Here is a 45,772-nt window from a genome sequence, read left to right as displayed (position 1 = left end):
ACCGCAACGTGGTCGAACGCTGCTTCAACCGCTTGAAGCAATGGCGCGGCATCGCCACCCGCTACGACAAGACCGCCGAGTCCTACCAAGCCGCCCTCACCCTCGCATCGCTTCTGATGTGGGCGTGACATTTGAAGACAACTCCTAGAGCGGCTGACCGCAACGCCCCGCCCCCGGAATTCCGCGGTCCGCCGCCGTACGCGGCCCACCGCCTCCCATACTCCGCGCAGAAGGGGGCTTGGGCTGCGAGCGTGGCGAAGCTGCGCTACCCGCCTTGTTCACCCGGTTTCCTGCTCTGCGCCTCGCCGTACCTGCTCAGGAGCTTGGTGCCATACCAACCTGGTGAGGGGGCTGGAGGCGCTCCCCGTCCACCTCTGAAAGGCAGCGAGAGTCCCTGAATGGCTGAGGGCGCCGTCAGGCGGCCGAAGTGCGGCTCAGGAGCGGAGAGTTATGCAACTTCGCCGTGGCCACGGGGTCAGTGGTCTGGTGCACCGTTCGGATACCCAAGCCTCGGCCTGTGGACGGTCTCGGCATCTCACGGGATGAGGAGCGTCTTGATCATCCCGTCATCCTTGGCCTGGAAGGTCTTATATGCCGCCGGGCCATCTTCCAGGGGGAGGATGTGGGTGGCGAAGTGGTCGACTCCCAGTACATCGTCATCGTTGAGTAGGGGCAGGATGTCGTCGACCCAACGTTTGACGTTGGCCTGGCCCATCCTCAGCTGGATCTGCTTGTCGAACAGGGTCAGCATGGGGACGGGGTCGATGGCGCCGCCGTAGACGCCGATGAGGGAGATGGTGCCGTTTCGACGGACGGCGTCCAAGGCCGTGTTGAACGCGGTCATGCTGTCCACGCCGGCACGCGCCATGAGCTTTTTGCCCCAGGCGTCGGGCAGCAGACCCGCCACGTTCTGGGCGGCTCGCGTGAGGGGGGCGCCATGGGCCTCCATGCCGACCGCCTCGATGACGGAGTCCGTGCCGCGTCCGTCGGTGAGCCGGCGGACCTCCTCGGCGAGGTCTTTGCCGTGTTCGTTCAGGTCGAGGGTGTGGACACCGCGCTCGCGGGCCCGTGCGAGGCGCTCGGGGACCAGGTCGACGCCGATGACCTTGCTTGCGCCCTGGTGGAGGGCGATGCGGGCGGCCATGTCGCCGATCGGTCCGAGGCCGAGGACGGTGACGCTGCCGCCCGGCGGGATGTCGGCGTAGGCGACGGCTTGCCAAGCCGTAGGCAGGACGTCGGAGAGGTAGACGAACCGCTGGTCCGGTGGCCCTTTGGGGACCTTGATAGGCAGGGTGTTACCGAATGGCACCCTGAGGAACTCCGCCTGTCCTCCGGGGACTTGGCCGTAGAGCTTGGTGAACCCGAAGAGGGAGGCTCCCATTCCCCTGTCTCTGACTTGCGTGGTTTCGCACTGCGAGTGAAGGCCACGCCGGCACATCCAGCAGGTGCCGCAGGAGACGTTGAACGGAACGACCACGCGGTCGCGCACCGATACCTCGGTGACCTCGGTGCCGGTCTCCTCGACGATGCCCATGGGCTCATGGCCGAGGATGTCGCCCGGATCGAGGTAGGGGCCGAAAACCTCATAGAGGTGCAGATCCGAGCCGCAGATGCCGGTGGAGGTCACGCGAACGATGATGTCGGTCGGTTCCTGGACTTGTGGGTCTGGGACAGTCTCCACACGCACGTCACGCTTTCCGTGCCAGGTCAGAGCTCTCATCACCACTCCTCGCCAGATTTCCGCAGCAAAGGGCCCCTGCTTCAACCATGCGACCGCCTCCAGGAAGGCGCCCGAAGAGCAACAGTGATCATGTGGCGACCCTCCGCGCCCCTGACGTTGCACGGCGTGGCTGGGATGCGCATGCCCCGAGAGGTCAAACCTGCCCCTCGTGGCGTTCTCGTCCCTGACCCCCTCTACTCCGACCATGCCTACCGCCCACTGCGCGGCGCCGGTGGGCCACGATGATGCCGTCGATCAGTTGCTGCCGGGGGAATTGGCGGCGGCAGAGCTCTCTGCCCTTCGGCGGGCGGCGCGGTGAACCTGCCCTGTCACCGTGCGTCTGCGCTTTCACCCGCTGCAGGCCATATGGCGTGGAGATCGTCGATGACGAAGTCATGGCTGTGTCGCCAGCCTTGCGCATGCGGGGCGGCGTCGGCGACGTGGGGATGCTCGGGCGCGAGGCCGGTGTGCAAGTGCGGGAGGCGGGCCGGGTCATGGGCGGGCCACATACGCACCGCCAGCAGCGCTGACGCAAAGGCGATCACTCCCAGAGCGATGACGGCCGACTGGAGTCCGACCGTGGCACCGAGCCAGCCGGCGAGTGGATAGGTCAGCAGCCAGCAGCTGTGGGAGAGGGAGAACTGCGCGGCGAATGCGGACGTGCGCTCGTGAGCCGGAGCGGAGCGGCGGATCAGGCGGCCGGTGGGGGTGAGCACCATGGAGCAGGCTGCACCGAAGGCGGCCCACACGGCCATCAGGGCGGGCCATCGCCAGTCACCGCTCTGAGCCGCGGTGACGCCGCCGAGCCCGGCGAAGACGCCGCCGAGCAGCAGGCCGCCCCGCAGCATCACGGTGCGGTCGGAGACCCGGTCGAGCACCCGCGGCAGCAGCAGCGCGACGATCATCGACCCGGCGCCGTACGCACCGAGCGCCAGCGGCACCTGCCCCGTGGAGCGCCCGAGGTGATCGCGGACGTACACCACGGTGTTGACGGTCACGATCGCGCTGGCCGCGGCGACCGCGAGGTTGAGGGCGAGCAGGGCCCGCAGCCTGGGTGTCGCGAAGAAGAGCCGGGTGCCCGCGGTGGCCTTGGCGTAGACGCTGCCGGTGCGGGGAGCGGCCGGAGCCGGCTTCGGGAGAACGGTGGAGACCACCAGGGCGGCGGAGGCCAGGAACCCGAGCACGGTGCCGGCGAACAGCCAGTTGTAGGTGATCAGTGAGAGCAGTGCGGCGGCGAGGGCCGGGCTGAACAGGCTCTCCAGGTCGTAGGCGAGCCGGGACAGGGAAAGGGCCTGGGTGTAGTCGCGCTCCTCCGGCAGGATGTCGGGGATGACGGCCTGGAAGGTCGGCGTGAAGGCGGCGGAGGCGGACTGGAGCAGGAAGACCAGGACGTAGACCTGCCAGACCTGGTCGACGAACGGCAGGAAGAGGGCGACCGCGGCCCGGGTCAGGTCGGCGCCCACCAGCAGGGCACGGCGCGGCAGGCGGTCGGCGATCGCACCGATGGCCGGGGCGATCAGCACATACGCCACCATCTTGATCGCCAGCGCGGTGCCGAGCACCGACCCGGCATCGGCCCCCGCGATGTCGTAGGCGAGCAGGCCCAGCGCAACCGTGGCCAGGCCCGTGCCGACCAGCGCGATGACCTGGGCGGTGAAGAGGTGGCGGTAGCTGCGGTTGCGCAATACGGACAGCATGCGGGCGGTCCCTTCCGAGGCGGTCGCGCGGCAGGCTCGTCACTATAGACAACATGTGCGCAACTGCGCACATGTGCACTTCAGAACCCCGCAATGGCTGAGTCGGCGACCCGCCCGCGGCCTCTAGGCTGTTCCCATGCCTCCTCGCCACGTCATGTCATCTGCGGATGGTGCGCATCTGCGCGCCCCCGACAGCGCGCGTCTCGCGGAGGCGACCGCGGTGTTCGCGCTGATGTCCGACACGACGCGGCTGCATCTGCTGTGGCTGCTGGCGCAGGAGGAGGCGGACGTCGGTTCCCTGGCCGAGCTGTGCGAGGCATCGCGGACCGCGGTCAGCCAGCATCTGGCGAAGCTGCGGCTGTCGGGACTCGTCGAAACGCGTCGCGAGGGCCGGCACGTCATCTACCGGCTGGCCGACGGGCATCTGCGTCGCCTGGTGCTGGAAGCGCTGAGCCATGCCGACCACCGTGTGAGCGGTCGGGCCGCGCACGACTGAGCCAGACCAGGCGGGCCGAGCAAGCCGTCCGGCTCCTGAGCGGACGAGGGGGCGCACGTCACCTCGGCTGCGGCCGGCGCCCGTCAGCGGACCCTGCCTTCCGGCGTGCGGCACGGATGCCGCATGATGTCCCAGACCATGCGCCCGTCTCCACCAGCCTCACCTGCACCGCTGCCCGTTCTCCGGGCGGCGGTGTTCGCCGCCGTCAGCTCGGCACTCGGGATCTGGGCGCATCATCTGGTCGCGAACGGCCCGGTGCCGTGGCGTAACGGCACCGCGGCCGCCGCGCTCCTCTTCGCGCTCGGGCTGGCCGGAGCACGGCGGCCGCGGTCCCTCGGCCTGATCGTCACCGTGGAGACGCTGAGCCAGGGTGTGCTGCACCTGTCACTCAGTGCGGGCATGCCCGCGATGGCACCGTTGCATGGCACCCCGCACTCGCACGCCGCCATGGCCGGTGCGCATGGCACCTGGCACCAACGGCTAAACCACCACTCGCTGACGATGGCTCTCGTGCACACCGCCCTTGCCGTGCTCGTGGGCGTGGTGCTGCACCGGGCGGACGCTGTGAGCTGGTCGCTGAGCCGCGGGGCCGTCATGGCCGTACGGCCCGTGCGCACACGGATCGCCACGGTGCGCGCCCTGCTTATCGCCCCGTGCCTGCCGACGGTCCCGCGACCGTTGCCAGAGGTGGGGGCACACGAGTGGCGCCCGCCGTGCACGGCGGTGCTCACTCACACGCTGGTACGGCGAGGTCCCCCGTCTCCGGGCCCGGTACCACTCATCGCCCCCTAACCCCGGTGTGGCCCGTCGCCACCCGGTTCCGTCACACACCTTCCGGAGACACCATGTCCCGCACCGCGCTGCCCCGTGCGCTGCGCCGCACCTGCCTCGCCGCCTCCGTGGCGGCCTCCTCCGTGCTTCTCGCCGCCGGTCCGGCGTTCGCCCATGTCGAGGTCGAGTCGGAGGGCGCGCAGGCACTGTCCAAGAACGCGCGGCTCGACTTCGAGGCCGAGTCGGAGTCGGACAAGGCCGGCATCACGAAACTGCGGGTGGTGCTGCCCGAGGGCATCTCCCCCGATGACGTGAAGCTGGCCGAAGCCCCCAAGGGCTGGAAGCTGACGGCCGGCTCCGACGGGTACACCGTCGAAGGCCCGGCCGTTCCCGTCGGTGAGAACGCCAAGTACGCGGTCACCGTGGCACAGCTGCCCGACACCAAGGAACTGGCGTTCAAGACGTTGCAGACCTACAGCGACAAGCGCGTCGACCGCTGGATCGAGCTCGGGGAGGGCAGCGAGAGCCCTGCCCCGGTACTGAAGCTCAAGGCGGCAGCCCCCGGGGCGAAGCCGGAGAAGCCCAGCTCCTCGCCCAAGCCGTCAGCGGATGCTCCGTCCTCCGGTTCACCGACAGCAACCGCCGGTAAGTCCGCCACGAAGGACGACGACGGTGGCCTGTCCACCGGTGCCTGGATCGGCATCGGCGCCGCCGCCGTCGTCCTGGCCGGTGGGGCCGTCTACCTCACCCGCCGGCGGGCCTCTTAACCACCGGCCCGTAGCACCGTCATAAGGGCCCTCACCCCACGGTCGCCACTACGGCGGGCCGCGGGGTGAGGTACCCGCCCCGGTGGAGGCCCGCCATGGCCGCGGCGCACAGCAGGCCCGTGGCAGCCAGCGTGATCCACGGCAGCCATGCCACACCGGCATCGAACAGCGCGCCCACGGCCAGGTTCGCCAGGGAGATCGCCACCCCGGAGACGGTGTTGTAGGCGCCGTAGTACGTGGCGACCTGCCGCTCCCCCGCGAGGCGCACGACGGTGTCCATCTCGAAGGGGTAGAGCAACGCGCCGCCCCAGGCCAGCAGTGCCGCACAGGCCGCGAGCGCCCCCACCCCCGCGGCCTTGCCGGCCCCTCCGCCGTAGGGTCCGGGCAACAGCGGCAGGAAGGCAGCGCCCATCAGCGCCAGCCCCCAGACGATGGCACGCGGTCCGGAGAGGTTCCGCTTCGCCCACCGGGTGAGCCTGAGCTGACCGGTGACTCCGGCGAGCGCCGACACTGCGAACACCACACCGGTCACCAGTCCCGCCCGGTCCCCGAACAGCTCCCTCGCCCGCATGGGCAGCGCGAGGTACACCTGGAAGGCCAGCACGTAAGAGCCGGTCATGGCGGTGGCGAACAGCAGGAACGGCCGGTTGGCGGCGATGGCGCGCCAGTCCTTCGCCACCGCCCGCCACGCCGGTTCCGCACCGCGTGCGGCGGGCGGCCGGGACGGCAGGGCCCGGGCCTGCAACAGCGCCAGCACCCCGAAGATCGCCGCGGACACCGCACAGACCAGGCGGAAGTCCCAGGCCAGCAGTGCCAGTCCGGCCAGCGGTCCGACGAAGATGCCCGCCTGGTAGAAGACGTTGAACACGGCGAAGGCCGCCACCCGCTGCTCCTCCCCCGCCTCGGCGGCGAGGTAGGCGCGGACCGCCGGGTTGAACAGCGCACCGGCAAGCCCCGTCAGCGCCGACGCCGCCACCAGGGCGGGGAGCGAACTCCCCAGCCCGAGCAGCACGAAGGCGACGGTGCGTAGGGCGCATCCGGCCAGGATCATGGGTTTGCAGCCGAAGCGGTCGGCGAGGGTGCCGCCGACGAGGAACATGCCCTGCTGGGAGAGGTTGCGCACGCCCAGGACAAGCCCGACCGCCCAGGCCGCGAGCCCCAGCCCGTGGGAGAGATGATCGGCGAGGTAGGGCATGAGCATGTAGAAGCCGAGGTTGATGGCGAACTGGTTGGCCATCAAGAGGCGTGCACCGGGCGTGAAGGCGGCCACCTGGGCCGTCAGACGCTTCATCGCGCGCCCTCCTGGGCCAGGCCACCGGTCACGTCGTGGTCGCGTCCGAGCGGGTCACGGACCTGGGTGCACCGCGTCCAGCGGTCGACCACGCACTCGTTCTGCTCGGCGATCTCGTCGGGTTCGTCGGGCGGAGTGCCGTCGAGCAGGCCGTGTCCGCGGCACCAGGCGTCGTTGTAGACGGTCTCCAGGTAGCGGTACGGCCCGTCGGGGAAGATCGCCGCGATCCGGGTGCCGGCGGGCCGGGTGCGTGCGGCCCAGCCGGCGACGAGGGCGACGGCGCCGACGCTCCAGCCGCCCGAGGCGTGGTGGCGCCGGGCCAGCTGCCGGCAGGCCCGGACCGCTTCGGCCGGCGCCACCCAGTGGACCTCGTTGAAGGCGGCGTAGTCGACGTTGGACGGGTGGATGCTGGAGCCGAGCCCGCGCATCAGCCGGGGGGCGGCGGGCTGTCCGAAGATCGTCGAGCCGATCGCGTCGACGCCGATGAGGGTCAGCTCGGGAAAGGTCTCCCGGAGCACCGCGGCAGTCCCCGCCGAGTGTCCGCCGGTGCCCACCGCGGCGACCAAGATGTCGATATGGCCCAGCTGGGCGATAAGTTCGGCGGCCAGCGGGCGGTAGGCGGCAACGTTGTCGGGGTTGTGGTACTGGTCCGGGCAGTACGCGCCCGGGGCCTGCGCCAGCAGCTCGGTGACCCGGTCCCGGCGGGCCGTCTGCCAGCCGCCCTCCGGGTGCGGTGCGGCCACCTGGTCGATGGTGGCGCCCAGGCTGGTGAGCAGCGTCAGCATGGCCTCCTCCATGCCGGGGTCGGAGACGATGGTGACGGGGTGGCCGTAGGTCAGGCCGGCCAGTGCGAGGCCCAGTCCGAGGGTGCCGCTGGAGGATTCCACGATCGGGGCGCCGAGGGCGAGGTCGCCGCGGCGCCGGGCCTCGCGGACCATGTGCAGCGCCGGGCGGTCCTTGATGCCTCCGGGGTTGGCGCCTTCGAGCTTGGCGAAGAAGCCCCGTCCCGGCGGGGCGAAGGGTTCCTCGACTCGCAGTACGGGGGTGTTGCCGACGAGTTGGGCGGGGTGGCGGGCGACGCGCACGGCATGGCCGGGCGCCTTGCCCCGGGCAGGTTCAAGCATCGAGATGTTCATGAGGACATGACTCCTTGGCGCCCCTCTTCTGGAGCGCGGTCGGGCGGTACACGGACGCGCGGACACACACCCGCCTCCGGTTGGAAGCGGGTGTGCGGGCGCGCCCTATTGCCGCCAGACGCAGTACAGAGCCAGGGCCGACCGGCCGTCACATAAGCAGGGAGAGCCTCTCGGCCGGCCTGTAGGAGGGGCGGGGACGGCGGTAACGACGACCGGATCCGCGGGTAGCGCCACCGCGGTGTCGGGACTGACGACGGGCTGTCCCGCGCTCACACGCAGACGGTCCACGGCGTGCGCCACACCGTCGTCATGACCGTGCCCGTGGCCATGACCGTGGCCACCGTCCTGGGCGTGCTGATCGGGATCCACGTCCCGGAAATGGAGGTGGTCATGGTCGCTGGAAACGGCGACTGTGACCGCCTGCTCGCCGCAGACTGCGGCCGAGTGGGCGGTGTGCGGCCCGACGAAGCCCGGGCCGTGCAGAGCGCCCACCAGGTGGACGCAGACGAGCAGCAGCAGACCGAGCAACAGAGCCGCCCGCACCGGGCGTCCCCGCACTCCACTGCCGCACACCGCACTCGCCACACACCAAAAGTAATCACCCGGATACGTAACGTCACCCCAGGAGGGCCCACGCGACCCGCATGAGTGAAGGGTGAGACTCGCCGCACCGGGTAGCACCAGTGGAGCGACGCCCGGAGGTGAAGCATGATCCGCCCACCGCGCCGAACCGTATGCGTCGGAGTGGCCGCGACTGCCGCCCTTCTGGCCGCTTCCTGTACCGGTGGCGGCGCCGAGAAGGGTGAGACGCCGGCCACCCCATCCCCCTCTGTACATTCACGGACGCATCCGGGCGGCTCGCCCACGCAGCCGGCCCCCACCTCGTCCACCTCCACCTCCACCTCACCCGACCCGACCTCGACCGGGCCGGCTCATCCGGCTCAGGCCGAGGGAAAGGTCCGGGAGGCGTGGCAGCGGTTCTTCAGCCCGAAGACCTCCGTCAAGGACAAGGTCTCGGCGGCCGAGAACGGTGAGCGGTACGCGCTGATGATCGAAGCCTGGTCGAAGGACCCGAAGGCCCGCGCACTGCACCTGCGCATCGACAAGGTGATCTTCACCTCCGAGCTCGATGCACGCGTCCGGTACACGCTGTTCTCCCGGGGACGGAAGCTCGCCCCCGCCACCCAGGGGGCATCCGTGCTCCAGAGCGGCAGATGGAAGCTCACCTTCAAGACCGTCTGTTCCCTCACCCGCTACGGCAAGGACGTCCCCCAGGCGGCGGTCTGCTGACTCCCGTCCCTGGCAGCGCAGATGCCGGGCGCCCGCGTCACAGCGGCTGGAGCACCATGAGGATCTCGTCGCGGTCATCCCCGGGAGCCAGCCTGAGGGCGCCCGGCCAGCGGCCGATCTCCTTCCAGCCGAGCCGGCCGTAGAAGTCCTCCAGCCCTGCGCCGCCACGCGCGGCCAGATGCAACTGCTCCAGGCCCATTTCCTGCCGGGCGACCTCACGGGCCTTGACCATGAGCGCGGCACCGATGCCACGGCCGCGCGCACTGGGGTGAGTCTGCACATGGTGCACCGTTCCCCAGTGGGCGATGAGGCTGAAGGTGTCGCGGCGTATGTTCAGCCAGCCCACCAGCTCCTCACCGTCCAGGGCCGCCACCAGTCGGCAGCCGTCGGGAGAGAGCCGGTCGACTAGGGCATCGACAGCGGGCCCGGCCTGCTGATCGTCGATCGGCGGGAAGGGGAATCCGGCTGCCCCGCCCGTGTTGGTGACGTCGATCCAGCAGTCGACAAGAGCCTGCCGGAGCTGCGGGGTGACGTCGTGGGGCGAGGTGGCCTGGAACATTTGGAGGGATGAGACGGTCATGCCGGGAGTGTTTCAGCAGCCACTGACAACCCGGCCGCCCAGCGCCACAGTTCGGCGATGGCCGGCACCCTTCGGGCATGGCCCCCTTCGCGTGAAGACGAGGAGGACAGGCGGCTTCTGGGTCGCAGAGGACTTCGAGATCCATGAAGGTCGCCGCCACCGTGCGCACCAACGACACCGAACAGGACACCGGGGCCGCGGTGCTGGACATCAGGTGATGCCGTGCTCGACTCGGCGGCACGGAGAACTCATCGGTCGCTACCGGCCCTTGCCCGCGACGTAGGGCTTGGAGGGATATCCGGTGTCGAAGTGCATGTAGTCGGGTACATCGATGTTCTGCCAGACCCATCCCTCACCCGTGAAGACCCGCCAGACGAGGCCGTCTTTGACAATCTTCCCGCGGCCCTCCGTGCGCGCTTTGTGACGGGCCCCCGGCTGCCAGCATGTGCAGCGCAGGTCCCGCCACGGGTTCTCCCGTGGGTTGATGTCGACCGCACGGCCGTTGGCGTGGGGGGACTCAAGGGGCGGGGCGTTGATCTGGTCAGGGCGGCGGCAGTTGTAGGCGGCGGTGTTGTCGGCACGCAAGCTGGCATGGTTGTCTCCGCCGAGCTTCTCCAGCGGCTTCATGCTGCGGATGGGGAAGCCCTCGTCGAAGAGGCGGGTGAAGATCCGCCGGACGCTCTCCGCGGTGTCCCGGTGCACGACCAGGACGCCGCGGTGCGTCCTGCCGTCGAAGCCATGGTGATTGACCTCCACCCGACGCAGCTGTGCGCGGGTCGCTGGGCAGCCCTTGCGCCACATCCCGGCCGCCACCATCGCCGCCCACTGACGGGCGGGCACCTCGCGTACGGTCGCGTCCGCTGTCGGAGCCGGCGAGGACGGAAGGGAGTCCGGCGTGGCCGGAGAACGACCCGGTCCGGTGGTCACCGTGCAGGCCGTGGCCAATACGGTGAACGCCAGGGCGAACGGAAGCCTACGGTGCAGGGGACGGCTCACGGGGTGGGTCCTTGAGGAAAGGCGGCGGGGCCACGGGGGACGCGTTGCTGTAGCGGGTACGCGTAGGCGAGGAATGCCCGGCCCTCGGGGGTGCGGGTCTCGCCGGTGCGCTGCCAGCCGAGTCGTTCGTAGTAGTGGCCGGCCCCTCCTGGCCCGGCCTCGGTGACCAGGCTCACCTCAACGCACCCCATGGCAGCGGCGTCACTGCTGAACCGGTCGATGAGCGTGGCGCCCAGGCCGAGCGAGCGGGCAGCGGCACTCACGGCGACATGGGCGAGGACCGCGGTGGCGCCCTCATGCGGGTCGGCGCGTGGTGCGTGGTGCTCGGTGCGGTCGGAGGGAAGCAGCTTGCGCCCGTACCGGCTCAAGCGCGTCCGCAGGAAGTGCAGGGCGAGTGCGGGACGCACGGCCAGGGCGGCGCACGCCCGCAGGGCCAGGCGCCAGCCGTGGGTGCGGACGAGCCGTCGGCGATGGGCGACGGGGTCGGTCACTCCGACGAGGAAGGCGATGGGGTGGCCGTACGCGTCGATGACGTAGGCCCGTGCGTCAGGACTCTGCAGGTAGGTGGCCGTGTAGGCGGCCAGGAAGCGCGGGCCGAGTCGGGCGAAGAAGCCGTACGGGAAGCGGATGCGGTGTTCCGCCACCACGAAGTCCAGGTCGGTGGGTTCCATCGGCCGCAGCGAGCAGCCGAAGGGCAAGTCAGGGGCGGGGGCCAGGCCGCGCAGGAGCGGGCCAGGACCTCGCGATACGGAGGGGGCGGGCAGGGGCAGGGCAGGGCTCGAGGGCGCGAATGCGCGTCGTTCGACGTCCACACCAGCAAACTACTACACGGAGTAGAAGTTTGTGCAGTGGCGTCGCACATGCAGGTACCGTCGTGGCAAGCGGACAAGGCAAGAGGGAAGGCAGGCCATGCGGCCGTTCGGTGAACTGGAAGCGGACATCATGCGAGTGGTGTGGTCCGCCGGGGACGCCCTGAGCATTCAGCAGATCTCCGACGCCCTCAACGAGGAACGCCCGCTGGCCTACACCACGGTGATGACCGTCACCGAGCGCTTGCGGACGAAGGGCTGGCTGGACCGGGCCAAGCAGGGCAGGTCCTACCGCTACCGCGCCCTGCGCTCGGCCGACGACTACACGGCCGAACTCATGCAGCACGCGCTGGAGTCCTCCTCCGACCGCGGCAGCGCCCTGCTGCGTTTCGCCGGCCGACTGGACGCCTCCGAGGCGGCAGCGCTGCGGGAAGCACTGGGGCGGATGCCGCACGACCCCGGAACGGACAACTGAGGCCGCCGTGCTCGCCATCGTCGCGCTGCTTGTGCACACCGTCCTGCTCGGCGGGCCGGCCGCACACCTGCTGGCCCGCGCCCGGTGGGTCACCCGTCACCCGCGGGCCGCGCTGCGCAGCTGGCACGCCTGCGCACTGGGACTCCTCGGGTCGCTGACCGCCACCCTCGTACTGCTCGCCCACGATCTCTGGGAACACGGCATGGTGTGGCTCTTCCATGCTGACAAGCCGCTGATCCACGCGGCCTACGGAGGAACCTGGCAGGCTGCGGGCATCGCCGAAGCCGCGCTGTTCGTCCTCCTCCTGGGCTTCGCCGGCCTCGCCGCGCTCACCCTGCGGCAATCCTTGCGCCTTCGCCGCACACGCGACCGCCACCGGCTGACCGTGGCCGCCCACAGCGCTCCGGGCAGCGACGGAGCAACGGGTGTCCACGTCCTGACACATGACGTACCGGCCGCGTTCTGCATCCCCGGCCGAAGGGGCACCTCCCGCATCGTCGTGACCACCGCTGCCCGGGCGAGGCTGTCGGAGACGGAACTCGCCGCCACCATCGCGCATGAACGCGCCCACCTCCGTCTCGGCCACCACCGGGCGATCCTCGCGGCCGACGTTCTCGGAGCGGCCTTCGGCCGACTCGGCCTGCTGCGCGCCTACCCCGGCCAGGTACGCCGCCTCACCGAGATGGCTGCGGACGACCGGGCGGCGGCGCAGCACGGCAGGAGGAGCGTGGCCTCGGCCCTGCTGGAACTGTGCACCGCGACGGACACGGGCACCGGGACGGCGGGGCTGCCCGCCATGACGGGCCCCGACCCGGCCGAACGCATCCGCCGGCTCATCGCAGCGCCCGCCGTGCCTCTCCGCTCGTTCACGTCGGCCCTCACCCTCGTGGCCACCTCGGTGGTTCTGGCGTTGCCGGTCGCACTGTCGGTGGCACCGGCGGCCGTCCTCGCGGACACCGCACACCGGGCCACCGCCGGAGAGCCTGCCGACCGGTAGTGCGGTACGTCCTCGCTGTGCGGAAGCCGGATGGCGAGGTGAGTCACGCAGGCGGCGGGCCAAGTGACGTTATCCATGGGACGGGGTGCGCCACCCACACTGCGGGCTCTGACTGCGAGGTCGACGACGGCAGAGTTGCTCCGAGGCTGACAAGAAACCGGCAGCCGCTCGTGCACAGGCCACCTCGTGGGCAAGATGAACTCGCCATGCCACAGAGGAACCGCCCCAGTCCGACGCGCCCGGCCACGCTCATGTGGCCGGAACCCTGGGCGTTGCTCCGTGCGGGCATGTTCGCTTTGGTCAGCACGGTGCTGGGGACCACCGGCCACCACCTCGCCTCCGGCGCGCCGGTGTCTTGGCCGGCTCTTACGGCCGCGGCGGTGCTACTGTTCGGCCTGGGTCCGGCCCTGCTCGGCCTCGGCCGGCCGTCGTCTCTGCCACGGACCGTGGTGGCAACGGTGGGCTCCCAGGGGGCTCTTCACTTCTGGCTGCACGGCACAGGCGTGCCGCACCACACCACGGGCCATCCGTTTCCGCCGCCCGGCTCTTCGGCTCGGGCGATCACCCATGACAGCTGGCATGCCACACCTCACAACGGCTGGGCGATGTCGCTTGCGCATCTGGCCGGGGCTCTGGTGGTGGCGTGGCTGCTGCACCGGGCTGACGCCCGGGGGCGGGCTCTGCTGACCGCTGCCGATCAGTCGGTGCGAGTGCTGGTGAGCCAGGTCTGTCGCGCCCTTGCCCGATTCCCGGTGGCGCCGTTGCGGCTGAGAGTGGTTCACTCCCCGCGCGTCGGCCGTGAGGAACAGGAGTGGCAGCCCTCGGCCTGGACAGTCCTCGCGCACACCGTCACGCGACGCGGTCCTCCACGAGCGGGATATCCCCTCGCACCATGCACCCGCCGCAACCCTGCCCCGTTCCCGGGCCGGCGTGCGGACCTTCCGCTCATGAGGAGCAGTCAGGTATGCCCCGTATTGCCCGGGCGCGCGTCGCGCGCCGCATTCTCGTACCCGTAGCCGCCCTGGCCACCGTTCTCGCCGCTGCGGGGACCGCCTCCGCCCACGTCGAGGTCTCGTCCAAGGGCGCCCGCGCCTTGGACAAGAACGTCACCGTGTCGTTCGAGGCCGAGTCGGAATCTGACTCGGCCGGTATCACCAAGCTCCGGGTAGTGCTGCCCGAGGGCATCACCCCCAAGGACGTGAAGCTGACCGACGGACCCAAGGGGTGGAAGCTGACGCCGGGCGCCGACGGTTACACCGTTGAGGGCCCGGCCGTCACCACCGGCAAGAACGCCGAGTACGCGATCAGCGTCCGTCAGCTCCCCGACGCCAAGACGCTCGCCTTCAAGACGTTGCAGACCTACAGCGACGGCCGTACCGACCGCTGGATCGAACTGCCCAAGGCCGACGGAAGCGAGCCCGAGACGCCCGCGCCCGTGCTGGAACTCAAGTCGGCCGCACCTGGCGCCAAGCCGGAAGCCCCTGAGTCCAGCGCCACGGTCACCGCGGCCGACAAGGGCAACAGCCCGAGCCCGAAGGCGTCCGCCGCGGGCACTCAGGAGGCCGCCGCCGACGACAGCGGTTCCTCGGCGGTCGTGCCCCTCGCCATCGGTGCCGGCGTCGTGGTCGTACTCGCCGTCGCTTTCCTCTTCTGGAAGCGCCGCGACCGCACGGAGGCGTAACCGGTCGGCACAACCGCTCCTTGCGTCCGGCCGCGTGGTCCCCATCCGGGCCACGCGGCCGTTCGGCTTCGTAGGGCTGGTGCAGAGAGGACCAGAAGACGCCCCTGGCCACCCCCACCGACTCGCACCGTTGGACGAGAGGCCGGCCACAACGAGCCGTTGACCGCCGATCACTGGGCCGAAGGGCGGCAAAGCCCCGCCATGCCCGAAGGGGCAGACGGGGCCTCTTGCGCTCAATCCTGCCGAGCAGGGTCGGCGGTTCAGCTGATGGCTGGTGCTTGCCCTTGCCGCTTCGCCTCGGTGTCATGCGTGTCCGGGCCCAGAAAACGCTGAGCCAGGGCTGCGAAGACGACCCCGAAGGCTGCCCACAACGCGACCTCGACGGCGAGCGAAGCCATCCGGAACTCCCACAACAGGGCCGCAGGGAAGTCCGGTTTGACGGCATCGTCATTGGCGGGGAGGAACACGAACGCGACGGCCAGCGCGACGATGTAGCCCGCCCCGGCGGTCAGGGTCGCGTTCCAGTTCCCGAGGCGCGCGGCCAACCGTCGCCCGGCGATGACCGAGGCGACGCCCAGCAGCACACTGAGCAGGATCATCAGGAAGAACAGCGTGGTGCGCTTCCCGATCGTGTCCGGATTCCCGACGGCCGGTGGGGTGGCCGGGTACTTCAGGAACGGGACCAGATAGACGGTGGTGAAGGCCGCCGCGGCAGTCAGCGCCGCGGTCGCCCGGGGGCTGAACCGGCCCACACGGCCCATCGCGAAGGAGAACGCGAGAGACGCGATGCCGCCGAGCGCGACTCCGTACACGAGTACGCCGGTCGCGAGACCAGCCGTCGACTGGAGGGCACGGCTGACCGGTTCGTCCTCGTCCTCGGACATGGCGGCAGCATGACCGCCATGCTGCGCGTGCGCCGCATGAGACTGCTCCACCGCGATCGAGCCGTCCACGGACGGCTCACCCACCACGAAGGCTACGGCGAAGGCGAAGAGTCCGGCGATCAGGCCGGCGAGCATGCCACGGACCAAGAGTCCTCTGACCATGGAGGCGTGCACGTCCATCGCCTCTCAGTGGCAGGGGAAGCCGAGCAGATGACGTCCGTCGTGTACCCACTCGTGCACATCGGAGCCGGCGAACACGGACGTGGCGCCCTGCTCGGCGCCGACGAAGTACAGCGCGATGGCCATCAGAAGACCGACGAACAGGGCCCAAGGCAGTACCGCGCGCACAGGCAGAGCGGCGGGAACAGAAACAGACGGGGTGGATGCGGCAGCGGAGACGACAGCCTCGGCCATGGTGAACCTCCTCGGGGAACACGCGTCCCAAATGGTGGTGCAAGACGACGGTCACGGGTCTGACTAGCCGGGGCGCCCCTCGCGGGGATCGACCACAGCACACAGTGGCGCGACCGTGCCGGATTCTCACCGGACTTCCGTCCCGCCGTCGTCGCGTTGTTGAGATGTCGACATGACGGTACCGTGCCCTAGACCCCCGGCCAAGTGCGTGAGTCCAGCACCGCAGTCCGCCACGGAAGCGGCCGCCGACGGCTTGCACGCATACCACCGGCGAGCCGCCTTCCACGGCCGTGAACCGGCCTGACCGCGACCAACGCGTTCGACCTGGCGGAATTCCAGCCCAGGTCCCTCCACGCGGATTCCGGCGCTGAGGTGCACACCTCGCGAGTCCCTGTCACGAATGCGGTCAGCCGTCCCGCGCGGCGGGCAACGGTTGAACCCTCGCCCGCCGCGCGGATCGGCCTCAGTCTCGTGTGACCAACCACCGTTCAGTTGCGGCCGCGTGCCATCCCCACCGGGTCCTTCTTGAACGCCCAGGTCATCTTGGGCTCCATCGCCCAGCGGAAGGCCCGCTGCACAAGTGGTGTGCACAACACCGTGACCACGGTGCCCGCGATCAGCGTGAGCAGGACCGCACCCCACGGCGTATGCATCCACGGGTTGTCGTACCAGTCCCAGAAGCGCGACCCCTTGGCGAGAAAGCCGTGCAGCAGATAGCCGTAAAGGGTGCCCGCGCCCAGCGCCGTGCACCACATCGTGCGGCCCGGGATCCAGGCGAAGAAGCAGGCCACCAGCACGAGTGAACAGCCGAACATCGCCAGCGTCATCACCGCACCGCTCCACCACGGCGCGGCGAGTTCCTGTGCGGCGTCCCGGTGGTAGAACCACGCGGCGTTCATCCGCGGGGCCGCCCAGTACGCGAAGACCAGTGCGGCCGCGAAGACCGGTACGGCCAGGATGCGCGCCTTCTTGCGGCGTACGAGCTTGAAGTGCTCCGGCCGCAGCGACAGCCCGATCACGAAGAACGGCAGGAACTGAAGCACCCGCTGGAGGTCCATGTCATCGCCGATGTCCGGGGACACCGACGCCAGCACGGCGATGGCCAGCGCCAACGGGACGGGCCAGCGCACGATCTTCCACAGCGGGGTGGTTAGCCGCCAGACGAACAGCGCCAGCAGGAACCACGTCAGATACCAGGGGTCCGTCAGGCTCACCGGGTAACCCGGATCGTCATCCGCCCACCTCTTGAAGAGCGTGTAGGCGACTTCGAAGAGGATGTACGGCACGGCGACGCCGGTAATCAGCCGCTGCAGCCGGTCCTTGCGCATATCGAAACTGCGCGAGAAATAGCCGGAGATGATGATGAACGCCGGCATGTGGAAGGCATAGACGGTGATGTAGAGCGCCGCGGCGGAACGACTGCCGTCGCGCAGCGGCTCCCAGGAGTGCCCCATCGCCACCAACACGATGGCCAGGAACTTCGCGTTGTCGAAGAAGGCGTCGCGCGGCTTCGCCTTCGACGCTTCGGAGGCAGGCACTTCAGTGGAACTGCGAGTGGTCGCATGGAGCTGTGCCGTCTGCTCAGCGACGGGAGGGAGGGGCGCTCTCCTGCCGCTGGAGGAGGTGAGGAACTCCGTCACGGGATCACCCCACCGGAACCCATGCAGCGTATTCCGCATCTAACAAGGATTGTGGGGGAAGCGACGGGGAGAGACATCTGAGGCACCCTAGCCGCGCCTCCCATGAGTCGTAAATCCCCAGATGGAAATCGCGACCATGGTGACTTTTATCCGATATGGGAGTAGTAAGCACTCCCTATGCCTATCCGATGCAGCTTGGCGAAGTGTGTGGCTTTAGCACTCGCCGTACCCCGGGCGAGACGCAGGTTGTTGTCGGCGCATTCCTTGAGGTCATGTGGTTGAAGCGGCCGTGCGGTCCGGCAGGGCTACCGGTCTGGTCAGTGCTGCGGCACGTCAATACCTTGCTAGGCGGTGTGGCTGTGGCCGGTTCCCTTGTCGGGGTTGGCATGGATGACACGGGGATCCTGGCCGGACGGCGGTTCGCCGGTTGCCGGGGACGCCCGGTCGGCCTTCATCGCTCGGGCTTCGCTCTTGAGGATGCGGGCTGACTTGCCCATGGAGCGGGCCAGGTCGGGGAGTTTCTTGGCGCCGAATATCAGGATGACGACGATGAGGATGATGGCGGTCTCGCTGAAACCGAGCATGGCGTGTGGTCACTCCGGGGGGGCGGGTGTAGGGCGGCGCGATCGCTCGCCCCAGGCGGCAGGAGTTGCGCGGGAGGGACGACTGGCTGCCCCACGATCCGCGCCGACAGAACGAGCAGTTAAAGGTGAGAGGCGATCACGGGCATCAGGTCCTTGAAGGTTCGGCCGTCGGCCGGTTCCCCGATGGCGGACATGTTCCAGGTGTCGCCTGCGCGGTGGACCTTGGCCATGATCTGGGCGGTGCAAGAACCGCCGCCGGAGAGCGTGTAGCGGGCGAGTTCCTGGCCGGTCTCCTCGTCGATGAGACGGCAGAAGGCGTTCTGCACCTCCGTGAAGGTCTGCCCGGTGAACGAGTTCACGGTGAAGACGATCTGGTCGATGTGCGCGGGGAGGCGTGGGAGGTCCACCAGGATCGACTCGTCGTCTCCGCCCTTGCCGGCGCCCCCGACACGGTTGTCACCGGTATGGCGAACCGATCCGTCCTTGCTGATCAGCTGCTGGAAGAACACCACATCCACCGGCTCCTGGCCCGCGAAGAGCACCGCGGAGGCGTCGAGGTCGATCTCTCGGGCAGTCAGTCTGGCCAGGAAGCCCTTGCGTGAGGAGGCCTGCCAGCCCAGACCCATCCGTACGACGCTGAGCTTGCCGCCGCCGGTCTTTTCGAGACTGATCTGCTGACCCTTGGCCAGTGTGACTCCCACGTTTTCCTCCTGAGCTCGGGGGCCGAAGTGCGGTGCCTTTGCGTCGCGTTGGGGCGACCATCCTGAATCTACAGCACTGTAGAAGCGCGTTGCAGAGGGACGCGCCTGACGCCGAAGGAGAGCGTTCAGTCCCGAGTGGGGGCGGCAGGGCCCGTGAAGTCCGGGCTCGCGTAGTCGGGGCTGCTGTAGCCGGGGCGGGCGCGGTGCTGTGGGGCTCGGGAGGGCGGAAGTGCCCGTGGAGCGGGCAGCTGCAACTGGCGATACAGGAAGGGCAGCAGGCCGCGTTCCAGCAGAGCACGCTGCCATTCCTGCTGAGCGCGGGCGACAGCCTGCGCTCGCGGGGCGTGGGGTGCCGCGCGCTGCCGAACGGCCGTGGCGAACAGAGCGACGGCCGCGGCGAGAGCCGCGACAGCGGCCACGGCCGCAGCCGTCCAGCCTGCACCGATCAGCGCCTCCGCAAGCGGCTCCTGGACGCCGGCCAGCAAGAAGACATGGCCGAGGAGAAGGAATATCGTCGCCGCCGAAGCGGACAGGAGCGGCGTGAGCACGGCCAGGGCCGCCAGTAACCCGCGTCCCCCGTTCAAGCCCGTTGTGGGCGCCGGGGCACGCGCGGCGGCCCGCAGCCGGAGTAGGGCGGCGTACTCGGGCGCGGCTTCGGCTGCGATGGTGTCGGCTGCGGCCAGTGCCCGGGCTCGTAGTTGTGCGGCGGTGACCGGCCTCTCGGGATGCTGCACGGCCGCACGGACGCCGGGCATGTTCAGTGCTCGGCGGAGTGCGGACTCGAAGTCGGCCTGGTCCACGGGCTCAAGGCGGGCAGGCTCGTTCATGAGGGTCCTTTGATCGTGTCGTCGGGCAGGCACCGGCGTCCTTGCGCCGTGCGGACATCCGGCGGCTGGGTCGGGGATGCCCTGGCTGCGGGCAAGCCAGGGCTGGTGCCCGGCCCGCTCGCAGTCAGGTCTCCGTCACATCAGACGCTCACGCCGAAGTCGGCGGCGATACCTGCCAAGCCGGAGGCATAGCCCTGTCCGACCGCACGGAACTTCCACTCCGCGCCATGCCGGTAGAGCTCGCCGAACACCATCGCGGTCTCGGTCGCCGCGTCCTCGGACAGGTCGTAGCGGGCCAGTTCGGCGCCGCCGGCCTGGTTGACCACGCGGATGAAGGCATTGCGCACCTGGCCGAAGCTGTGGCCGCGGCTCTCGGCGTCGTGGATGGATACCGGGAAGACGATTTTCGAAACGTCGGCCGGCACGGCGGCGAGATCGACCTTGATGAGCTCGTCGTCACCCTCGCCCTCACCGGTGAGGTTGTCACCGGTGTGCTCGACCGACCCGTCCGGACTGGTGAGGTTGTTGTAGAAGACGAAATGCCGGTCGGAGCCGACCTTGCCCGATTCGTTGACCAGCAAGGCGCTGGCGTCGAGGTCATAGTCGGTGCCGGTGGTCGTCCGGACGTCCCAGCCCAGGCCGACCAGCACGGCGGTCAGGCCCGGAGCCTCCTTGCTCAGCGAGACGTTGCCGCCCTTGGCGAGGCTCACACCCATGTCGTATCCCCTTTCCGAGTCCGCGAGCCGGACGCGCGGCGCCGCCTCGCGAGTGACAGACCGTAGAATCTACAGCAGTGTAGAAGTTCATGGTGGGAGCCTGGCAGACGGGCGAGTCTTGCCGCACGGTGCCTGCGTGGTGGTGTCCCGTCCGCCGTGGTCGAATGCCAACCTGCATGCCGCCCGAGCGATGCCAACACCGCGGAACGGTCGCCGGCGCCGTGCCGAGACTCAGTACGATGAACCGCTTCGCGGCAGCACGCGGGCATGGACGCGGGAGGTTAACGGGCATGACGGACCAGAATGAGGGCGGCGCCGAACCGCCTATCCGTCGGCGCGGCCAGGGCGAATTGGAATCACAGGTGCTTTCCGTGCTGCGGCAGGCCCGGGCACCGGTTACCGCCGCCTGGGTGCAGGACCGACTCGGTACCGGCCTTGCCTACACCACCGTGATGACCATCCTGACGCGCCTGCACACGAAGGGCGCGGTCGCCAGAGAGCGGGCCGGCCGATCCTTCCAGTGGACTCCGATCGCCGACGAGGCAGGGCTGGCCGCATTGCGCATGCGGAGGGTTCTGGACGCCGAAGCCGACCGGGAGGCCGTCCTGACCAGCTTCGTCACCACACTGTCGCCCGACGATGACATGCTGCTGCGGAACCTGCTGGCCCAGACGGCCGGTGAAGGAGAAGACTGAAGGTATGGGGTTCTTCGTCTTCCTGCCGCTGGTGCTGCCTTTGACGGCGTGGCCGATCGCGCGCCTGGCAGAACACCGCCTTCACCCGCGTGCCGCCACCTGGCTGCTGACCACTGTTGCTGCTGTTCTCGCAGTGTGCAGCACTCTGTGTCTGGCTCTGCTGATGGTCGTCGGGACCGCGCAACTGCCCGGCAATCCACTGCCGGACGGCTGGTCGGACCCGGAGGTGCGCGAAGCGGTGCCGTACGACGAAGTGGCGGGCAGGGTCGCGATCCCCGCACTGTTCGCCGTGATCGCCGCTTGTGCAAGAGCGGCCTGGCGGCACCACCGCCTACGCCGGCACGCGGGGCGAGCTCTGTCGGGGCTCCCCGCCACACCCGTGGCCGTCCTCCCTGACACGACGCCGTACGCCTACGCCTTGCCTGGCAGGCGCGACCGCATCGTGGTCACCACGGGCATGCTGGCCGCACTGAATGCGGCCGAGCGCCGGGCCCTGTTCGCCCACGAGCGCGCTCACCTCACCGCCCGGCACCACCGGTTCCTGCTGGCCGTGCAACTCGCGGCACGCGCCAACCCGTTCCTGCGGCCCCTGCGTACGGCTGTGGTGTACACCGCCGAGCGATGGGCGGACGAGGAGGCAGCCACCGCCGTCGGCAACCGCCACGTCGTGGCACGAGCGGTCGGCAAGGCCGCGCTGATCTCACGCGGAGCCCCCACCGCAACTCTGGCGGGCTTTGCGTCCGCAGGGCCGCTGCCGCGACGGGTGGCTGCCCTGCTCGGGCCGGCCCCAGCCGCGCGCAGCTGGCCGCCGGTCTTCACCACAGTGGGCCTGGCCGCCTGGGGAGCCGCAGCGGGCACCGCGATCTCGGCGCTGTCCTCAGCCAACTCCGCCGTGACGCTCTTCTTCATCCTGGAAGCGGCGACGCCACTCTAGGAATAAGGGTCCGGGCCGACTAGGAGGACGGCCCGGACCACCGATCCCTCTGCATGACCTAGGAATTACCAGGGCCGGATGCAGGAGTTACCGGGGCGGCGAAGGGCCCCTCAGTCGTCGTCGCCCTCGAAGAAATCACCGACCTCGTCGACGACTTCAGCCGCCACCATTCCGCCGACGACGCCGACCGCGAGTCCGGCCGCGCCGGCCGCGACCACGGTGCCCATGCCGGGACCGGAGCGGTGGCCGTGACCGTCACCATGGTGGTGATCGCCGTGACTGTGGTGGCCATGACCATGGTGGCCATGACTCTTGTCGGCATACGGGTCGCCGTGCGCGTACGGGGTGCTGTGCCCGTAGGAGCTGTAGGAAGCGCGATGGTCGACCAACTTACGCATCCAGGAGTCGACTTCGGCATTCCAGTCACGGTGCTGAACGTCGTGATGGCCGACGGTGAAGCGGGTCACCTCGTCGTGCCCTTCGGCGAAGAAACCTCCGCGCTTGTCGGCCTCCAGAACCACCTCCATGCCCCCAGGGCTGGCGAGGAAGGTCACCTCGATCTCGTTCACCTGGTGCGCGTACTGCGGGGAGGGTGCGAGCTCGACCTCCTGGTAGAAGGGCAGCTGCTGGCCGGTACCCCGGATGTGCCCCAGCTCCAGGTCAGCGGACTTGAAGCCGAAGCCGAGCTGGCCGAGGGCTTCAAGGATCGCCTCCTGGACGGGAAGAGGCCGCACGGAGAGAGGGTCGAGGTCGCCCTTGTCCTTGGCGCCGGCCACCCCGAGCTCGGTCCGGACGCCGAGCACGATCCCCAGGTTCTGGCCGTAGAGCTCGGTGATCGGAGTCTCCCACGGCAGCATCACGCTGAAGGGAACACTGCGGTGCTCCCCCGCCGTGAGGCGGAAGCCGCCGCCTACGGTGAACCGGTCGAAGACGATCGCGCCCTCCGATTCCCCGTCGTCGTGCTCAGCCTCGACCCGCGCGATCAGCTCCAGGGTGATGTGCTCGATCGTGAAGTCGGCCTCGCCGCCCTTCAGATAAACCTGGCCGGCGAGGCTGCCACCGGGCAGCACCGCACCTGCGTCCAGGACCGTGTCTACCGCGGGTCCGCCCACCCCGAGTGAGCCGAGCAGCCGTTTGAACACCATCGTGGCGTCCACTCCTTCGTTTTACATGTGATTCTTGCGCCCAGGTGACCGGGCAACATCCCGACCCCCTATGCTTCTACACAGCTGTAGAAGCATAGGGGGCGACGTCTCCACCGGTGCGAGATCCCGGCGGCCTAGAAGGAGAAAGTCCGAAAGGCGCCCGGTCGGGAGCCAGAACCGTCCGGCGAGGGCATTTTACCGATCCTTTACTGCCGTTTCGGAGATACTGCCACCCCGGTCAGCCCACACAACGACATGCGGATCCGCCCGATCCGCCGAGCACAGAAGGAGCAGCAGACCCGCAATGGGTGAACCTCCCAGTCCCAGCCGTGCCACGCCCTGCCCGCGGATCCGGAGCCGGAAAGCGGGGGTGGCACGGTGACCGAAGTCCTGCTGCTCCTCGTCGCGCTGGCCCTGACCCTGGCGTGTGCGGTGTTCGTCGCCGCCGAGTTCTCCCTCACCACGGTCGAGCGCAGCGAGCTGGACCGTGCTGCTGCGGCCGGTGAGCGTGGCGCCGAGGGCGCCCTGAAGGCCGCCAAACGTCTGACCTTCCAACTCTCCGGAGCCCAGCTCGGCATCACGGTGACCTCGCTGGTGATCGGCATGATCGCCGAGCCGTCGGTCTCCGCCCTGCTCAGCGGCCCGCTGGAGGCCGTCGGGTTGCCCGGTGGGGCGGTCTCGACCACCGCGACCCTGCTGGGTGTGGCGATCTCGACCACTGTGCTGATGGTGGTCGGCGAACTCGTGCCGAAGAACTGGGCGATCTCTCGCCCGCTGGCTGTGGCCAAGGTCGTCGCAGGACCGCAGCGCGTCTTCACGGCCGCCTTCGGCCCGCTGATCCGCCACCTGAACAACACGGCGAACCGGCTGGTGCGCCGCTTCGGACTGGAGCCGGCCGAGGAACTGGCCTCGGCCCGTACTCCCGAGGAACTGGTTGCCCTCGCACAGCACTCGGCACGCGAAGGCGCGATAGCGGCGGACTCGGCGGAGCTGTTCGTCCGCACCCTGCACCTGAGCAAGCTGACCGCGGAGAACGTCATGACCCCACGGGTGGACGTACAGGCCCTGGAAGCCCATGCCACCGTCGCCGATGCCGCGAATCTGACACTGGCCACCGGCCTGTCCCGCTTCCCGGTCTACCGCGACAGCCTCGATGAGGTGATCGGCACCCTCCACATCCGCGATGTCCTGGCCCTGGAGGAGGAAAAGCGGGCCGCTACGCCGGTCACCGACCTGGCTACCGAGCCACTGATGGTCCCCCACTCCCTGCCGGTGGACACCCTTCTGGGGCGGCTGCGCAAGGCCCGCACCATGGCCGTGATCATAGATGAGTACGGCGGCACCGCCGGTGTCGCCACTGTGGAGGACATCGTCGAGGAGGTCGTGGGCGAGGTCCGCGACGAGCACGACCCCGTGGAAGTACCTGACCTCCTCGAAGCGCCGCCGGAGAACGACCGCCGTGCCTGGGAGGCCGACGGCAGTGTCCGTCTCGACCAACTCGCGGCCATTGGCCTGACGGTGCCCGATGGCCCGTATGAGACGCTGGCCGGCCTGATCGCCACGCTCCTCGAACGCATCCCCGCCGAAGGCGACACCGTTGCGGTGGATGGCTGGGACCTCGCTGTTCTCGACGTGGAGCACCACCGTGCCGACCGGGTGTCGGTCACCGCACCCGCCCCGTCCGCGACCGCCCCCCAGGAGGAGGCCCGATGACCGCGATCCAGCTGCTGATCGGCGCCTTCACTCTGATCACCAACGCCTTCTTCGTCGGCGCGGAGTTCGCGCTGATCTCGGTCCGGCGCAGTCAGATCGAACCAGCCGCGCGCAAGGGCAACCGGCGTGCGAAGAGCGCCCTATGGGCTCTTGAGCACCTCTCCGCAATGCTTGCCACGGCCCAGCTCGGCATCACCGTCTCCTCCCTCGTGCTCGGCGCCGTCGCCGAACCGGCGATCGCGCACCTGCTGGAACCGCCCTTCCGCACCATCGGTGTGCCTGACGCGCTGATCCACCCGATCGCGTTCGTCATCGCGCTGACCCTGGCGACCTATCTGCACATGCTGGTCGGCGAGATGGTGCCGAAGAACATCGCGCTCGCCGCACCGAAACCGACCGCGCTGCTGCTCGGCCCGCCCCTGGTCGCTCTCACGAGGGCACTTCGACCGGTCATCTTCGGGATCAACGCCTTCGCCAACACTCTCCTTCGGCTGCTGAAGGTCGAGCCGAAGGACGAGGTCTCCTCCGTCTTCACCGACGACGAACTCGCCCGGCTGGTCAAGGACTCCAGCGCCGCCGGCCTGCTCGACCCGGAGGACGGCGAACGGCTCCAGGATGCCCTCGAACTCGGCAGCCGGCCGGTCGGCGAAGTGATGGTCCCGCTGGACAAGTTCGTCACGGTCGGCCATGACATCACCCCCCGCGGCCTGGAACGGGCAGCCGCTGCCAACGGCTTCTCCCGCCTCCCGGTCACCGGGCCCGGCGCGGAGATCCAGGGCTACCTGCACATCAAGGACGCCCTCGGCATCGCGGAGCGCATCGTACCCTTCCCACGCACCGCGCTGCACCCGATCACCAAGGTCGCGCTCGACGCCCCGCTGGACGACACCATGACCGCGATGCGCGCGGCCGGAACCCATCTGGCCGCCGTCACGGGCAACAAGGGCACCGTCATCGGCTTCGTCACCATGGAAGACGTTCTCGAAGAGCTCGTCGGCGCCGCACACGCCACCGAGGACTGACGCGGACGGCTAGCGGATCAGCTGCCTCTGCGGCCAGGCATGTGGGGCGACGAATTGCACTGCCGTCACCCGTTCTCGCGAACTGCGGTCCAACAAGACAACTGACGCCGCCTCCCGAACCGGGCCACGGGCGGGAGGCGGCAGTGCGTCAGGCTGCCCCGGCAGCCCGACGGTCGCCGCTGATGCGGCGTCAACCTCGTCGGCACACCCTGGTGCACACAGCTGTGCCGTACCGGGCCCGGACAGCGCCTGAAGGAGCCGGTCGAGCCCCTTACGGTGCCGGTCGAAAGCACGTCGCGGGGCCCACCGGCTGCGGGCTGCCTGGCCCGCCAATGCCTCGGCCACCCCTACATCCAGCACGACCAGGTGCAGTTCACGTCCCTGCCGTCCGGCGCTCCTGCTCAGCCAACGGCGCATCCACGGCCGACCACCGCAGTCATGGACCAACAACGGCCCGCCACCTCGAACCGCGGTGCGCAGCCAGCGGAAGTACCTCCACCGCGCCCAGGGCCGGTACACCGCGTACGGCAACCATGCCGGCATCACCGCCTCACAGGAGACATGGACGATGCGCGGGTCAATGACGAGCGCAGCCTTGGACCAGCGGTGCAGCAGGGTGCTCTTACCGCTGCCCGGCAATCCGGAGACCACCACCACCGCACCCGCGGGATACGACAGCACAGCCGGAACATCCCCCGAGCCCCGCAGATCCACCAGTCCGCGCGGCAGCAACGCCGGCCCCTCTTCTGAAGCGGCAGACGTCGCCGTACCCGACCAGACCGAACTGCCCACTACCCCACCCTTTGAACTGACTGTGCCACAGCCGCCACAAGCGGCCGTTCCGTCCTCGGCGCCGACGACGATCCGCCGCCCTGCTGCCGGGCCCAAGCCCCGAGGATTGTTGCGGGACGGATCACGAAATCTACAACACTGTAGAATCAGCCTCGCTGTGACCACCGCTGACAGATTGACTCACGCCACAGCCACGAGCGCCGCACACCGGCTCATCCAGCTACACGAGCGGCTGACCTTACGCCGCCTGGACCGTTCAAAGCCGCGACGCGACATCGCGCCGTACGCAGAATCCCCGTTCCGCCTCGCCCTGACCGCCAATGACGGACCTTATGCTCTACACCCTTGTAGAAGACGACAGATGGGATCCTGATGCGTCACAGCCCTTCCGGACGAGCGGCGAACGTGCGGCAGCACGACAAGAGCGCACCCATGAGGCTCTGCTTCCTGGTGGAGGAGCAGTACCGCTACGACGGAATGCCGCTGGACGTCATCCGCCAACTCACCGCCTGGGGCCACCGGGTGGATGTGCTGCAGCCAGGGCGCGCACTGATCTGTATGTCCGAGGCAATACAGGCGGGCAGTCATGACGCCTGGGTCCTCAAGACCGTCGCCGGCGGACCCGGGCTGCCCCTGCTGGAGGCCGCTGCCTCCGTCGGCCTGACCACCGTGAATGACGCCCGCTCCATCCGCGGCGTTCGCGACAAAGCCCTCGCCGCGGTGATCGCCCGCAGGAACGGCCTGCCGGTTCCCGTGACGTACGCGGCAGGCCGGCCCGAGGAGTTCGCGGCAGTACCCGCGTCGGAATTCCCCCTCGTAGTCAAGCCCGCCGACGGCAGCTCGGGCCGCGGCGTCCGACTGGTCGCGACACCGGACCAACTGACTGCTGCTGACGCCGAACCGACCGGCGGCGGCCTGCTCATCGCCCAGCCCTACGTCCCCAACTCCGGCACCGACCTCAAGGTCTACTGCATCGCCGGTGATCTCTACGCGATCGAGCGGCGCTCACCCCTGCACCGAGGGGAGGAGGTACGCGAACGCCACGTACCGCTGCCCCCCGAAGTCGCCCGGATCGCCACCGAGATCGGAGCCGTTTTCGGCCTCGACCTCTACGGCGTCGACGTCCTCCTCGGCCCCGACGGACCCGTGGTCGTCGACATCAACGACTTTCCCAGCTTCCGCCGGGTACCGGACTCGGTCGCCCGCGTGTCCGCCGCCATCCTGCGCCTCGCCCGCACCGGGGGCGGGCAGCCGGTCACCGCACCCGTTCCCGTCATGCCCACCCTCCTCCCGGCACAGCCCCGTGTTCGCCCCAGTGGCTCCCTGCCGGTTGGTGGGCAATGAAGCCGAACGCCCAGCCCCAGAGGGCCCCGCTATGCGCTGCACTACGCGATCTTCCACGACCTCGGCCGGCTCGTCCGTCGGCCCCGGGATCTCGAAGATCTGCCCCGTCGCGCCTAGAAACTCTGCCGCTTGCTGAACTCGACGAACGCCACCCAGGACGCGTGCGGGAAATCCAGGACTACACCGTCCCGGTCCTTGCTGTCCCGCACCAGAACCTTAGGCGGGGTCTCGTCGGCAATCTCGATGCAGTTGTCCGACTTCGTGTAGGTACTGGTACGCCACTTCGACTTCTCAGGCATTCTTCCGTTTCCTCAATCGATAGGCATTCGATCGAAATGCTGAATCGCAGTAAAGATGAGGTCCCTGACCGGGGCTCCGTACACTGCTGACTGCTTCAGACGGGCGAACGCCTTGGCATAGAGTTCGACCTCCCGTGGCTGCGTCACGGAAAACTCCGCCGAGTACGTCTCCACGAGCACGAGCTTGTCATCGAACATGGAGAAGGAGTTTCCCGGCCAGATGGAAAGCTCTGCATCTCGGGGAACGATCCCCAGGCTCACCCGCGGAAGGCGAATTGCAGAAAGCAGCCGGTCGAGCTGTCCTTTCATCACGTTCGGCCCCCCGAAGTTCGAGTAGAGAGCCTGCTCGCCAAGGATTACGTTAAAGATCCGGTTGCCCTGGTACAGATACTTGTTCCGTTCGAGCCGTTTGGCCGTTGCGGCCTCCGTGTCATCGGGAATCTCGTAGTACTCGACGACCTGCTTGAAAGTCTCTGCGGCGTACTCCGGTGTCTGAAGGGTCCCCCACACGAGCGTGGGGTGCCAGATGCGGAACAGCTTGGTCTTCGCATAGACCGGAAGTGCGGCCTGCTGCCTCTTCTCCGCGCCGGTCGCGAGTTGCCGGCGCCACTCAAGCCATAGCTCGTCGATGTGCCGCACGGTGGCAACCAGGTCATCGACGTGCTCTCCCTGCCCTGTCGCCGAGCACCAGGTCCTGATGTCCTCTTCGCTGGCGTTCTGCTTACCGTTTTCGAGGCGCGAGACCTTCGACTCCTGCCAGCCGAGTTCACGGGCGAGCGCCCGACCGCTCGCGAATCCTGCATCCTTCCGGAATCCGCGCAGCCGGGCGCCCAGCGCCTCTCGTGCCTCTTGCGCTTGCGTGCTCACCGAGGGGTCAGAGCTTGTACTCGGAGTGGGGAATGGCCAAGGCCCAGAGCCGATCACGCAGACCGATGCACTCGGCCACGATGTCCGGGTCCTCGATGATCTGCGAGCCCAGGACCCGGCCTTCGGGGTCGAAGTGGCCGACCGCGAGTAGACGGTCGTCGTACAGCCACCAGTCGTTCCCGCCAACGGGGAAGTTGGCGCCCTCGGGCACTTGGTGCCGCGGAAGCCAGCGGATGTCCTCGCCGGCCTCGATATTGAGAGGGGTCAGCGAGTGCTCCCATCCGACGTACTGAGAGTGCGGCTCGGTGATCACTCGGACTCGCCGTACTGTCTTGCCCTCCCCGGTCACCCGCTTCATGAGCGTCATCCAGGGGTCGAGCCACGAGTAGTCGTCAGGTTCGCCCCTCTGCCACCGCGCATACGGGGTGTCTTCGATGGGCGAGCCGTAGTCGTCCCTCAGCTCCAGATGGAACGCATCGCGCTCGAAGCGGTTGAACAGCTCGTCACGCTGGGCGCTGGTGATCAGGTCCACCGTTCTCCTCCAGTAGGGCTGTGATCGAGGACTTGGGTACCTCGATGCAATCCTCATAGTCAGGCAAGCGCATCTGGCTCAGGGCCTCGGCGTCACGCATCACCGGACCTTGCACGATGCACGTGCCCTGCTCGGTGACGAGCATGATCGGGTCGTCGAACCTCTTGATCTCGCCGTGCGAAAGGCCGTCCTTGGTCAGGTGCTCGAAGAGCTCGGTCGGCACCTCGACTGCCGTCTGTCCCTCCGGCACATCGAGCTGCATGAGCAAGTCCTGGGCATAGACCTTCCAGCCTTGGACGACATAACTGTCCTGATCACTGGCGTACAGGGTGGGACTGTCTCCGGGGGTGGAGTTCTTACCAAGGAACCGTAGCCTCATGGTCACTCTCCCGTCGTCTGCCTTGCGCAACATTGCGCGACATCACGATGGTCGATCCCGTGTTCGTGCTCGTCAATCGACTTGCTGCAAACTCGCGCAATCTTCTTGGGAGTTGGTACCACAGCGCTCTACGTTCTTCCTGACCCCGCGTGACGCCGCCGGTCAGAACCGGTGGCTTTTGGAGGAGAGTGTGCCGTCCCTGTTCCCCCGTCAGGGCCGGGCGTTCCACCACCCCGGAGGGAAGACCCCGTGACCGTGACCGCAACCAGCCCCAGCGCCATCGGCGCCCCTGGGTACAGCGAGACGCTGCGATGCACACCCGAATCCGTACGTCTGGCTCGTCGACTTGTTCACGGTGCCCTGGAGACCTGGAACTTCACCCAGCTCATCGACGACGGGGCTCTGATCGTCACGGAGTTGGTCGGCAACAGCGTGCAGCACAGCACATCCCGCTACCTCCGCGTCAGCATCAGCCGCGCCAGCAACGACCGTGTGCGGATCGCTGTCAGCGACAGGTCGAGCGAATCGCCCTCGCGGCGGACGCCGAGCGATGACGAGGAATCCGGCCGCGGGCTGTTGCTCATTGAGGGAGTGGCCGACCGGTGGGACACCGAATACCGCCGTTGGGGAAAGATCGTCTGGGCTGAGCTTTTCGTCGGGGGGAGCGCACAGTGACCCGGTACACACGAGGCAGCATCATGACCCCAACCCGCCCCATGGCCCTTCCGGCTGTCGTTCCCTTCGTAGCTGCGTGGGACAGCGAGCGCGCCGGGCTCGAATCCGACCTGACCGTTGAATTCACTCCCGATCCACGTCTTGCCTACAGGGAAGCTCCCCGGCCTACTGATCGTGACGACTCGGGTGTACTCAGGGCGCGGATGACTCACTCCCCCGGGGTCGGCCGGCCGATCTACGACAGCATGCACCCGGCGCGGCAGTACCTCTGCATGTCTTCCATGAAGTGTCAGGTCTGCGGCCATCCGGCCAGTCGCAACGGAGACGGTTGGCTGTTCCTCGACTGGCGCAAACCGTGGGACCCGCCGACGTGGCCGGAGCGCTCTCGGACGGAGATGCCGCCTTTGTGTGACGTGCATGCACGTATGTCCGTCGAGCAGTGCCCGCACCTGAGCAACGCGGACTCCGTAGTCCTCAGGGTCAGGACTCCGCGGCTCTGGGGTGTCTCCGGAACCGCCTACCAGCTCACGGTCGGCGGGTGGCAAACGTACGAGACCGACGTGATGTTGCCCTACGGCCATCCGGGCCTGAAGGCCGTGCTCGCTTCCCGGACGGTCCGCGAACTCCGCAACGTCACTGTCATCGACCTGCCGAAGGGAAGCTGAGGGCGATGCCGCACCTGCTCCCGGCCCGCCGCAGGAGGGCTCCGCTCTCCAACGCGGAACTCAACTCGCAACGACTGCTCAAACCGCCACGTCGCAGTCTCCGGAGTCGGCTCCTGTCAGCTGGTTGGGAGATCGAGGAATGGTGGTGTCGCCATGTCTCCCAACGCGAGCTGTACCGGCACCTCGACGCCCTGGGCAGAGCCGTCCGCGCGCAGCTTCCACCTGAGTGGGGCACCCCAGAGCACGCGGAGAAGATGCTTCGCGACCTCGGCGAGCGGGTGTCCCGCCAGGAGGAGGACGCGAACCGGCCTGGCAGCGCCCCCACCGCAGCGTCACCGGAGGACCAGCTCACGCGCCCCCCTGAATAGGCGGCGCCGGCCGCCGCACCCCAGGACCACCCGCCCCGGTTGCGTGGACAGACAGCCGCAACTCGGGCGGGCAACGGCCCAGCCCGGTCGCCCTGCCGATCACTCCAGGCAGGCGGCCGGATCGGGTCAGCAAGTGCAGCACTCCACAGCACAACCCGCCAAGTAGGAGGCACGCACATGTCCGTCACAGTCGAAACCCCGACACGCACCCGTGATCCGCGGGTCATCCTGAACGCGCTCCAAGAGCGCGTGCCCCACCTCGTCGCCGATGTCGGAGTGGAGGACCTCTGGGAGCGTGAGGTCCGGCTCCTCCTCCGTGACAGCGTCCAGGTCCGCAGCCTGGCCGAGCGTGTCCTCGGCCAGGGCATCGCCTACCTGATCACCGCCATGGAGAACCCCGGAATGGACATGGGCGTCGGCAAGACGGTCGACATCGGCGTCCACCAGATCATCCTCGACACGCCTCTCTACTTCGCGTTCTGCGACCAGTACAACGGCGGTCACTACAAACACCACGCCCCGCTGATCGAGCGCCGCCGCGACGGCACCGTGATGCGCACGGCCGGACTCATCAACCAGAACGGCTTCAAGGTCGACACCGAACTGTGGGCGTCGGACGAGTCCGACTGCTCGCCGTGCGACAACAAGGTGCCCGACAGCCACTGACCCGGCGCCCGTAGGCGCTACAGTGCGTGCCCCCGCCTCGCTGTATGCGGGCGGGGTGCCGCGCTGCCCGACCCACACCGAGGAAGCCCGTTGCCCGCACAGCACCGCTACGACCACGAGCGCGACAACTGGGACGCCTTCGCCCGCAGCACACGGGACAAGGTGTTCGATGGCGCGGAGCCCGTCTTCTGCTGGACCCAGTACACGGGCCATGGGCCGGGCCCGGAGCTGCTCGGCGACCCATCGGCCGCCCTGGAGATCGGCTACGGCACCGGCAGGCACTTGGCCCACCTTGCGAAGCGCGGGGTCAAAATGACGGGGATCGACCTGTCTCCCGTCGCCGTCGAGCAGACGAGGGAGAAGTGGGGCCCGCTGGGAGTGCAGCTCCAGTGCGCCGAGGTGCTCGACTATCTGAGCTCGACGACGGAGACCTACGACGCCATCTATTCGATTTTCGGCGCAGCCTGGTTCACCGACCCGACCCGCCTCTTCCCGCTGGTGTACCAGCGGTTGAACCCCGGCGGTCGTTTCGTCTTCTCGCAGCCTCCGGCCATCCCCGGCGCATACGGCCCACAGGGCATGTACAAGGGCGGATTCGCGGGCAAGGAGACGTTCCTGTACCGCTACGCCTACACCCCGGAGGGCTGGGAGAGCTTCCTGACCGAGGCGGGCTTCGAGGAAGCCAGCGGGCAGGTGTTCGAAGCCCCCGAAGAGGGCTATATCGGCACGTTGATCGTGCAGGCGAAGCGCGGGCGAGTGACGGCTCAGGGGCATGTCCGGAATGACAGGCGATCTCGGTGAGACGGACATCGCATATCGAGGAACGGTCGCCGGTGACCAGCAAGCCTTCGACACCAGGACGGGAGAACGCCTGAAGCGCGTACCCCTCGCGCTCCACATAGTGAGTGCGGATGAGATCGCGAAGCTCGGCCTTACCTCCGTCGGAGACCTTGAACCGGTGCAGAGTGGACTTCCGCGTGCCGGATCAGTGGCGCCCACGGGGCCAGTGGCCGGCGGCGTGAACGGCGGGTGGGCCAGGAGCCCGTCGCCCGTCTGGAGCAGGCGGGCGACGCGCACACTGACGGGTCCGTCCCTGGAGCCACATGCGCTCCTGCGATGATCGGGCGGTGAGCAGCCACGAGCACCACACACATCCGCACGCGCACGGCCATGGGCCCGCTGCGCCCGTCTCCCGGCATCTGCGCAAGGTCATCGCGGCGGTACTGATCCCCTTCGCCGCCGCGGTGGTGATCGGCCTGGTCGTGCTGTGGCCGGGCGGCGCGCCCTCGCACAAGCCGTCCGGGGTCGGCTTCGACCAGCCCACGGAACGCGCCACCGTAGTCAAGGTGGAGCAGGTGAACTGCGCCGACGTCCATGCCCAACAGCCGCCTCAGCCGACGTCGCCGCAGGGTCAGCCACCGACCGGGGGAGCGGCGAAGGGCAACGACTGCCAGCAGGCGACGATCAAGGTCACGACCGGGAAGGACGCCGGGCGGACCTTCCAGACCGTGGTGACACCCGACGCCACGCGGCACTACACCACCGGGCAGGACGTGGTGGTCGCGTACTCCCCCAAGGCCCCGAGGGATCTCCAGTACTCGGTCAGCGATGTGGACCGGACCCTCCCCATGTGGGTGCTGGCCGCGATCTTCGCGTTCGCGGTCGTGGTCGTCGGCCGGTTGCGCGGGGTGCTGGCGCTGGTGGCGCTGGCGGCGAGCTTCATGGTGCTGACGCTGTTCATCCTTCCGGCGATCCTGCAGGGGTCCAATCCTCTGGTCGTGGCGGTGGTCGGCGGCAGCGCGATCATGCTGATTGCGCTGTACCTGTGCCACGGTCTGAACGCCCGGACATCGGTGGCGGTGCTCGGCACGCTCGCGTCACTGCTGCTGATCGGCCTGCTCGGATCGGTGTTCATCGGCTGGGCACTGCTGACCGGCAACACGGACGACACAACGGCGCTGGTGCACGGTCTGTACCCGGACATCGAGATCCGCGGCCTGCTGCTGGCGAGCATCATCATCGGCTCCCTGGGCGTGCTCGACGATGTGACGGTGACCCAGACCTCTGTGGTGTGGGAGCTGAAGGAGGCGGATCCGTCGACGAGCTGGCGCCGGCTGTACGGCGCGGCGATGCGGATCGGACGGGACCACATCGCATCCGTCGTGAACACGCTTGTACTGGCCTACGCGGGCGCGGCGTTGCCTTTGCTGTTGCTGTTCTCGATCGCACAGAGCAGTGTCGGCACGGTCGCCACGAGCGAGGTGGTCGCGACGGAGATCGTGCGCACGCTGGTGGGCAGCATCGGGCTGGTGGCCTCGGTGCCGCTGACGACACTGCTCGCGGCGCTGGTCGTCTCGGCGGACCGCAGAGGGCAGGGCGCGCCGGGGGCCGACTCCCGGATCGGTAGGCCGTCTGGCGGCGAGGACGTCACGGGAGGAGGGTCCGGGCGGCGCGGATCTCGCGGCAGGCGTCGTAAGCGCTGAGTAACCAAAGGGGTCGCGGTCAGCCGGCCGTCGCTTCCATGAGGATCCTGTCCACCACGGCCGCCAGGGTGAGGACGATCCTGGCCCCATCCGCGCTCAGATGGAGCTTGGTCGTGAACCCGCCGCGCGAGCGGCCCAGGCCCTCACCTCCAGCACCACCTCCACCAGGTCGGCGACGAGACTCTGCCACGGCGTCTCGACCTGGTGTTCTCCCGGAGCATCCCCCTTTGAATGGCTTTCCGGAATCATGCCGCAAGTTGCAGATGACTTGGGGCGACGAAGTCAGGTTCAGCTACTGTGAGGATCGGATACACATAACTGACAGCCATTCCTGACCTCGTCGTGACAACCTTCCGCTGCAGACGAATCTCCATCCGCGCCCCACTGGCTCCACGCTCCATAGTGAGGACTGCGGCGCTCAACGAGTCGAAAAATGCCCACGATGATGAAGTCAGTACGAACATCCCTACTTCGGGTGCCGCGGCGAGCCTGAATGCGAGACGGGAATCCGGTTTGGGTCCCTGACCGGATCGAGCGGCGGCCTTTCGGTCGAAGAGCGACTCGGGACAGCCGCAAGGGTCACCTGCGTTGTCCATCGGCTCAAGGACGTTGGATCCATCGCAGACATGAATCGGTCCCCGCCCATCTCCCAGCTCCAGCACCATACGGTTGATCACCGACCCGGGACCGTCGATGTTCACCCCGATCGCATCCCTGTCCAGCATCAGTTCAAAGGCTTCCTGTTGTCGATCACGGCTTCGAGGCCGGCCACCGTAGAGCCCAGAAACTGTGGCTGCCACTTCCTCGTTCGTTGTCGTCACCAGCCATGACGACAGGGCAACCGACCCTCCTCCACGTCGTTCCTCTTCGGCCCAAAGGCTGCCGACAGCAGCCCCCGCTGGGATTCCCTCAGCCACCACGTTCCACGTCCTCCTCTGCACAGCAAAGAGCCAGGGATCCGATGGTCGACGAAATCCGCAGCTTGGAGCAGCCGGGAAATTCTTGTAGTGCCCCTACGCGATTCCGGACGGATTCCGCTCCGGCCCGTGCATGACGCCGACCGCGTAACGGACGGGAGCTCCAGCCGGGAAGAGAGTGACCCGCACCCCGAAGTCCAGGAGGATCTCTTTGCGTGCTTGAACATCGGGTGCCTTGTGCCAGCGGTCCGCGACCGTCTCTCCCGTCGGCCGTTGGACCATCCCTGGCGGACGCTGCGGCTCGGACTCCAACACAGCCCGTTCACGTCCCAGGGCGGCGTACCGTTCCCGAAACCACTGGGCGTCATCAGCCGCGTCGTACAGGCCGGCCTCGCGGTCGGCCCGGAGCCGCTCCCTCGTTGCCTGCACTTCGGCGATGCGTTCCGGCACTCCGTTACCGGGGTCGTAGACGGTCTCGAAGATAGTGCCGTCACCGAATTTCTGCAGAAACCACTCCTCGACGTACTCGTCGAGGAGATGGGCGCGGATGAGCGGTGCGGGGCGGCAGTCCTTCGCACTCGGCCATCCCTTGTTCCGGGCGGTGCACGCATAGCGCGGTGGCACAGCAGGGCAATTCTGGGTCTGCGTGTACAGCCTGTGGTGGCACTGCCCGCACAGCGCCACCTCCGTGAGGAGGTAGTCGCGGTTGGTGCGGCGCCCCTTCCACGGAATGGCCCGGGCGGCGAGAGCCTTCTTCAATGCCTCGTGGGTCGCCCGGTCCCACAGGCCCTCGCAGAGCCGTACCGGGTTCCCCTCCTGGTCGATGACAGGCTTGCCGTTGTGCATCAGATATCCCAGGGCCGCCTCGGAGAGAAGTATGTTCCGCAGGCTCGTGGGGTGCCATGGCCGGCCACGCGACGGCTTCCCGTACATGACGGCCAAGTGGTCGACAGGCGCCGGCTCCCCCGCGCGGTTCAGGCGAGCTGCTTCACTGCTGGAGGTGTTGCGCTCAGGGTCGGCAAGGATGCGGCGAGCGACGAGCCTGATCACGGTGGCAGCGTGCGAGTGCAGTTCGACGTGGTCGATCTTGCCGCCCATCACCACTCGGACGTAGCGGAAGCCGTACGAGGGTTTCCCCTTGGGGCGTCCGGCAGCGCGTGTCTTGACGGTGGCGCTTCGATTCCGGCGCTGAATGGCGCGCAACTCCATCTGGGCGCCCCACGCCTCCATGGTGAAGCGGTTCTCGTCAGTGGTGTCGTTGAGGTCCCAGGGGCCCTCGTGGCCATACGTGACGAGCAGCTTTCCTTCGTCGCGCATCTTGTAGCCGGTGTTCAGACAGTCAACGACGTTGCGGCCGAGCCGGTCCACCGCTGCGGCGACGAGGCCGTCGTACGGCCCCCGCTCGTCGCGAAGCCACGGGCCGAGCTTGGGCCGGGTGACCGGGTCCGTGGCTCCCGATACCTCCCAGTCGTCAGCCCAGCCGATGATGTGCCCGCCGACAGATGCTGCGGCTGTCAGCACGTCCTCCCGTTGGCGCTCAGGGGAGGACGTGGCCAGCTTCATGCGGGACAGTCGCCGCACGCCGAGCAGGCACTTTCCGCATCCGTCGTAGGGTCGTTCGATCATGTTCAGGTCCGTACCGCGCAAGGTCTCTCCGTTTCGGGCACGCAGGGTACGGAGAATTCACGGCCACCCCCAGGACGATCTTGCTCAGCCCAGGAAGCTCAGTCGAACCTGACGGTTGACATTAGAGATGTTGGTGTCGACCAGGCAGACGGACTGCCAGGTGCCCAGTGCCATGTGGCCCGCTACCACGGGGAGGGTGGCGTGGGGTGGGACGAGGGCGGGGAGAACGTGGTCGCGGCCGTGGCCGGGGGTGCCGTGGCGGTGGCGCCAGCGGTTGTCGGCGGGCAAGAGGTCGTGCAGGGCGGCCAGGAGGTCTTCGTCGCTGCCGGCGCCGGTTTCCAGGACGGCGATGCCGGCGGTGGCGTGGGGCACGAAGATGTTCAGCAGGCCGTCGCGGCCGTCGGCTGCCTCGCGGAGGAACGCGGCGCAGTCGGCGGTGAGGTCGGCGACGGTTTCCGTGGAGCCGGTGGTGACGTCCAGGGTGCGGGTGGTGAATGCGGTGCTCATGCGATCATTTTCGTATGGACGGTGGGAGCTCGTCCGTACCCCCGTGGGGTGTCGTCGGCAATGCGGGCTCAATGCGCCGGCAACAAAGGTCCAGCAGCCGAGATGGTGTTTGACCCCTTTCGGAGCGCGCCGCTACGTTCAGCGACATGTCTACATCAGCGCCGCTCACCACGCGCGGTCACATCGACCTGCTGCGAGTGGCCTCGGGCTCGTGCCGCCGCGGGTGCGGCCGTTGCTGCCGCTGAGGTAACGGACTCAGCTTCCAGGTGACCGCGCCGGCCGCGCTGGACGACCACTGAGATGTCCGTACACCTGCACTGGTTTCTGCCGACCGGCGGCGACGGCCGGACCCTCGTCGACCGGCATGCCTACACCGACGGCGGGATTCGGCGTGATCGCATCGCCCGGTGAGCGGGGTGCGGGCCACGGACATCGAGTATCTGGCCCAAATCGCCAAGGCGGCCGAGCAGTTGGGGTTCGAGGCGGTGCTCACGCCGACCGGTACGTGGTGCGAGGACGCCTGGCTGACGACGGTGGCGCTGACCCAGGTCACCGAGCGGCTGAAGTTCCTGGTCGCGTTCCGGCCGGGGGTGATCTCGCCGGTGCCGGCGGCGCAGATGGCCGCGACCTATCAGCGGATCTCGCGTGGGCGGCTGCTGAGCTGGAGATCTCGCCCAATCTGTGGGCGGGGGTCGGTCTGGTGCGGGGCGGTGCGGGGACCGCGCTGGTCGGAAGCCATGCGGAGGTGGCCGACCGGATCGAGGAGTACCACTCCCTGGGCATCGAGCACTTCGTGCTCTCCGGTTATCCGCATCTGGAGGAGGCGTACTGGTTCGGGGAGGGCGTACGGCCGGAGCTGGGGGCCGGGGGCTGCTGGCGGCGGGTCCCGCTCCGCTGGCCGGCGAACCTGCGGCCAATGGCCGGCCGGCGTCGGCGCCGGGTGGGGCACCGCTGCTGATCGCCGGCGGTCGCTGACCGTCGGTCGGGGCGGGATGGCCGGGCCACTGGGGCGCGGTGCTGCCTCAGCGGACCAAAGAACCGCCGGCCCGGCGGGAAGACCTGACCTCCTCCCCCGGTTAGTAGAAACATGAACAACTCCGGGGTGCGTGCGGTCGAGGTCGTGGTGGTCGGTGCCGGGCAGGCCGGTTTGGCCGCCGCCTTTCATCTGCGGCGGATCGGCTATCGGCCCGACCGGGACTTCGTGGTGCTCGATCACTCGCCACGGCCGGGCGGTGCCTGGCAGTTCCGGTGGCCCACGCTGACGTACGACAAGGTGCACGGGATGCATGCGCTGCCGGGCATGGAGCTGACCGGCGCGGATCCGCGGCGGCCGTCGTCCGAGGTGATCGGCGGGTACTTCGACAGCTACGAGCGGACCTTCGGGCTACGGGTGCACCGGCCGGTGAGCGTGCTGTCGGTGCGCGAGGGCGGTGCGGATCCTTCCCGGACGGAGTCCACCGGAGCCCTGGAGCGAGGGCGGCTGCTGGTCGAGACATCGGAGGGGAACTATGCGGCGCGGGCGCTGATCAATGCGACCGGGACCTGGGACCGGCCGTTCTGGCCGCGGTTCCCCGGGCAGGAGATCTTCGGCGGGCGTCAGCTGCACAGTGCGCAGTACCGGGGCCCGGAGGATTTCCGTGCGGCACGTGTGGTGGTGGTCGGCGGCGGGACCTCGGCCGTGCAGCAGCTGCTGGAGATCGCACCGGTCGCGGCCGCCACGACCTGGGTGACCCGCCGGCCTCCGGTGTTCCGCGCGGGGCCGTTCGGCGAGGAGCAGGGCCGGGCCGCGGTCGCCCTGGTGGCGGACCGGGTCCGGCAGGGGCTGCCGCCCCGGAGCGTGGTGAGCGTGACCGGCCTGCCGATGACCGAGGCGATCCGGCGGGGCCGGGAGAGCGGCGTGCTGGAGCGGCTGCCGCTCTTCGAGCGCCTCACACCCACCGGGGCCGTCTGGGGCGACGGGCGGACGGTCGAGGCCGACGTGGTCCTCTATGCGACGGGCTTCCGCCCCGCCCTCGACCATCTCGCCCCGCTGCGGCTGCGCGAGCCGGGCGGCGGCATCCGGATGGACGGCACCCGCGCGCTCCGTGACGCGCGGGTCCATCTCGTCGGGTACGGGCCGTCGGCGAGCACCATCGGCGCCAACCGCGCGGGCCGGGCCGCGGCCGTCGGCATCCACGGACTGCTGACGGAGGATTCTCAACCCGCCGGTGGAGAGACGGAGTTGGCGGGCAGCCTGGCCTCGTAGGCCGAGGCCGCGTGCTCGACCAGACCGATCAGTACCTCCTTGCAGGACGCGCGCTCCCGGGCGTCGCACAGGAGCACCGGGGTCGCCGGATCGAGGTCCAGGGCGCGTGCCACCTCCTCGGCCCGGTGGGCGCGGACGCCGTCGAAGCAGTTGACGGCGACGACGAACGGGATGCTGCGGTGCTCGAAGTAGTCGATGGCCGCGAAGCTGTCGGCGAGCCGCCGGGTGTCGGCGAGCACCACCGCGCCGAGCGCGCCCTGCGCCAGCTCGTCCCACAGGAACCAGAACCGGTTCTGCCCCGGTGTGCCGAACAGATACAGCGCCAGGTCGTCGTGGAGGGTGATCCGTCCGAAGTCCATGGCCACGGTCGTCGTGGTCTTCTGCTGGACCCCGTCGAGCCGGTCGACCGGGCGGCCGGCCTCGGTCAGCCGTTCCTCCGTGTTGAGCGGGCGGATCTCGCTGACGGAGCCGACGAGGGTCGTCTTGCCCACGCCGAACCCTCCGGCCACCAGGATCTTGAGGGCCATGAAGGAGTCAGAGCGCGCGGAGTCCATCGATCACTTCCCTGAGTATGTGCGCGTCGGGCAACTGGGCAGGCGGCACGGGACGGTTGACGCGGATCAGTCCCTCGGCCAGGAGATCGCTCAGCAGCACCCGGACCACCCCCAGGGGCAGCCCGGAGTCGGAGGCGACCTCGGCGACCGGGCGGGGGCGTTCGTCGCACAGCCGGTAAATCGCGTGCTGCTCGGGCGACAGCGTGGGGGCCTCGTCCGGCCGGGGCTCGGCCTGCACGACGGCCATCAGCTCGAAGGCCGCACTGCTCGGCCGGGCCCGCCCGGCGGTCATCGCATAGAGCCGGACCATCGGCCCCGCTTCGTCGTCGTACCAGCGCGGGGTGGAGTCGGTCATGGGTGGCCGGTCACTCCGATCCCGCGCGTACGGGGGTACCGAGGTGGGCGCCGACCCGCTTGACGAGCCGGGCCATCTCGTAGGCGACCAGGCCGATATCGGCCTCGGCGTCGCCGAACACCGACAGACACGAACCGTCGCCGGCCGCCACCACGAAGAGGAAGCCGCCCTCCAGCTCGACCATGGTCTGGATGACCTGGCCGGCCGCGAAGTGCCGGCCCGCTCCCTTGGCGAGGCTGTGGAAGCCGGAGGCGATCGCCGCGAAGCGCTCGCTGTCGTCACGGGTGAGTCCGCTGGAGGTACCGACGGCCAGCCCGTCGCCGGAGAGCACCACGGCGGAGTGGACCGCCGGCACACGGGTGACCAAGTCGTCGAGAAGCCAGTTGAGTTCGCCGGAAAGCTGCTGGTCGCCGGTCATGGTGTTTCTTCTCCTCGTGACGGATTGTCGTTCGCCCCGTTCGGTTGCCGCGGGTCCTGCGGGTACGGCGGCTCGGGTGGCTCGCGCCGCGGCGCCGGCTGCGGGTTCGGCGGCGGAGGGGTGCCGCCGCGGCCTCGCGCCCAGCCGGCGCGCAGCGACGCCATGGTGGCGCGGGCCTGTTCCGGGGAACGCCGCGGTGCGGGTGTGCCCTCGGTGCGCGGCACCCACTCGGGCCGCTGGTCGGGACTCGTCCGCAGCTCCGGCGCGAGGTGGGCCTGGCGCACCCGGCGCGGCAGTGCGGTGTCCGCCTCCGCCGCCGCTTCGGACAGCGGGGCGGAGGCGGCGGGTGCGGGATGCTCGGCCGCGGGCCGCTCCGCCGCGGTGTTGGCCTCGGCGGGCGGGAGCGCGGGCCGGCGGGGCGCCGCGGCCACCGGCATCCGGTGTGCGGCCGTCCAACGCCGGTGGAAGAGCGAGGCACCCGCCTCGGACGGCTCGGTGCTCCGCGCGTCCGACGGCTCCTCGTCCGCTTCCGCGGCGAGCAGGGCATCGGGCACCAGCACCACGGCGGTGATGCCGCCGTACACCGAAGGCTGGAGGGCCACCTTGACGTGCCGGCGGTGGGCGAGCCGGTTGACGACGAAGAGGCCGAGCTGTTCGGTGTCGAGCAGGTCGATCTCTTCGGCGTCCTGGATGCGGCGGTTGGCCTCGTCGAGCGCCTCCTTGCCCATTCCCAGGCCGCGGTCGTGGATCTCCACGGCGATACCGGAGCCGACCCGTTCGGCGCGTACCTGCACCTTGGTCTGCGGGGGCGAGAACATCACCGCGTTCTCGACGAGTTCGGCCAGCAGATGGGTGAGGTCGGCCACCGCGCCACCGGCCAGCCGGGCGTCCACGACGGAGTGCACCTCGACCCGCGGGAAGTCCTCCACCTCGGCGACCGCCGCGCGTACCACGTCGAGCAGGGGGACGGGATGGCGCCAGCCCCGGCCTGGCGCGGCGCCGGAGAGGATGATCAGGCTCTCGGCGTGCCGCCGCATCCGGGTGGTGAGGTGGTCGAGCCGGAAGAGGTCCTCCAGCTCCACCGGGTCCTCGGTGCGGCGTTCCATGGTGTCCAGCAAGGCCAGCTGGCGGTGCAGCAGCAGCTGGCTGCGCCGCGCGAGGCTCACATAGACACCGGAGATACCGCTGAGCGCCTCGGCCCGGCCCGCCGCCGCCTGGAGCGCGGCACGGTGCACCGCGACCAGGGCCTCGCCGACCTGCCCCACCTCGTCGCGGCCGGGGCCGCGGTCGCCGAGCGGCGCGACGGCATCGATGTCCACCTTCTTGCCCGCGTGCAGCAGACGCATGGAGGCAGGGAGATCCCGGCGGGCGACCCGCAGCGCGGAGTTGCGCAGCTGCTCCAGCTCGACGACCAGCCGACGGCCGATCTTGACCGAGATGAGGAGCGAGAGAAGGACACCGGCCAGACCCAGGACGACGGCGATGCCGGGTCCGCCGAGGGTGTCGGCGGACAGCGGGTCGGCGTCCCCGGCGACCTCGGTGCTCGCGGCCCGCTGGGCGGCGCGCAGGTCGTGCAGGACGGTGTCGCTGACATCGGTCCAGTGCACGGCGGGGACGGCGGTGGCGGCAGAGGTACCCGCGCCGGCGTCCCGTACGGCGTTCTCGGCGGCGCGCAGTTCGCGGTACGCCGCGCCGTCCAGGATCCGGTGGTAGGCCGCGGCGTCCCGGGGCCGCAGATCGTCGACCGCGGCGTTGAACAGCGCGCGCTGGGTGTGCACCGCGCCGGTGAACGCATCGAACTGCCCCGGCGACATCCGGCCGGCCAGCTGGGCGGCGCCGATGACCGCGTCCTCACGGGCGAGCGCCTCGCGGGCCCGGGAGAGTTCCAGGACGACCCGCGCCTCCGAGGAGACCGCTGTCTTCTCCAGGCCGGTCAGCGCGCCGACGGTGGCGAACCCGTCCTCGATGACGCCGGTGTAGTCAGCGACCAGGCGGTCCCGGTCGGGCTTGTCGCCGTCGACACGGCCGCGCAGCGCGGTCAGCCCGTCGGCGTCGTGCAGCAGCCGGTCGATACGGCCGGGCAGCTGGGTGTCGGTGGTCTCCGCGTCCGCACTGCCGGCGACGATGCCGTCCCGGAGGGCGACCGCGGCGGAGTCGGTGGCCCGCTGCCGTTCCCGCAGCGTCTGCTGACGTCCGGGATCGGGGGAAGCGAGGGCGCGGGCCGCGGCGCTGCGCTCTTCCTGCACGGCGGAGACGAAGTCTCCGACCGGGGCGACGAGGGTGGCGTTGACGTCCTTGAGCCGCTGGAGGTCGGAGACATTCCGCGCGGTGGTGACGGTGGCGAACGCCCAGAGGGCGATCAGGGACACCACGGGAACCATGAGCAGCGCGACGATCTTCGCGCGCACCGAGCGGGGCATCAGGCGCACGCGGTAATCCGTGGCGAATTTCCAGGACTTGGCGGCCGTGGGCAGCGCATGCCGGGGGCGTCCGTTCCCGGGCGGGGCCTCCCCTGCGGGCCCGGATCGGTCCGGGGTCTGTCGTATGTGCATGAATTCCTCAACAGGTCTGACGAGATGCGGAGTTCAGTGCTCGGGCAGCGAATCGACGGAGGCGGCCGCGGCACGCTCGCGGGCGGTCGGGGACAATGCGACAAAGGCCGCCGTGAGGAAGAGAAACGAACCGAGGGCAACGGCCAGCGGAAAGACGAATTCCATTGCGGTGACCCCGGTCAACGGCGCCCGGCTGGGCGTCAATTCGATATGTACGGCAGCCATTCCGGTGTAGTGCATGCTGCTGACCGCGAGCCCCATGACGAGGGAGGCGAGGACCGCGCCCATGGTGCCCCGCACGGTGAGCGCGGCCCACAGGGCGGCGGTGGCGGCGCCGGCGGCGATGACGACCGAGAGCGCGACCAGCCCCGCGTCGAAGCCGACGTGCCCGTGCAGCCGCATCGCCGCCATGCCCAGGTAGTGCATGGCGGCCACGCCGACGCCGGTGCCCAGGCCGCCGAGCAGCAGCGAGCGCAGCCCGGGGGCGCCGTAGCCGACGGTGAAGACACCGGCGCCGACGACCACCATGGCGATCAGCAGGCTGAGCACGGTCAGGGGGACGTCGTAGTGGACCGGGCTGCCGGTGATCCCGAATCCGAGCATGGCGATGAAGTGCATGGTCCAGATGCCGGAGCCGATGGCGACGGAGGCGGTCAGCAGCCAATTGCGGCGTGAACGGCCGTCGGCCGCTCGCGCCCTTACGGTGCAGCGCAGCCCGAGGGCGGATCCCACGCATGCCATGGCATAGGCGAGGACCGGAGATATCCAGCCCGCGCTGAAGTGGTGCAGGTGGCCCACGGAGTTTCCTTTCGCGTATTCGGTTCGCGGCGACGGACGCTAACACGTGATCGTCTTGTGAAACTCGGACACCGGCACCGGGGGATTCTCGCGGGAATACGGAGTCCCTGACGCACCGTTTCGCTACCGGCGAGTTCAGTGAGCTCACTTCCGGGTATATGTCCATCATTGCCCGGGCACCCGGGGCTTCTGATTGCACGTCAATTCCGGGTGAATGCCGTCCGGCTCATTTCAGCAATGAGATCGGCAATGAGAAAGGTCACGCATTGCGCGACCACTATGCCCGTATGAGCCCGACCATGCCCTCTTAAAACGGCGGCAGGGGCGTCATATGGGGCATTGCGAAGACTCCACAGGATGCGAACACGCGAACGCGGGGCGCGTGTTCGCCGGTAAGCATGATCGAAGAGGAGAGGCCTTCAATTGACTCGCAGCGACGAGCCATGATGACGGGGCGCGAGCGACATGCCGCAGACAGTTACCGCGCCTCCGGTCGATATCCCCTGCTGGTCCGGAGAGTTGAGTCCCCGACTTCAAGGAGAAGAATCCCCATGGACATCCTCACTCACCTGCTGGCCCATGTCCTGAACCTCGTGGGTTGGCTCCTCTGACAGCCCGCACCCCCAAGGCGGGGGGCGGTCCTTTTCTGGGGGGGGGGGGGTGTTTTTTTTGTTGGTTCTTTCCTCCCATTTCCCCGCGGGGGTGTTGTTCGCGTTGGGGGGAAGAGGGGAGGCGCCAGAGACAGACCA

General features: G+C 69.0%; 47 protein-coding genes and 2 pseudogenes. 20 read left to right on the top strand and 29 right to left on the bottom strand.

Going from position 1 to position 45,772, the window contains the following annotated elements:
* Positions 1 to 128 (top strand): annotated as a pseudogene (locus ACZ4XD_RS26190) (IS5/IS1182 family transposase); the annotation flags it as partial.
* Positions 129 to 535: 407 nt separating this feature from the next.
* Here the strand turns inward: ACZ4XD_RS26190 and ACZ4XD_RS26185 are convergent.
* Together ACZ4XD_RS26185 and ACZ4XD_RS26180 are read right to left on the bottom strand one after the other, a co-directional pair.
* Complete coding sequence (locus ACZ4XD_RS26185; RefSeq protein WP_468045952.1) at positions 536 to 1,720, bottom strand: zinc-dependent alcohol dehydrogenase; 1,185 nt, start codon at positions 1,718 to 1,720, stop codon at positions 536 to 538.
* Positions 1,721 to 2,049: 329 nt separating this feature from the next.
* Entirely contained in the window at positions 2,050 to 3,417 is a 1,368-nt protein-coding gene (locus tag ACZ4XD_RS26180) for an MFS transporter (RefSeq protein ID WP_468045950.1), read from the bottom strand.
* 136 nt (positions 3,418 to 3,553) lie between these two features.
* Here ACZ4XD_RS26180 and ACZ4XD_RS26175 point away from each other — a divergent pair, with 136 nt between their 5' ends.
* The 3 genes from ACZ4XD_RS26175 to ACZ4XD_RS26165 all read left to right on the top strand — a co-directional run bounded on the left by ACZ4XD_RS26175 (position 3,554) and on the right by ACZ4XD_RS26165 (position 5,451).
* Positions 3,554 to 3,913 (top strand): ArsR/SmtB family transcription factor, encoded by a 360-nt coding sequence (locus tag ACZ4XD_RS26175; RefSeq protein WP_468045948.1) that lies wholly within the window; start codon positions 3,554 to 3,556, stop codon positions 3,911 to 3,913.
* 123 nt (positions 3,914 to 4,036) lie between these two features.
* Positions 4,037 to 4,705: a hypothetical protein gene (locus ACZ4XD_RS26170; RefSeq protein ID WP_468045946.1), complete on the top strand. Its 669-nt coding sequence runs from the start codon at positions 4,037 to 4,039 to the stop codon at positions 4,703 to 4,705.
* A 53-nt stretch (positions 4,706 to 4,758) separates the two neighbouring features.
* Positions 4,759 to 5,451 carry a DUF1775 domain-containing protein gene (locus ACZ4XD_RS26165; protein WP_468045945.1) on the top strand — a complete coding sequence of 231 codons (693 nt, stop codon included), beginning with the start codon at positions 4,759 to 4,761 and terminating at the stop codon, positions 5,449 to 5,451.
* A gap of 31 nt (positions 5,452 to 5,482) precedes the next feature.
* Here ACZ4XD_RS26165 and ACZ4XD_RS26160 read toward each other — a convergent pair whose 3' ends face one another.
* From ACZ4XD_RS26160 to ACZ4XD_RS26150, 3 genes are all read right to left on the bottom strand, one after another.
* A complete protein-coding gene (locus ACZ4XD_RS26160) occupies positions 5,483 to 6,742 on the bottom strand; it encodes an MDR family MFS transporter (protein WP_468045944.1) in 1,260 nt (419 codons plus the stop codon).
* Positions 6,739 to 7,878, bottom strand: a complete 1,140-nt coding sequence (locus tag ACZ4XD_RS26155) for a PLP-dependent cysteine synthase family protein (RefSeq protein ID WP_468045943.1) — start codon at positions 7,876 to 7,878, stop codon at positions 6,739 to 6,741. Before ACZ4XD_RS26155 ends, ACZ4XD_RS26160 begins: the two co-directional genes overlap by 4 nt.
* A gap of 269 nt (positions 7,879 to 8,147) precedes the next feature.
* Positions 8,148 to 8,270, bottom strand: coding sequence for a hypothetical protein (locus tag ACZ4XD_RS26150; protein ID WP_468045942.1), 123 nt, complete (start codon positions 8,268 to 8,270; stop codon positions 8,148 to 8,150).
* A gap of 352 nt (positions 8,271 to 8,622) precedes the next feature.
* On the opposite strand from ACZ4XD_RS26150, the gene ACZ4XD_RS26145 reads away from it, so the two are divergent.
* Positions 8,623 to 9,168 (top strand): MTB12 C-terminal domain-containing protein, encoded by a 546-nt coding sequence (locus ACZ4XD_RS26145; protein ID WP_468045941.1) that lies wholly within the window; start codon positions 8,623 to 8,625, stop codon positions 9,166 to 9,168.
* Positions 9,169 to 9,205: 37 nt separating this feature from the next.
* Here the strand turns inward: ACZ4XD_RS26145 and ACZ4XD_RS26140 are convergent, their stop codons facing one another.
* From ACZ4XD_RS26140 to ACZ4XD_RS26130, 3 genes are all read right to left on the bottom strand, one after another.
* A complete protein-coding gene (locus tag ACZ4XD_RS26140) occupies positions 9,206 to 9,748 on the bottom strand; it encodes a GNAT family N-acetyltransferase (RefSeq protein WP_468045940.1) in 543 nt (180 codons plus the stop codon).
* 258 nt (positions 9,749 to 10,006) lie between these two features.
* Positions 10,007 to 10,744 (bottom strand): M15 family metallopeptidase, encoded by a 738-nt coding sequence (locus tag ACZ4XD_RS26135; RefSeq protein ID WP_468045938.1) that lies wholly within the window; start codon positions 10,742 to 10,744, stop codon positions 10,007 to 10,009.
* Complete coding sequence (locus ACZ4XD_RS26130) at positions 10,741 to 11,415, bottom strand: GNAT family N-acetyltransferase (RefSeq protein ID WP_468045936.1); 675 nt, start codon at positions 11,413 to 11,415, stop codon at positions 10,741 to 10,743. The genes ACZ4XD_RS26135 and ACZ4XD_RS26130 overlap by 4 nt, the downstream gene beginning before the upstream one ends.
* A gap of 238 nt (positions 11,416 to 11,653) precedes the next feature.
* On the opposite strand from ACZ4XD_RS26130, the gene ACZ4XD_RS26125 reads away from it, so the two are divergent.
* The 3 genes from ACZ4XD_RS26125 to ACZ4XD_RS26115 all read left to right on the top strand — a co-directional run bounded on the left by ACZ4XD_RS26125 (position 11,654) and on the right by ACZ4XD_RS26115 (position 14,706).
* Positions 11,654 to 12,028, top strand: coding sequence for a BlaI/MecI/CopY family transcriptional regulator (locus ACZ4XD_RS26125; RefSeq protein WP_468045934.1), 375 nt, complete (start codon positions 11,654 to 11,656; stop codon positions 12,026 to 12,028).
* Positions 12,029 to 12,035: 7 nt separating this feature from the next.
* On the top strand, positions 12,036 to 13,025 hold the full coding sequence (locus tag ACZ4XD_RS26120; RefSeq protein ID WP_468045932.1) for a M56 family metallopeptidase: 990 nt from the start codon (positions 12,036 to 12,038) through the stop codon (positions 13,023 to 13,025).
* Positions 13,026 to 13,989: 964 nt separating this feature from the next.
* Complete coding sequence (locus tag ACZ4XD_RS26115) at positions 13,990 to 14,706, top strand: DUF1775 domain-containing protein (RefSeq protein ID WP_468045930.1); 717 nt, start codon at positions 13,990 to 13,992, stop codon at positions 14,704 to 14,706.
* 260 nt (positions 14,707 to 14,966) lie between these two features.
* On the opposite strand, the gene ACZ4XD_RS26110 is transcribed toward ACZ4XD_RS26115, so the two are convergent.
* From ACZ4XD_RS26110 to ACZ4XD_RS26080, 7 genes are all read right to left on the bottom strand, one after another.
* The gene (locus tag ACZ4XD_RS26110) at positions 14,967 to 15,764 is read right to left on the bottom strand and encodes a CbtA family protein (RefSeq protein ID WP_468045958.1); all 798 of its coding nucleotides are present in this window, start codon (positions 15,762 to 15,764) and stop codon (positions 14,967 to 14,969) included.
* A gap of 12 nt (positions 15,765 to 15,776) precedes the next feature.
* Positions 15,777 to 16,004 carry a CbtB domain-containing protein gene (locus ACZ4XD_RS26105; protein WP_468045928.1) on the bottom strand — a complete coding sequence of 76 codons (228 nt, stop codon included), beginning with the start codon at positions 16,002 to 16,004 and terminating at the stop codon, positions 15,777 to 15,779.
* Between the two features lie 488 nt (positions 16,005 to 16,492).
* Positions 16,493 to 17,644 (bottom strand): acyltransferase family protein, encoded by a 1,152-nt coding sequence (locus ACZ4XD_RS26100; RefSeq protein WP_468045926.1) that lies wholly within the window; start codon positions 17,642 to 17,644, stop codon positions 16,493 to 16,495.
* Between the two features lie 344 nt (positions 17,645 to 17,988).
* Positions 17,989 to 18,228: a Sec-independent protein translocase subunit TatA gene (gene tatA / locus ACZ4XD_RS26095; protein ID WP_468045924.1), complete on the bottom strand. Its 240-nt coding sequence runs from the start codon at positions 18,226 to 18,228 to the stop codon at positions 17,989 to 17,991.
* Between the two features lie 119 nt (positions 18,229 to 18,347).
* Positions 18,348 to 18,929: a TerD family protein gene (locus tag ACZ4XD_RS26090; RefSeq protein WP_468045922.1), complete on the bottom strand. Its 582-nt coding sequence runs from the start codon at positions 18,927 to 18,929 to the stop codon at positions 18,348 to 18,350.
* 125 nt (positions 18,930 to 19,054) lie between these two features.
* The gene (locus ACZ4XD_RS26085) at positions 19,055 to 19,756 is read right to left on the bottom strand and encodes a hypothetical protein (RefSeq protein WP_468045920.1); all 702 of its coding nucleotides are present in this window, start codon (positions 19,754 to 19,756) and stop codon (positions 19,055 to 19,057) included.
* A 140-nt stretch (positions 19,757 to 19,896) separates the two neighbouring features.
* On the bottom strand, positions 19,897 to 20,472 hold the full coding sequence (locus ACZ4XD_RS26080) for a TerD family protein (RefSeq protein WP_468045918.1): 576 nt from the start codon (positions 20,470 to 20,472) through the stop codon (positions 19,897 to 19,899).
* Positions 20,473 to 20,762: 290 nt separating this feature from the next.
* Between ACZ4XD_RS26080 and ACZ4XD_RS26075 the strand changes: the two genes are divergently transcribed.
* Both ACZ4XD_RS26075 and ACZ4XD_RS26070 read left to right on the top strand, forming a co-directional pair.
* Positions 20,763 to 21,167, top strand: a complete 405-nt coding sequence (locus ACZ4XD_RS26075; RefSeq protein ID WP_468045916.1) for a BlaI/MecI/CopY family transcriptional regulator — start codon at positions 20,763 to 20,765, stop codon at positions 21,165 to 21,167.
* Positions 21,168 to 21,171: 4 nt separating this feature from the next.
* Positions 21,172 to 22,101 carry a M56 family metallopeptidase gene (locus ACZ4XD_RS26070; RefSeq protein ID WP_468045914.1) on the top strand — a complete coding sequence of 310 codons (930 nt, stop codon included), beginning with the start codon at positions 21,172 to 21,174 and terminating at the stop codon, positions 22,099 to 22,101.
* Between the two features lie 110 nt (positions 22,102 to 22,211).
* On the opposite strand, the gene ACZ4XD_RS26065 is transcribed toward ACZ4XD_RS26070, so the two are convergent.
* Positions 22,212 to 23,246: a sporulation protein gene (locus ACZ4XD_RS26065; RefSeq protein WP_468045912.1), complete on the bottom strand. Its 1,035-nt coding sequence runs from the start codon at positions 23,244 to 23,246 to the stop codon at positions 22,212 to 22,214.
* A gap of 378 nt (positions 23,247 to 23,624) precedes the next feature.
* On the opposite strand from ACZ4XD_RS26065, the gene ACZ4XD_RS26060 reads away from it, so the two are divergent.
* Together ACZ4XD_RS26060 and ACZ4XD_RS26055 are read left to right on the top strand one after the other, a co-directional pair.
* Positions 23,625 to 24,959 carry a hemolysin family protein gene (locus ACZ4XD_RS26060; RefSeq protein ID WP_468045910.1) on the top strand — a complete coding sequence of 445 codons (1,335 nt, stop codon included), beginning with the start codon at positions 23,625 to 23,627 and terminating at the stop codon, positions 24,957 to 24,959.
* The gene (locus ACZ4XD_RS26055; RefSeq protein WP_468045908.1) at positions 24,956 to 25,981 is read left to right on the top strand and encodes a hemolysin family protein; all 1,026 of its coding nucleotides are present in this window, start codon (positions 24,956 to 24,958) and stop codon (positions 25,979 to 25,981) included. The genes ACZ4XD_RS26060 and ACZ4XD_RS26055 overlap by 4 nt, the downstream gene beginning before the upstream one ends.
* 9 nt (positions 25,982 to 25,990) lie before the next feature.
* Here ACZ4XD_RS26055 and ACZ4XD_RS26050 read toward each other — a convergent pair whose 3' ends face one another.
* Positions 25,991 to 26,662, bottom strand: a complete 672-nt coding sequence (locus ACZ4XD_RS26050; protein WP_468045906.1) for an AAA family ATPase — start codon at positions 26,660 to 26,662, stop codon at positions 25,991 to 25,993.
* 543 nt (positions 26,663 to 27,205) lie between these two features.
* On the opposite strand from ACZ4XD_RS26050, the gene ACZ4XD_RS26045 reads away from it, so the two are divergent.
* A complete protein-coding gene (locus tag ACZ4XD_RS26045) occupies positions 27,206 to 28,117 on the top strand; it encodes an ATP-grasp domain-containing protein (RefSeq protein WP_468045904.1) in 912 nt (303 codons plus the stop codon).
* A gap of 113 nt (positions 28,118 to 28,230) precedes the next feature.
* On the opposite strand, the gene ACZ4XD_RS26040 is transcribed toward ACZ4XD_RS26045, so the two are convergent.
* From ACZ4XD_RS26040 to ACZ4XD_RS26025, 4 genes are read right to left on the bottom strand one after another with little or no spacing between them, the layout of a single operon-like run.
* Positions 28,231 to 28,416, bottom strand: a complete 186-nt coding sequence (locus ACZ4XD_RS26040; protein WP_468045902.1) for a DUF397 domain-containing protein — start codon at positions 28,414 to 28,416, stop codon at positions 28,231 to 28,233.
* A gap of 12 nt (positions 28,417 to 28,428) precedes the next feature.
* On the bottom strand, positions 28,429 to 29,283 hold the full coding sequence (locus ACZ4XD_RS26035; RefSeq protein ID WP_468045900.1) for a helix-turn-helix domain-containing protein: 855 nt from the start codon (positions 29,281 to 29,283) through the stop codon (positions 28,429 to 28,431).
* A 7-nt stretch (positions 29,284 to 29,290) separates the two neighbouring features.
* Positions 29,291 to 29,815 (bottom strand): DUF6879 family protein, encoded by a 525-nt coding sequence (locus ACZ4XD_RS26030; protein ID WP_468045898.1) that lies wholly within the window; start codon positions 29,813 to 29,815, stop codon positions 29,291 to 29,293.
* The gene (locus ACZ4XD_RS26025; RefSeq protein ID WP_468045896.1) at positions 29,787 to 30,194 is read right to left on the bottom strand and encodes a hypothetical protein; all 408 of its coding nucleotides are present in this window, start codon (positions 30,192 to 30,194) and stop codon (positions 29,787 to 29,789) included. The genes ACZ4XD_RS26030 and ACZ4XD_RS26025 overlap by 29 nt, the downstream gene beginning before the upstream one ends.
* A 249-nt stretch (positions 30,195 to 30,443) precedes the next feature.
* Between ACZ4XD_RS26025 and ACZ4XD_RS26020 the strand changes: the two genes are divergently transcribed.
* The 5 genes from ACZ4XD_RS26020 to ACZ4XD_RS26000 all read left to right on the top strand — a co-directional run bounded on the left by ACZ4XD_RS26020 (position 30,444) and on the right by ACZ4XD_RS26000 (position 35,051).
* Positions 30,444 to 30,869 (top strand): ATP-binding protein, encoded by a 426-nt coding sequence (locus ACZ4XD_RS26020; RefSeq protein WP_468045894.1) that lies wholly within the window; start codon positions 30,444 to 30,446, stop codon positions 30,867 to 30,869.
* Positions 30,870 to 31,294: 425 nt separating this feature from the next.
* Positions 31,295 to 31,534 carry a hypothetical protein gene (locus tag ACZ4XD_RS26015; RefSeq protein ID WP_468045892.1) on the top strand — a complete coding sequence of 80 codons (240 nt, stop codon included), beginning with the start codon at positions 31,295 to 31,297 and terminating at the stop codon, positions 31,532 to 31,534.
* A gap of 545 nt (positions 31,535 to 32,079) precedes the next feature.
* Positions 32,080 to 32,568: a hypothetical protein gene (locus ACZ4XD_RS26010; protein ID WP_468045890.1), complete on the top strand. Its 489-nt coding sequence runs from the start codon at positions 32,080 to 32,082 to the stop codon at positions 32,566 to 32,568.
* Positions 32,569 to 32,658: 90 nt separating this feature from the next.
* The gene (locus ACZ4XD_RS26005; RefSeq protein ID WP_468045888.1) at positions 32,659 to 33,369 is read left to right on the top strand and encodes a class I SAM-dependent DNA methyltransferase; all 711 of its coding nucleotides are present in this window, start codon (positions 32,659 to 32,661) and stop codon (positions 33,367 to 33,369) included.
* Between the two features lie 302 nt (positions 33,370 to 33,671).
* Entirely contained in the window at positions 33,672 to 35,051 is a 1,380-nt protein-coding gene (locus tag ACZ4XD_RS26000; RefSeq protein WP_468045886.1) for a YibE/F family protein, read from the top strand.
* A 245-nt stretch (positions 35,052 to 35,296) separates the two neighbouring features.
* Here the strand turns inward: ACZ4XD_RS26000 and ACZ4XD_RS25995 are convergent, their stop codons facing one another.
* The 3 genes from ACZ4XD_RS25995 to ACZ4XD_RS25985 form a co-directional block, all read right to left on the bottom strand.
* Positions 35,297 to 35,971: a recombination directionality factor gene (locus ACZ4XD_RS25995; protein WP_468045884.1), complete on the bottom strand. Its 675-nt coding sequence runs from the start codon at positions 35,969 to 35,971 to the stop codon at positions 35,297 to 35,299.
* Between the two features lie 93 nt (positions 35,972 to 36,064).
* Positions 36,065 to 37,594: a recombinase family protein gene (locus ACZ4XD_RS25990; protein ID WP_468045882.1), complete on the bottom strand. Its 1,530-nt coding sequence runs from the start codon at positions 37,592 to 37,594 to the stop codon at positions 36,065 to 36,067.
* 84 nt (positions 37,595 to 37,678) lie between these two features.
* Entirely contained in the window at positions 37,679 to 38,101 is a 423-nt protein-coding gene (locus tag ACZ4XD_RS25985; protein ID WP_468045880.1) for a YjbQ family protein, read from the bottom strand.
* A gap of 300 nt (positions 38,102 to 38,401) precedes the next feature.
* On the opposite strand from ACZ4XD_RS25985, the pseudogene ACZ4XD_RS25980 reads away from it, so the two are divergent.
* Both ACZ4XD_RS25980 and ACZ4XD_RS25975 read left to right on the top strand, forming a co-directional pair.
* A pseudogene (locus ACZ4XD_RS25980) lies at positions 38,402 to 39,076 on the top strand (LLM class flavin-dependent oxidoreductase).
* A gap of 112 nt (positions 39,077 to 39,188) precedes the next feature.
* A complete protein-coding gene (locus ACZ4XD_RS25975; protein WP_468045878.1) occupies positions 39,189 to 40,346 on the top strand; it encodes an NAD(P)-binding domain-containing protein in 1,158 nt (385 codons plus the stop codon).
* On the opposite strand, the gene ACZ4XD_RS25970 is transcribed toward ACZ4XD_RS25975, so the two are convergent.
* The 5 genes from ACZ4XD_RS25970 to ACZ4XD_RS25950 all read right to left on the bottom strand — a co-directional run bounded on the left by ACZ4XD_RS25970 (position 40,298) and on the right by ACZ4XD_RS25950 (position 45,023).
* Positions 40,298 to 40,900 carry a GTP-binding protein gene (locus tag ACZ4XD_RS25970; protein WP_468045876.1) on the bottom strand — a complete coding sequence of 201 codons (603 nt, stop codon included), beginning with the start codon at positions 40,898 to 40,900 and terminating at the stop codon, positions 40,298 to 40,300. The genes ACZ4XD_RS25975 and ACZ4XD_RS25970 overlap by 49 nt on opposite strands.
* Complete coding sequence (locus tag ACZ4XD_RS25965) at positions 40,881 to 41,255, bottom strand: DUF742 domain-containing protein (protein ID WP_468045874.1); 375 nt, start codon at positions 41,253 to 41,255, stop codon at positions 40,881 to 40,883. The genes ACZ4XD_RS25970 and ACZ4XD_RS25965 overlap by 20 nt, the downstream gene beginning before the upstream one ends.
* Positions 41,256 to 41,265: 10 nt before the next feature.
* Positions 41,266 to 41,673, bottom strand: coding sequence for a roadblock/LC7 domain-containing protein (locus ACZ4XD_RS25960; RefSeq protein ID WP_468045872.1), 408 nt, complete (start codon positions 41,671 to 41,673; stop codon positions 41,266 to 41,268).
* Complete coding sequence (locus tag ACZ4XD_RS25955; protein WP_468045956.1) at positions 41,670 to 44,093, bottom strand: sensor histidine kinase; 2,424 nt, start codon at positions 44,091 to 44,093, stop codon at positions 41,670 to 41,672. Before ACZ4XD_RS25955 ends, ACZ4XD_RS25960 begins: the two co-directional genes overlap by 4 nt.
* A gap of 165 nt (positions 44,094 to 44,258) precedes the next feature.
* Positions 44,259 to 45,023, bottom strand: a complete 765-nt coding sequence (locus ACZ4XD_RS25950) for an MHYT domain-containing protein (RefSeq protein ID WP_468045870.1) — start codon at positions 45,021 to 45,023, stop codon at positions 44,259 to 44,261.
* Positions 45,024 to 45,772 lie beyond the last annotated feature (749 nt).

This window comes from Streptomyces sp. NPDC029466 (genome assembly GCF_055574515.1).
Note: the sequence above shows the minus strand (reverse complement) of the source record. Positions and strands in the feature narration are given on the sequence as shown.

Excerpts from the sequence above, each read along its gene's own strand:
- ACZ4XD_RS26185 (WP_468045952.1), bottom strand. The coding sequence starts at position 1,720 with ATGAGAGCTCTGACCTGGCACGGAAAGCGTGACGTGCGTGTGGAGACT.
- ACZ4XD_RS26180 (WP_468045950.1), bottom strand. The coding sequence starts at position 3,417 with ATGCTGTCCGTATTGCGCAACCGCAGCTACCGCCACCTCTTCACCGCC.
- ACZ4XD_RS26175 (WP_468045948.1), top strand. The coding sequence starts at position 3,554 with ATGCCTCCTCGCCACGTCATGTCATCTGCGGATGGTGCGCATCTGCGC.
- ACZ4XD_RS26170 (WP_468045946.1), top strand. The coding sequence starts at position 4,037 with ATGATGTCCCAGACCATGCGCCCGTCTCCACCAGCCTCACCTGCACCG.
- ACZ4XD_RS26165 (WP_468045945.1), top strand. The coding sequence starts at position 4,759 with ATGTCCCGCACCGCGCTGCCCCGTGCGCTGCGCCGCACCTGCCTCGCC.
- ACZ4XD_RS26160 (WP_468045944.1), bottom strand. The coding sequence starts at position 6,742 with ATGAAGCGTCTGACGGCCCAGGTGGCCGCCTTCACGCCCGGTGCACGC.
- ACZ4XD_RS26155 (WP_468045943.1), bottom strand. The coding sequence starts at position 7,878 with ATGAACATCTCGATGCTTGAACCTGCCCGGGGCAAGGCGCCCGGCCAT.
- ACZ4XD_RS26150 (WP_468045942.1), bottom strand. The coding sequence starts at position 8,270 with ATGACCACCTCCATTTCCGGGACGTGGATCCCGATCAGCACGCCCAGG.
- ACZ4XD_RS26140 (WP_468045940.1), bottom strand. The coding sequence starts at position 9,748 with ATGACCGTCTCATCCCTCCAAATGTTCCAGGCCACCTCGCCCCACGAC.
- ACZ4XD_RS26130 (WP_468045936.1), bottom strand. The coding sequence starts at position 11,415 with ATGGAACCCACCGACCTGGACTTCGTGGTGGCGGAACACCGCATCCGC.
- ACZ4XD_RS26125 (WP_468045934.1), top strand. The coding sequence starts at position 11,654 with ATGCGGCCGTTCGGTGAACTGGAAGCGGACATCATGCGAGTGGTGTGG.
- ACZ4XD_RS26115 (WP_468045930.1), top strand. The coding sequence starts at position 13,990 with ATGCCCCGTATTGCCCGGGCGCGCGTCGCGCGCCGCATTCTCGTACCC.
- ACZ4XD_RS26105 (WP_468045928.1), bottom strand. The coding sequence starts at position 16,004 with ATGGCCGAGGCTGTCGTCTCCGCTGCCGCATCCACCCCGTCTGTTTCT.
- tatA (WP_468045924.1), bottom strand. The coding sequence starts at position 18,228 with ATGCTCGGTTTCAGCGAGACCGCCATCATCCTCATCGTCGTCATCCTG.
- ACZ4XD_RS26085 (WP_468045920.1), bottom strand. The coding sequence starts at position 19,756 with ATGAACGAGCCTGCCCGCCTTGAGCCCGTGGACCAGGCCGACTTCGAG.
- ACZ4XD_RS26080 (WP_468045918.1), bottom strand. The coding sequence starts at position 20,472 with ATGGGTGTGAGCCTCGCCAAGGGCGGCAACGTCTCGCTGAGCAAGGAG.
- ACZ4XD_RS26075 (WP_468045916.1), top strand. The coding sequence starts at position 20,763 with ATGACGGACCAGAATGAGGGCGGCGCCGAACCGCCTATCCGTCGGCGC.
- ACZ4XD_RS26070 (WP_468045914.1), top strand. The coding sequence starts at position 21,172 with ATGGGGTTCTTCGTCTTCCTGCCGCTGGTGCTGCCTTTGACGGCGTGG.
- ACZ4XD_RS26065 (WP_468045912.1), bottom strand. The coding sequence starts at position 23,246 with ATGGTGTTCAAACGGCTGCTCGGCTCACTCGGGGTGGGCGGACCCGCG.
- ACZ4XD_RS26055 (WP_468045908.1), top strand. The coding sequence starts at position 24,956 with ATGACCGCGATCCAGCTGCTGATCGGCGCCTTCACTCTGATCACCAAC.
- ACZ4XD_RS26045 (WP_468045904.1), top strand. The coding sequence starts at position 27,206 with ATGAGGCTCTGCTTCCTGGTGGAGGAGCAGTACCGCTACGACGGAATG.
- ACZ4XD_RS26040 (WP_468045902.1), bottom strand. The coding sequence starts at position 28,416 with ATGCCTGAGAAGTCGAAGTGGCGTACCAGTACCTACACGAAGTCGGAC.
- ACZ4XD_RS26025 (WP_468045896.1), bottom strand. The coding sequence starts at position 30,194 with ATGAGGCTACGGTTCCTTGGTAAGAACTCCACCCCCGGAGACAGTCCC.
- ACZ4XD_RS26015 (WP_468045892.1), top strand. The coding sequence starts at position 31,295 with ATGTCCGTCGAGCAGTGCCCGCACCTGAGCAACGCGGACTCCGTAGTC.
- ACZ4XD_RS26010 (WP_468045890.1), top strand. The coding sequence starts at position 32,080 with ATGTCCGTCACAGTCGAAACCCCGACACGCACCCGTGATCCGCGGGTC.
- ACZ4XD_RS26000 (WP_468045886.1), top strand. The coding sequence starts at position 33,672 with ATGCGCTCCTGCGATGATCGGGCGGTGAGCAGCCACGAGCACCACACA.
- ACZ4XD_RS25990 (WP_468045882.1), bottom strand. The coding sequence starts at position 37,594 with ATGATCGAACGACCCTACGACGGATGCGGAAAGTGCCTGCTCGGCGTG.
- ACZ4XD_RS25985 (WP_468045880.1), bottom strand. The coding sequence starts at position 38,101 with ATGAGCACCGCATTCACCACCCGCACCCTGGACGTCACCACCGGCTCC.
- ACZ4XD_RS25975 (WP_468045878.1), top strand. The coding sequence starts at position 39,189 with ATGAACAACTCCGGGGTGCGTGCGGTCGAGGTCGTGGTGGTCGGTGCC.
- ACZ4XD_RS25970 (WP_468045876.1), bottom strand. The coding sequence starts at position 40,900 with ATGGACTCCGCGCGCTCTGACTCCTTCATGGCCCTCAAGATCCTGGTG.
- ACZ4XD_RS25965 (WP_468045874.1), bottom strand. The coding sequence starts at position 41,255 with ATGACCGACTCCACCCCGCGCTGGTACGACGACGAAGCGGGGCCGATG.
- ACZ4XD_RS25960 (WP_468045872.1), bottom strand. The coding sequence starts at position 41,673 with ATGACCGGCGACCAGCAGCTTTCCGGCGAACTCAACTGGCTTCTCGAC.
- ACZ4XD_RS25955 (WP_468045956.1), bottom strand. The coding sequence starts at position 44,093 with ATGCCCCGCTCGGTGCGCGCGAAGATCGTCGCGCTGCTCATGGTTCCC.